This window comes from Streptomyces sp. NPDC059875, from assembly GCF_042731085.1.
Lineage (GTDB): Bacteria > Actinomycetota > Actinomycetes > Streptomycetales > Streptomycetaceae > Streptomyces.
In genome coordinates, this window is the sequence record NZ_JBHWJZ010000004.1 from 293,420 (window position 1) to 349,697 (window position 56,278).

Below are 56,278 nucleotides of genomic sequence, written 5' to 3' on the forward strand. Positions count from 1 at the left end.
AAGGACCTCGGGCATCCCGGCGGTCTGGTCGGCGGTGACCTCGCGGGGATCGGCGGCCGTCGAGTACTTCTTGCCGAGGTAGTTCACGTCCCCCGTCCGGGTCTCCTGCGTGTCGTGCCACACCGCCAGGAACGCGGCGCGCGCAGGGTCCGCGCCTTCGAGCTTCGCGATGACCGACGCGATCAGAGCCGTACGCCAGGAGTGCTCCGCCACGCTCTCCGGGTCACGGACCCCGGCCATCCACCAGCCGGTGCGGCGCGCGTTCTTGAGAGTTCCCGCCTCGTACAGGAAGTGCGCCACCGCGGACAGGTCGTCGTCAGCCACCGTCCGTCTCCTCTCACGCCTCCGCGAGGCGGATCGCGTACCGGATCCCTTCGAGCTCCCGACGCGCCCGCGTCGACGGCTCGGTGCCATCCAACATCATCGGGAGCCGGTCACGCAGGGACCGAGCCGCAGCAGAACGGTGCTTCAGCAGGTCCGGCCTTGAGGCGATCACTCTCGTCAACGGGGCGCGCGGCCGTGTCGTCCGCACCTCGGTGCGCAGCGAGCTCACCCGGACGTTGGACTGATCCCGCTCGCCGGCCGCCGGCTCCACCGCCTTAGCGTGGACCTCATGAAGACCATCGGCCTCATCGGGGGCATGAGCTGGGAGTCCAGCGCCGAGTACTACCGCCTCCTCAACGAACTCGTCCGTGAACGCCTCGGCGGGCTGCACTCCGCCCGCTGCGTCCTGCACTCCGTCGACTTCGCCGAGATCGAGCGACTCCAGGTCGCCGGCGAGTGGGAGAAGGCGGGCCAGGTGCTCGCCGACGCCGCCCAGGGGCTCGAAGCCGCCGGCGCCGAGCTCCTCCTCATCTGTACGAACACCATGCACAAGGTCGCCGACCAGGTGCGGGATGCCGTTTCCGTGCCGCTCCTCCACCTCGGGGACGCCACCGCGCGCGCCGTCCGTGCCCAAGGGCTCACCACGGTCGGGCTCCTCGGCACCGCCTTCACCATGGAGCAGGACTTCTACCGCGACCGGCTCGCCTCCCACGGCCTCACCGTCCTCGTGCCCGACGCCGACGACCGCGCCGCCGTCCACCGCATCATCTACGAGGAGTTGTGCCTCGGCATCGTGACCGAGGACTCCCGCGCGACGTACCAGCAGATCATCGACCGGCTCGTGGCCGCCGGCGCGCAGGGCGTGATCCTCGGCTGCACCGAGATCGAACTGCTCGTGCGCCCCCAGGACAGCCCCGTGCCCGTCTTCCCCACGACCCGTATCCACGTCGAGGCGGCGGTCGACGAAGCCCTCAACTGACGCGCCCCATTGGTCGCTTGATCACCACGAATTCCCCTCGGTCACAGATAGGTCGAGTAGCCCTGTCCCGGAGGGATTTCGACCGGTACCGTCCTGTAGCGGCAGGACTCAGGGGGGAAGACCGGGGGGTCGGAGAGTTGAGCGCTGTCCGCAAGCAGTCCATGCGTGTCCAGATCGTCAAACCGGGGGAACTGACCGCGCGCGAGACCGAGGCGTGGCGCGAGCTGCGCGGCAAGTCGGGGGCTCCCGACAACCCCTTCATGGGGCCGGAGTTCACCCTCGCCGTCGCCGCCGTGCGGCCCCGCGCCCGGGTGGCCGTGTGGTGGGACGGTGACGAGCCCGTCGGCTTCTTCCCGTACGAGAAAGGGTCGTTCGGGCAGGGGCGGGCCATTGGGCTCGGGGTCTCCGACTGTCAGGGCGCCGTCCTCCGCCCCGGGCTGAGGCCCTCGGCCAGGGCGTTGCTGCGCGTCTGCGGGCTCTCCGCCTGGGAGTTCGACAACCTGGAGGACGGACAAGACGCGTTCGCGGGCGAGGCCGCCGAGGCCTTCGCCTCGCCCGTGATCGACGTCGGCGAGGGCTATGCGGCGTACGAGGCCGTGCTGCGCACCCAGTCGCCGAAGTTCCTCAAGACCACGCTCGCCAAGGAGCGCAGGCTGGGGCGGCAGGCGGGCGCCACCCGGTTCGTCTTCGACGAGCGCGATCCGGCCGCCCTGCGCACGCTCATGGAGTGGAAGTCCGCCCAGTACCGACGGACCGGCCGCCGTGACCGATTCGCCAAGGAGTGGATCAACACCCTGGTCCGGCGGCTGCACGAGCTGCGCACGCCCGGCTGCTCCGGCGTCCTGTCCGTGCTGTACGCCGGCGAGCGCCCGGTCGCCGCGCACTTCGGGCTGCGTTCCCAGACGGTTCTCTCCTGCTGGTTTCCCTCCTACGACCCCGAGTTCGCGAAGTACTCGCCAGGTCTCATCCTGCATCTGCGGATGGCGGAGGCCGCCGCGGCGGCCGGGATCGGGATGCTCGACCTCGGCCGGGGAGCCGCCGAGTACAAGGACGCCCTGAAGACCGGCGAACTGACCGTGTACGAAGGGTCGGTGGTCCGTACGGGCGTACGCGCCGGGCTGTACTGGCTCTCCCGCGAGCCGTCCCGCCGCGCCCACAGCTTCGTACGGAACCGGCCGGCGCTCGCCGCGCGAGGCCGCCGCACCCTCAACCGGCTCGCCCGTCTGCGGTCCGGTGGTCGTTGAGGCCCGGCCATGCCCGCCGCCCCGCGCGGCCGCGCCCTGGCCGATGGCCCGCCGACCCGCCTCCGGGCCTCCGGCCCGCCGGATGCCAGCCGGGCCTCGCCCAGGCCGCTGGGCCGCTGGCCGGCCACGGACCGTCGGACGCCAGTCCGCCACGGAGCGACGGACCGCTACGGACTCCTGGACCGCCGGACGCCAGTCCGCCACGGCTCGCCGGACCATGGCGGACCGCCGGACGCCGGACCGCCACGGACCGCCGGCCCGGCCCGTCCCGGATCCCGTTCGCACGCGTCAGCGTCAGCGCCGGCTCAGCCCCAGCTCAGGCGTCAGCCCAGCTCAGCGTCAGCTCAGCCCCAGCTCAGCGTCAGCTCACCTCCGCGGGGGAACCCCGATGAACCGACCACACCCACACGCCATCTCCGTCGCCGACCTCGATCTCGCCTCGCCCGACGGACCCGTCCTCTCCTTCCGTCCCGCCCCCGGCGGCCCGCCCGCCGTGGCCGGTGACATCTACGCGCTCGTCCGGCTCCGGGGGCGGCCCGCCGCCACCGTGCTCGGGCACGTTCCCGAAGGCGCCGACGCGGCCGGGACGCTGGCCGCCCTCGCCCGGCCCCGGCTCGTCGTGCCGGAACCCGAGGGCCACGACGTGCCGCCCCGCACCAGCGTCGTCGTCGCCACCCGCGAGCGCGCCGACCAGCTCGCCCGCGCCCTCGACTCCCTCCTCGACCAGGACCACCCCGACTACGAGATCGTCGTCGTCGACAACGCACCCCGCAGCCGCGACACGGAAGAGCTCGTCACGCGCAAGTACGGCGGCGACCGGGTCACGTACGTCCGCGAGGACACCCCCGGGCTCGCCGTCGCCCACAACACCGGCCTCGCCCACGCCCGCGGGGAGATCGTCGCCTTCACCGACGACGACGTCGTGGCCGATCCGCACTGGCTGACGGCCCTCACCGCGCCCTTCGCCGCCGACCCGCGGCTCGGCTGCGTCACCGGCCTCATCCTGCCCGCCCGGCTGCGCACCCCGGCCCAGATCCTCCTCGAGTCCCACGGCGGCTTCGCCAAGGGCTTCGCGCCCCGGCTGTACGACCCGCTGCGCCCGCCCGCCGACGAGCCGCTCTTCCCGTTCACCGCGGGAAGCTTCGGCTCCGGCGCCAACATGGCCTTCCGGGCCCGCGCACTGGAGGCCGTCGGCGGCTTCGACCCGGCCACCGGCACCGGCACGGCAGCCCGGGGCGGGGACGACCTGTACGCCTTCGTTGCCGTCCTCTCCGCCGGGTTCCGGCTCCGCTACACCGCCGACGCCCTGGTCTGGCACCACCACCGCGAGACCTGGCAGGACCTGCGGAACCAGGCGTACGGCTACGGCGCCGGCCTCACCGCGTACCTCACCGCCACCCTCGTACGCCGGCCCGCGCTGCTGCCCGCGCTCCTCGCCCGGCTGCCGCGCGGACTCGTGTACGCGAAGAACATGACCGCCCACCGGGAAGCGGCCGAAAGGAGCGCCGGCGTTCCGGGCGAACACGGCGCCGCTCCCACCCACCCCTGGCCTCGCAGCCTCTCCCGACTGGAGCGACGCGGCATGATCTACGGACCGATCGGCTACGCCAAGGCCCGCCTCCGGATGCGGGGCGCGAGATGAGCGCACCCGCCCACACCCGGATCCCCGTCCTGCTCTACCACGCGGTGATGGACGACCCGCCCGCCTGGATCGCCGAATTCACCGTCACGCCCAAGGAGTTCGGGGCGCAGCTCGACGCGATCGTGGACAGCGGACGCACTCCCGTGACCGTCGGCACCCTCGCCGACCACCTGGCCCGGCGCGCCCCGCTGCCGCCCCGGCCCGTCGTCCTGACCTTCGACGACGGCTTCGCCGATCTGCCGGGGCCGACCGCCGAGGCGCTCGCCGCGCGCGAACTGCCCGCCACCGCGTATCTGACCACCGGGGCGATCACCCCGGGCCGGGCGTGTCTGCTGCCGCCCGCGCCGATGATGACGCTGAGCCAGGCGCCGCGCCTCGCGCAGTACGGGCTGGAGGTCGGGGGTCACACGGTCACCCACCCGCAGCTCGACACGCTGCCCCTCAAGGAGCTCCGGCGCGAGCTGCGCGAGTCGAAGTCCGTCCTGGAGGACGTGCTCGGGCACGAGGTCCGCCACCTGGCCTACCCGCACGGCTACAACAGCCCGGCCGTGCGCCGGGCCGCCGTCGCCGCCGGATACGTCTCGGCGGTGGCCGTCCGGCACGCGCTCAGCTCCGAGACCGACGAGCGGTACCGGATCGCCCGGCTGATTCTGCGCCGGGGCCACACCGTCGCCGACATCGAGAGCTGGATGGAGGGCCGCGGTGCCAAGGCGGCGCCGTATCCGGACTCGCTGCCGACGGTCGGCTGGCGGATGTACCGCAGGGCCCGCGCGCTGCTCAGGGGGCCGCAGTTCGCGGGCTGATCGTGATCACTAACTCCCTTATTCGGTAAGGGAGTTGAATACGCGTACAAAGGCGAAGTCCGTTCCTATACTTCGCTGAAGGGGACAGTTCGTGGGGTTCGTGGGGGGAGTGCCACCGTGCAGCAACGTGTGTCCGCGCCGGCCACGGGAAGCGGCGTGCCACCGCTTCCCGTCACCTCGGAGCCGGAGCAGGGACGTCCGGTCCGCTCGCGCTCCCTCCCCGGCCCGCAGACCGTCTTCAGCGTGCTGCCGCTGCTCGTGGCCGCCGCGCTCTGGCTGTACGCACTGCCCCGGATCGGCTTCCGTGACATCGCCGACTACGGCCTCCTCGACCGGTTCCCGCTCGCGTACTACGCCTCCCTCGCCGTCCTGACCTGCGGCTTCCTGGTCACGCTCCGGCGGGCCGGTACCGCGCCGTGGTGGCCGGCGGCGTACAGCGTCGCCATGCTCGTGGCGCTCAAGGCGCCGCCGGCGATCCTCTACGACTCCGTGCGCTACGCCTGGGCGTCCAAGCACGACGCCGTGATCAGCCGGCTGCTCGTCGAGGGCACGGTGTACCCGCAGCGCGAGCTGTCCGGCGGCATGTCGGCGTACGACCAGTGGCCCGGGTTCTTCTCGCTCGACGCGGCGCTCGTACGGGCCTTCGGCGTGGACTCGGCGGCCTCGTTCATCAACTGGGCGCCGGTCGCCCTCGGCCTGCTCACGCTGCCGGTCCTGCTGCTGATCTACCGCACCTTCAGTGACGACTGGCGGCTGGTGTGGACGGGGGTGTGGATCTTCCAGCTGGCCAACTGGGTCGGCCAGGACTACCTCTCCCCGCAGGGCTTCTCGTACCTGCTCTATCTGACCGTCTTCGCCGTCGTCGTCCGGCACTTCGTCCGGCCCGGCTCCGCGGGGCGGCTGCGCGACCGCACCGTGCTCGACCCGGCCGCGGCCGCCGTGCCGCCGCCCACGACGCTCAGGCAGCGCGCGGTCTGCGTCCTGATCATCGCCCCGCTGATCGCGACCATCAACGCCTCTCACCAGCTCACCCCGGTGATGCTCTGCGCGACGCTCTTCGCGCTCTGTCTCACCCGGCGCTACCGGAACATCGGGCTGCTCGTCGTCACCGGCCTCATCATGCTGGCCTGGGACCTCACCATGGGCCGGGTGCTCTTCCTGGAGACGATGAGCACCCTGAAGGACTCGGCCGGCGATCTGCTCTCCAACTCCCGCGCCGGATACGCCGGAGAGCCCACCGGCCCCGGCCCCGAGCTGGTCGGCACCGCCAACATCCTGATGGTGCTTGCGCTCGCCGCGCTCGCCGGCACGGCCGTCCTGCTGCGCCGCAGACTCGTCCGCAGCGCCCTGCCGCTGCTGCTCGCCGCCGCCGCACCCGTGCCGATGTTCGCCGTCAACGACTACGGCGGCGAAATGCTCTTCCGCGTCTACCTCTTCGGGCTGCCCGGCACCGCGTTCTTCGCCGCCGCCGCGCTCGTCCCGGCGGCGGGCGCGGTCGGCAGGGGCGCCAAGGCGGCCCGCCGTACCGCCGCCGTCGCGCTGCCGCTCACCGTCGCCGCCCTGCTGGCCGGCTTCCTGCCGTCGTACTACGGCAAGGAGGGCATGCACTACGCCCCGCCGGCCGAACTCGCCCTCACCCGGCGCGCCTACGACCGGGCGCCGGACGGTGCGCTGATCCTCGCCACCACCGGCTCCTTCCCCGGCGCCTACTACCGCTACGACCACTACGAGCGCTGGTTCTTCACCGAGCAGGAAGTCCCCGAGAACCTGAAGATGCTCCAGGACCCGGCGGGCTATCTCGCCCGGGGCATCCCCGAGGGCCGCCCGGCGTTCGTCGTCCTCACCCCGACCCAGGAGAAGGCGGTCATCGGCGAGGGCTACCTGCCGCCCGGCAGCTTCCGGACCCTGCGCGAGGACCTCAAGCGCTCCCCGCTCTTCCACGTGGTGGAGGAGAGCGAGCACGGGCTCGTGCTCGAGTACCGGCCGCCGTCCACCGCCTCCTGACCGACCGCATCCGAGCACCAGGAGTACGCCATGGCCCACGCCCACCTCCAGCGCAGAGCGGCCCTGGCGGCCTCCGGCTGGCTCGCGCTCGGCGCGACCGCGCTGCCCGGCGGTTCGCCGCTGCGCTGGCTCCCCGTCCTCGCCTTCGTGGCCCTCGGGCCCGGCCTCGCGCTGCTCCACCCGCAGCCGGCCGGACTGCGGCCCGGGGCCCGTCTTGAGGCGCTGGCGCTCGCCGCGCCCGTCAGCCTCTCGCTCGCCGCGCTCGCCGCGACCTCGCTGTTCCTGGTGGAGGCGTTCTCCACGACCGCGTTCCTGGTCGCCCTCGCCGCCTTCGTGACCGTCGTCGCCGCCCTGCCGGGCGTGCCGCTGCCCGCCGCCACGCGGGGTGCCGCCGAGCGCGAGAGCAGCCGCGCCCGGGCCAAACGAAAGCCCGGTGGCGGGCGATGAGCGGACGCCATGCCGTACCGCAGCGCAGGGCGTACACCGCCGTCGCCCTCGCCGCCGTCGCCGCGCTCGCCGCCGGGATAGGCGTCTGGGCCACGCGGGACGACGGCGCCGACCCCTGCGCCCCCGACGCCGACCTCGTCCTGCCCTGTGGAGCCTGGTGGGGCGCCTACGTCCCGTACGACAGCGACAGCTCGCTCACCCGGCCCGTGTACGCCTTCGAGAAGAAGATCGGGCGCAAGCTCGACCTCGTGTACACGTACCACGACATGTCGGGGAGCCCGGTCGACGGCGAACTCCTCACCCCCGACGAACAGGAACTGGGCCGCGAACGACTGCTGATGCTGGCCTGGGAGTCCACCGTCTGGAAGGAGAAGCACCACGCCAACTGGAGTGAGAACCAGCTCGGTTGGAAGAACATCGCCTCCGGGAAGTACGACGAGTCGATCATCGATCCGCAGGCGCGGCGCATCAAGGCGTACGGGAAGCGGGTCTTCTTCTCCTTCGACCAGGAGACCGACTTCCGCATCAGGGAGGGCGCCGGGACCCCCGCCGAGTACGTCGCCGCCTACCGCCATCTGCGGGAACGGTTCGAGAAGCTGGGCGTGCGCAACGTGGTGTGGGTGTGGACCGTCTCCGGCTATCTCGGCAACGCGGACACGATGAAGGCGCTCTACCCCGGTGACGCGTACGTCGACTGGATCGGCATGGACCAGTACAACTACTACCAGTGCCACAAGTCTCCCAACTGGCTGAACTTCGAGGCCAGTCAGCGGCCGAGCTACGAATGGCTGCGCGCGAACGTCTCCGCGAACAAGCCCGTCATGCTGTCGGAGTTCGCCACCGCGCCCGATCCGAAGCGACCGGAGCGGCAGCGCGAGTGGTACGCCGGCATCCCCGAGGTCGCCCCGAAGCTGCCGAAGGTCCGGGCGTACGTCCACTGGAACCGCGCCGTGCCGGGGCCGAACTGCGATCTGACCGTGAACTCCGGCCCGGCGCTCGAGGGTTACAAGGCAGCCGGCTCCGCCCCGTACTTCAACCAGCGCGTGCCGCGCGGTTAGGCGCCGAGCCTATGCTTCTGCGTGGTGATCACGCAGACGACCTGCGGAAACACCGCCATTCAGGCGTAACAGGCGGAAAGCAACGGGGAAATGAACAAGTACACAGTGATGGCCGCAGGCCTCGTCCTGTCGCTCGGGCTCGTCGCGGGCTGCGGCTCCTCTGACGGCTCCCAAGCCGACAAGGGTACGGAGAAGGAGAGTTCGGGCGCTCCGCAGAACGCCCCGAAGGCTGAAGGCCCGGTCTACGGCGGCCCCGCGATACCCGGCCTGGCCGAGAAGCAGGCGTGGAGCCTGCCGCGCGCCGATGCCATCGATCTCGGTGACACCCTTCTCTTCATCAAGAGCGCCGCGGGCGCGTACTCCGTGGGCGGGCACTACAAGGACGACCCGCTCGACGGCACGACAGGCACCCTTTACTCCAGCGATCAACCGGAGCCCGTCAACCTGGAGTTCCGCGATGTGAAGACCGGAGCCGTACGGAAGACCCTCAAGGTGACGGCCGACCATGTCGCCGCCACGACCTGGCGTGACGGCGTGCCGGCGTTCGAGGTCCGCACCAGCAGCACGACGGAGTCCGACGGGCTGAGCGCGGAGGGCACCACCACCACGATCACCGTCTACGGAAGCGACGGCGCCGAGCTGGGCAAGGCCGAGCACAAGGGCGACACCCCCTTCCACGTCCACGAGGGCCACCTGATCGAGCAGGCGGACCAGGCGACCCTCCAGCTCACCCCGATCGGCGGCGGGCAGCCCCGCAAGGTCACCTGCGGCGGGCTCCAGGCGAGCTGCTCGTTCGACCCCCGCAACAAGGACGTCGACGGCGGCTCGGGCCACGCTCCGCTGATCACGGGCAAGTACACCTTCCACGTGAACAACGGATCCACGTACGAGACGGATCCGGAAGAGCTCGTGATGTCCGACCTCGCCACCGGCAAGAAGGTCTGGAGCAGCGCGGACGTCACCCCGCCCAAGGGTGTGGAGCTCGACGACAAGGGCGTGCGGACCAGCCGCAGCATCCGCGTCCTCGACGTCCGCGACGGCCGGATCCTCACCGCGTGGGGTGCCGGTGCCTTCCTGACCGACACATGGGTCACGGCGACGTACGAGCTGGCGAGCGGCAAGCAGATCGCCGGCTCCACGAGGTACGCCTACGAGGACTTCCCCGGCGACACGATCAACACCGAGGGTTCGTCGGTCTTCTCCCCCGACCACCAGCTCGCCGCGGCGGCCACCGAGCGTGGCTCCACCGTGTGGCAGCTCGCGGACGGCACGGAGGTCTGGGCGCAGAAGGAGGGCGAGAGGGCGATGACGCCGCTGCGCTTCTCCCCGAACGGCGGCGTGCTGTACGGCACGACGGAGGAGAGCGATGACACCGTGCTCGCGGTCGACGCCCGCACGAAGAAGGTCCTCGTGAAGGACCTGCCCGCGGACAACGTCCCGCTGTCCGCCAAGCAGTCCGGCTACGGCTACTTCAGCACGGACGCCGGCTTCTTCGTGTTCCCCTCGGCGGGGTGACCCCGGCCGCCCGGGTCACCGTCGCCTGAGCCCGCGCACCGCGAACGCCGCCATCGTGGCCCCGCACACCCCCAGGACGACGGGCAGCGGGGCCGCGGCGAAGGCGTGCTGGGCCGCCCAGCCGGCCCACACCAGCACCCAGACCGCGCACGCGGTGATCCGGACGCTCGCGCCGAGCACGCGCAGCAGCACGGCCGTGAGGACCAGGCACAGGGCCTGGAGCGCGATCGGCAGCGCCGCGCGCGCGGCCTCGGGGACGAGGGCCGTTCCGGGCCCCGTCGCCGCGTCCGGGCGGAGGCCGAGCAGCGGCGGCGCGGTGTGCAGCGCCAGGAACGTGGCGAGCAGGACGGTCGCGGCGAGCAGCGTTCGGACCCGGCGCAGCGACACCACGGCGCCGTGCAGCACGATCAGCAGGATGCCGGCCGTGAGGGTCACCGGCGGCAGCGCGGTGATCAGCCGAGTGCCGGACAGGTGGTCCAGGCCGAGGCTGCCGGCGCGGGCGAGCGGGATCCAGAAGAGGCCGACGGACAGCCCGAGGAGCAGCCACAGCCAGGTCGTGGGCCCGTCCTCGTCGCCCTCCTGCCGCTCCGGCCGCTCGCGCCGCTCAGGCGGTACGTAGACGGGCAGGCCGAGGGCCGGCGTCACGGTGTCGGCGGAGGCGGCCTGACGCGCCCAGCTCGTGCCGTACTCGATCTCCGGACCCCGCTTGCCCCGGCGCGGCGGGCGCCCCTTCAGCGCGGAGCGCAGGCCGGGCGCCGAGGCCGCCGCCATCAGCGTCATCGAACCGAGCATGGCGAGTCCGGCGCCGGAGATCCCGACCGGGCCGAGCAGCAGGGCCGCGCTGCCCAGGACGAGGACGCACATCACGCCCTGGAGGGCGGCGAGCGCGCCCGTACGCCCCTGCACGCGGAGCACGCCGATGTACAGCTCGACGGCGACACGGGGGAGCGCCGCGGCGGCGAGCAGCCGCAGCACCATCGTGCCGTGCTCGGCGTAGTCCGCGCCGAACGGGGAGAGGATCTGCGGGGCGAAGACGACGAGCACGAGGACGACGGGGACCAGCAGCAGCGCCATGCGCCGCAGCGCGCCGCGGACGCCCTCGGCGAGGGACTCCGGGCTGTGGGAGGCGTGCGCGGTGAGCGAGGAGGCCATGTTGATGGCCATGAACTCCATCGTGCCGCCGACGGTGTACGCGGTGTAGAAGAACGCGTTGTGGGCGGCGTCGAAGCGGACGGCGACCATCACCGGCAGCAGGTTGATCATGGCGAGGCTGAACAGCGCGCCGACGGAGTCCCCGGCCATGAAGCGGCCGATCTCACGCATGGCGGGCGGCTCGCGGTCGCGGTCGGCGCGGGCCTGCCGGGGGATGAGCCGGCGGAACACGAGCCAGCCGAGCGGGACGACGGAGAGGGCGATCGCCGCCGACCAGGAGACGAAGACGCCGAGGACCGGCATGGTGGCGGCGAAGGCGACGAGCAGCAGCAGTTTGCCGATGGAGAAGCCGGCGTTGCCGACGGGCACCCAGAAGGCGCGCCGGAGTCCGGTGAGGACGCCGTCCTGGAGGGTGAGGAGCGCCCAGCCGACGCAGGAGGCGGTGAAGAAGAGCCCGGCGGAGAGCGAGCCGAGCGGCGCGTACGAGGGGCCCCACCAGTCGAGGGTGAGCAGGAAGACCCCGCAGGCCAGCGCGACGACGACCGAGCTGACCAGGTAGATCCGGCGGACCAGGAGCCCGGTGGTGCGGCCGGCCCGGGGCACGTACCGGACGACGGCGCCGATCATCGTGGTCGCGGTGATCGAGGCGAGCAGCCGCTGTGCGGCGATGGCGGCGGAGCCCTGCCCGACGGCCTCCTCGGTGTAGTAGCGGGCGGCGACCAGCCAGAAGCCGAGCCCGAGCGCGGCGGAGACGCCGGTGGACAGCATGAGGGCGTACGCGTTGCGGAACATGGAGTCCCCGCCGGACTCCCCGCCGGTGCCCGCGCCGGATTCCCCACCGGTGTCCGCACCGGAGTCCCCACCGGTGTGTGTTTCGGCCGTGGCGGCCTCCGGCCCGTCCCCATCGCCGCCGACCGCGTCGGGTTTCCGCACCCGTGTGGTGTCAGCCACCGTCCGGACCCTGCACCCCGGCGTTCCCGAAGGGATCCGGTGGGCGTACGGGTCCGACCCCCGCCGTGCGCAGCACGTGCAGCACCTCGTCGGCCCGCCGCGGGTCCACCGGAAGGGCGTGGCGGGCGAACCAGGCGGCCGGTTCCGGGGCGGGGGAGGGGTCGGTGAACAGGTCGCCCGCGTAGCTGTCGAGCGGCGGGTCGTAGAGATAGCCGGTGACGATCCGGCGGCGGGCGAGCGCGGCGATGGCCGCGTCCCGGTCCTCGACGAGCAGCGGGACCCGGAAGAGCGGCTGGACCGTGTCGACGCCTCCGCGCCCGCCCCCGCCCCACTCGCTCGCGAGCAGCCGCTCCGTACCGGCCCTGTGCTCGGCGAGCGTGGCGTCGAGGCGGGCCAGGAGCCGCCCGGTGCGGCGCAGCCGACCGGGCCCCGGGCCGAGGCGGTAGTCGTGCATGTCGACGCGGACCCAGGAGTGGAAGGGCGCGAGCCCCGGCGCGGCGGCGAGGGCCTGCTTCAGCTCGTCGGCCCGCAGCGGCATGCGGATCTCCTCGCGCTCCTGCTGCCCGAGCAGCCGCAGCGTGGCGTGCGCGGCCTTCACCAGACGCAGGCCGCGTACGGCCGCTTCGGCGTACGGCCGTACGAGGTAGGCGAGTTCGGCGGTCGTACGCGACGGGTGCAGCAACCCGTCCCGTGCGGCGGCCAGTTCCTCGCGCAGGGCCGGGTCCGCGAGGGCGAGGAAGCCGCCGGTCTTGGCGCCGGTGTGCTTGGAGAGGCTGAACACGGAGGCCTCGCCCCAGGTGCCGACCGGCCGTCCGCCGACGGTCGACCCGATGGCGTGGGCCGCGTCCTCCAGGAGCGGGATGCCCAACGCGTCGCAGCGGGCCCGCAGTTCGGGTGCCGGGTCGGGATTCCCGTACAGATTGGTGGTCAGGACGGCGGAGAGCCCGCGCCATACGGAATCGGGCACGGCGGCCGTGTCGATCGAGCCGTCGCGCGGGTCGAGCGGCGCCTGGACCGGACGCAGTCCGGCGGCGAGCACCACGAAGAAGATGACGTCGTCGTTGACCGGGGACATCAGCACGCGTCCGCCGGGTCTGCACCAGTGGCGCAGCGCCAGATAGAGGCCGAAGCGGCACGACGGCACGTGGAGGCACTCCCTGCCCCCGAGCCGGCCACGCATCCGCTCTTCCAGTTCCGCGTACGCAGAAACCATGCGATTCCCCCCCTGAACCCCGGGCTCAATGTGTCCCATTCCGGGTGGTCCGTCAATAACGCGAAAGGGCCCGTCCGGTGAAGAACGGGCCCTTTCCACACGTCATTTGGGGAGCGCTCAAGGGTCACTCCTCCAGGGTCAGCCCCTTGCGCAGCCTGCCCAGCGTCCGGGAGAGCAGCCGGGAGACGTGCATCTGGGAGATGCCCAGCTCCTCGCCGATCTCCGACTGGGTCATGCCGGCGACGAAGCGGAGGGAGAGGATGCGCCGGTCGCGGGGCGGCAGCGAGGCGATCATCGGCTTGAGGGACTCGACGTACTCGATGCCCTCGATGCCGTGGTCCTCGTAGCCGATCCGGTCGGCGAGCGCGCCCTCGCCGTCGTCCTCGTCGGGCTGGGCGTCCAGCGAGCTCGCGGTGTACGCGTTGCTGGCGGCCATGCCCTCGACGACCTCGTCGCGGCTCAGGTCGAGCTCCTCGGCGAGTTCGCCGACGGTCGGCGCGCGGTCGAGCCGCTGGGCCAGTTCGTCACCGGCCTTGGCGAGGTCGAGGCGGAGCTCCTGGAGCCTGCGCGGCACGCGCACGGACCAGGAGGTGTCGCGGAAGAAGCGCTTGATCTCGCCGACGATCGTCGGCATCGCGAAGGTCGGGAACTCGACGCCGCGGGCCAGCTCGAAGCGGTCGATGGCCTTGATGAGGCCGATCGTGCCGACCTGGATGATGTCCTCCATCGGCTCGCTGCGGGAGCGGAACCGGGAGGCGGCGAACTTGACCAGGGCGAGGTTGAGCTCGACCAGGGTGTTGCGGACGTACGCGTACTCGTGCGTGCCCTCTTCGAGGGCGTCGAGCCGGGCGAACAGCGTTTTCGAGAGCGCCCGTGCGTCGAGGGGGTTGACCTGGTCGAAGGGTCCGATCTCCGGGAGGTCTTCGGGCAGGTCTCCGGAAAGCTGCTGGGGAAGGCTGAGGGTGGGGGGCGGAGTTGCTGCCGACGGCGCGTCGGGGGTACGCGGGGCGTCGAGCCGGGGTGACATGGTCTCCTCCATCGTTTCTTCCTGCTGCGGTTTGCGGCGCCTCCAAAGCCGGCCGTTTCGAATGTTCCTTACTAGCCCTACCTGCTCGACACGGATGGTTGCAAGTGTCAATTGTCCGGTTTGCAGGAGTATGTGGTGGAGTTCACGTGCAAGCCTTGGCGTCTCGCTTGTATGGTTCGATGCACGTCAACCGGCATCCGCGAGAGCGAGAAGAGGCACGGGCATGGACCGCCAGAACATCGGCAGCGCGCAGCCGGGGAGGCTGCGGGTCGAGGTCCGCACCGTGGGCGCGAGCGAAGTGCTCACCCCGGTGGGTGAGCTCGATCACCACACGGCCGACGTGTTGCGTACGCCACTCGACCGTGCGCTCGACGCCGGGCGGTCACGACTCGTCGTCGACTGCTCACGCCTCGACTTCTGCGACTCCACCGGACTCAACGTGCTCCTCGGAGCCCGCCTGAAAGCCGACGCCGCAGGGGGTGGGGTCCATCTGACGGGGATGCGGCCGGTGGTCGCCCGGGTCTTCGAGATCACGGGTGCGGACGTCGTCTTCACCGTGCACGACACGCTCGCGGAGGCACTCCCGGACTGAGCGGCGGGTGTCGTCACGAAACGACCGGGCAGGAGAGCCCCGGTTTCGTCCGTTGTCTGGTGAATCGGTGAGGTGAAGCGCTGATGGACACTGCTGCCGGTGGCAGGGAGGTCGAGGGGTCGGTGGACGCCGTCGTGGGTGCCGTCGATCTCGACGTGCGTACGCTCGCGCTCGGCGCCACCAGCGGCACCGTTCCGCTCGCCCGCGACTTCACGAGGACGGCCCTCTACGACTGGGGCTGGCTGCCGGCCGCCACCGCCGACGCCAGGGCCGCCGCCGAGGACGTCCTGCTCGTCGTCTCCGAGCTGGTCACCAACGCCTGTCTGCACGCCGAGGGCCCCGAGGTGCTGCGCGTGCTGCGCCGGGCCAAAGTGCTGCGCCTGGAGGTCACCGACCGCGGCGCGGGACAGCCCGCACCGCGCACCCCGCACCGGGCCGGGCGGCCCGGCGGACACGGCATGTTCATCGTCCAGCGGCTCTGCCTGGACTGGGGGATCGAGCGCAGGCCGGGTGCCCCCGGCAAGACGGTCTGGGCCGAACTGGCGGCTCCCGCGTAGCGAACCGACCGCGCCCGCCCGGCGATCCGGCGACCCGCTCGTGGCGATCCGGCGGTGGGCGCACTTCGGTCCTCCTTTTGTCTTCCCTCTGCAACGCCCCAGGCGTACCTTGACGCCCAATCTGATAAGCCGTCAGTAACTTCGCGGTGAGGGGTGCTTGAGGTGCCGTACCGGAGGAGAACAGCTTTCGCGCTGGCAGCGGCGGCGGCGGGCTCGGCGGTGCTGGTCTCCGCCCCCGCCGCGCAGGCCGCCGTCGTCGACGTGAACTACGCGTGCGAGACGAAGATCGGACCCAAGGGTGCGGTCTCGCCCGTCGACATCAAGGCCGTCAAGAGCGGCGACGCCTACACGATCACGATGTCCTTCGAGAAGGGCGTCTCCGACAGCCCCATCGAACTGCCCAAGGGCGTCATGACGCCGCGCGCCGAGCTCGAGCTCGGCGGGGCGGACGAGGGCGTGCTCAAGGTCAAGGGCACGCCGAACACGGCGGCCATCCCTCCCAACACCCCCATCAAGATCGGGCAGTTGACGGGAACGTACACGCCGAAGAAGAGCGGCAAGGTCACCTTCACGGCGGGCGTGCTCACCGTCCACGCCCTCGGCATGGACGCGGCCGTCTGCACCCCGAAGAACAATCCGAAGCCCTCGCTTGAGCTCGATGTGACGGCCGCGGGCGGATCCTCGGACTCCGGTGGGACGCAGTCCACGAGCGGCGGCGAGCTGCCGAAGACCGGACCGCTCGACTCCGCGACGGCGCTCGGCACCCTCGGCGGCACGGTGCTGCTGACCGGCGCGGCCGGCGTGCTCTGGCTCACGCGGCGCACGGCACGCTGATGCGGGGGGCGTGGGTGGCCGTCGTCGTGCTCGGGGCGGTGGCGGCCGCACCGCCGCCCGCGCCGGGATGGACGGCGGGGGCGGCACAGGGGCGGCCGTACGTCTATCTGGAGGGCGCGGCCGGCAGCGTCCTTGAGGACACGCTCTCGGTGACCAACCCGGGCGCGAAGCCGCTCACGGTACGGCTGAGCGGACAGGGCACCCCGCTCGCGTTCGCCGCGCGGACCGTGACGGTCCCGGCGCGGACCCGTGCGGACGTGCCGTTCGCCGTCACCGTCACCGCGGACACCGCCCCCGGGGAGCACCGGGGAACGGTGAGCGCCGAGGCGGGCGGGCGCGCGGTGCGCGTGCCGGTGCATCTACGGGTGAGCGGGCCGAGCCTGGCCGCGCTCACCGTCGAGAAGGTACGGCTCGACGGCTCGGGCGCCGTGCACTACACCCTGGTCAACCGCGGCAACACGGTGCTCGCCCCGAGCCTGTCCCTGCGCGCCGAGGGCGTGTACGGGACCGTCCTCGACCGACCCTCCCGGGCCCTGCCGCTCACGCTCCGCCCCGGCGAACGGATCACCCGCACCGAACCCTGGCCCGACCCGCCCGCGCTCGACTCGGTGACGCTCCACCTGCGGGCCACGGCTCAGGGCGCCCCGGTCGCGACGGCCCGCGCCGAGCGGGTGTTCGTCTCCGGAGGCGCGGTCGCCGCCGGGGCGGCCGCCCTGCTCGCGGCGGCGGCCGCAGCTGCCCTCGTGGCCCGAAGACGCCGCACCGGTGACGCGGAGCGGGCCGGCGCTGCGGGACAGGCGACGGAAACCCCGGTGGAGGCACACGAGTTGGCCGAGGCGACGGCAGGAGCGGAACGATGAGCGCGGGGCGCAAGGTGGAGGCGGCACGAGCTGCCGAGGCATCCGGTCCGGTTCCCCGCGTGCCTGTCGTGGCCGCGTCGTCCGGCGGGACGGCCGCCGCCGCGGCGCGAAGCCGCCGCGGTACGGCCGTGGCGCTGCTCCTCGCCGCACTCGTGCTCGCCCTGCTGCCGCCCGCCGCCCAGGCGTCCGCTCCCGGACCCACCGTCGCCCTGTCGCAGACCGAGAGCGGCAAGGGCGGCGACATCACGGTGAGCGGGGCCGGGTGGAAACCCGGCGCGCTGCTCATGCTGCTGATCTGCGGTCAGTCCGCGCCGGGCAAGGGCGTCATCGGGGGCACCAACTCCTGCGCCAACACCCTCGGCCGGGCCGCCACGGTCGACGCCAAGGGCGCCTTCAGCCAGAAGATGCCGGTGGCCGAGCCGCCCAAGCCCTGCCCCTGCGTGGTGCACGTGGCCGGGGTCACCGGCCAGCAGGACGTCGTGGACGTCGCCTTCACGGTCGCCGGACACCCGACCGCCCCGCTGCCCGAGGCCGCCGGCGACGGCAGGCTCGCCGTCCTCGCCTCCGTACGCCTCGACGGCTCCAGCGGCGTCCTGGTCTGGTTCGGCGCACCCGCCCGGCGCGAGGTCGTCTTCACCGTCGGCAACCTCGGCCAGACCCCCGTCAAGGACCCGGTCTTCCAGGTCGGCACGAGCCACGGTGTCTTCTCGCCGCGCTACGAGGAGCGCCAGTGGCGCGGCACGATCGAGCCCGGCAAGAAGGCCCAGGTCAGACTCCCCGTCGAGCTGTCGGCCGGCGCGCACGGCGACTACGAGGTGTCGGTGAAGTACGCCGGCAAGGTCCTGGTCGACCAGCCGTGGGGGGTCGGCCGGCCGTGGGGCGTGACGCTGTTCTGGCTGCTGCTCGCCGTGGTCGTCCCGGCCGCGCTCTTCCGGATCGGCATGGCCGTGGTGGACCGCGTCCGGCCGGGCGGCGCCGCCGGGTCCCGCACCGGACATCGCCGCCGCCGCACTCTCGTACGTACATCTGAACCCGCCCCCGCTCCCGCGCGGGACGAACCCACCACGACCACGGTCCTGCCGTGGTTCACCCCGGACTCCGCACCGTCCGCACCGTCAGAGCACAGCCCGACGACGAAGGGACATCAGTGAGCACGCAACGGAGGATGAGCGCGGCGGGAGTCGCGCTGATGCTCGGCGGCGCGGGGATCATGCTGGCCGCCAGCCCCGCTCAGGCCGCCGAGGTCGCGTACAAGACCGAGTGCATTCCGCCGTCCATCTCCGGCCTCCCGCCGGTGCAGGGCACCACGAAGGTGCAGATCACCGCGCCGGCGGAGGCCAAGGTCGGTGACGAGGTGGAGGTCGTCTGGAAGACGGTCGAGGCCGCGTCCAAGAACCCCGACATCCTCGACCTGGAGAAGGACACGGTGAAGCCGACCGGCGTCATCAAGGTCGGCGGAGCGGCGAGCGGCACGCTGAACATGGAGGGGCCGCGACAGAACCCGCCGATCCCGAAGAACAGCCCGATGGTGCTGCCGGACATGAAGGGCAAGTTGAAGCTGGAGAAGGCGGGCGAGATCACGCTGACGCCGGACAAGTACAACATCAACGTCTCGAAGCCGATGTCGACGGACACGAAGTGTTCGCCGAAGGAGACGGTGGCGGTCGGGGCGACGATCAAGGTCTCGGCGGGCGGAGGCAGCTCTTCGGGCGGCTCGACGAGCACGTCCGGCGGAAGCACGTCCGGCGGGAGCACCTCCGGCGGAAGCACGTCGGGCGGTAGCACCGCCGGTGGCAGTACGTCCGGCGGAAGCACCTCCGGAGGCGGCGGCGGGCAGACCGACTTCACGGGCAAGGAGGTGTCGGTCCAGTTCGCCTGCCAGTCGCCCGGCCCGGCGAGCATCACCTCGAAGGTCACCATCAACGCCAAGAAGAACGGCGGCAGCTACGACCTCACGGTCAAGACCGCCAAGGGCGTCATGAACAGCCCCGCCCCGCTCCCCGCCGGGGCCCTCAAGCCCTCCATGGCGGTCAAGCTCGGTGGCGCCGACAGCGGCACGGTCAAGGTCGACGGCCCGGCGAACTCCGCACCGCTGGAGCAGGGCAAGCCGGTCGACCTGCCGGACATGAAGGGCACGTACAAGCCCGGCGCGAGCGGCAAGGCCACGCTCAGCCCCGGCACCCTGACCATCAACGTCTCGCTCGGCGGCTCGCCGATCGTGATCCCCTGCCAGGTCAAGGGCGCCGTCCAGGCCTCGCTCGAACTCGACACGACGAAGCAGGAGGGCGGCGCGGCATCCGGCGGCTCGGGGTCGGGCAGCGGCTCGGGCTCGGCCGGCTCCGGCGGTGGCCTCGCCGAGACGGGCGCCGAGGACGACGGCGCCCTGCGCGCCCTCGCCCTGGTGGCCGGCACGGTGATCCTGCTCGGCGGCGCGGTGTTCACGTTCACCCCGTGGGCGCGGCTGCGGAGGTGACGTAGGCGCGGAAACGGCGGAGGGCCGCCGCACCGGGAATCGGTGCGGCGGCCCTCACGTGCGTACGACGCGAGACGTGGGCGTCAGTGGACGTCGCCCATGAGCGCCTGGACCTTCTTGCGGTACATGTAGATCGCGAAGCCGGCCGCGACGGCGAGCGTCGCCTGCATCGCGATGATCCCGGTTCCGTTCAGGTCCACGCCCGCGATGGAGAGCAGACCCGTGGTGCAGTCACCGGCGGTGACGGCGAGGAACCAGACACCCATCATCTGGGAGGCGTACTTCTTCGGCGCCATCTTCGTGGTGACGGAGAGGCCGACCGGGGAGAGGCAGAGCTCACCGATGGTCTGGATCATGTAGATCGAGACGAGCCACATCGGGGAGACCATCGTGCCGTCGCCCGACATGTTCATCGGAACGATGAAGACGAAGAAGGACGCACCGACGAGGACCAGACCCATCGCGAACTTCACGATGGTGTTCGGCTCCTGGTTCTTGCGGGCCAGCCACAGCCACAGCCAGGCGAAGACCGGGGCCAGCGCCATGACGAAGAGCGGGTTCAGGGACTGGTACCAGGTGGCGGAGAAGCCGAGACCGAAGACGGTGTCGGCGGTCTTGCCGTCCGCGAAGAGGGACAGGGTCGAGCCACCCTGGTCGTAGATCATCCAGAAGATCGCGGCGGCCACGAAGAACCAGATGTAGCCGGTCACCTTCGACTGCTCGCCCTTGCTCAGATCCTTGTCGCGCTTGATGCGGGCCAGGACGGCGATCGGAATGAGCAGACCGGCGACGGTGAGCGGGACCAGGGCCCAGTTCAGCGTGTACAGGCCGAGGGCGACGACGATGCCGTAGAAGACGGCCACGAGGGCGACGACGAGCGCGACCTTGGTGATGATCGCCTTGCGCTCGTCGACGGAGAGCGGGTTCGGGACCTCGCTGCTCTTCGGGTTGAGGCTCTTGGCGAAGGCCAGGAAGACGGCGAGACCCAGGCCCATGCCCACCGCGGCGAGCGCGAAGCCGAGGTGCCAGTTGACTTCCTTGCCGATCGTTCCGATGAGGAGCGGAGCGACGAAGGCGCCGAGGTTGATGCCGACGTAGAAGAGCGTGAAGCCGCCGTCACGACGCGGGTCCTCGGGACCGTCGTAGAGGTGACCCACCATCGTCGAGATGTTGGCCTTCAGCAGACCCGAGCCGACGGCCACCAGCGCGAGGCCGACGAAGAACATCGCCGAACCGGGCAGGGCCAGCGAGACGTGGCCGGCCATGATCACGAAACCGGCGATGGTGACGGTCTTGCGGGCGCCCCAGACGCGGTCGCCGAACCAGCCGCCCGGCATCGCCATCAGGTAGACCATCGACACGTACACGGAGTAGATGGCCGTGGCGGTGGCGGCCTTCATCGCCAGACCGCCGCCCTGGCTGCCCACGGCGGCGTCGGCGCCGCCGGAGACCAGGTAGTACACCAGCAGGGCCCGCATCCCGTAGTAGGAGAAGCGCTCCCACATCTCGGTGAAGAAGAGGGTGGTCAGGCCGCGGGGGTGGCCGAGGAACGTCTTCTGGTACCGGGGAACTCCGGTCGAAGCCGTCGTCAGGCTGGACGCCATGTCGATCCTTGCTCTGTCGGGACGCGCGCCTTGTGAGCGTGGTGCGCCCGGTGGGGGAGGCCGGCACCGGCGGGAGTGGTCGCACCCCGCCGGGATCCACGCCCCGGACGTGTCATCACGTCACGGAACCCGGCCCACAGGTCATTCACTGTCCTCAAGGTTGGCGAAGCCGACCTCGCGCAGAAAAGAGACCCTTGGCGCCTATAGCGGGCCAAAGGTCCCCGATTACCGCATCAGAACCCTCGCCACCATACGGCACGACAGTGCCGGATATGGAAGGACTTGAGAGATGGATCACAGGTGACGAAGGAACCAACGGCCCCTATTCGAAGGTCATGTGCAGGTTAACGCCCTTGAAGCGCAGGGGTCGCGGCCACCCTGTCGATCACGCCCCGGGCCGTCCGCCGTGCGGACTACCATCACCCCATGACCCGTGTACTGCTCGCCGAGGACGACGCATCCATCTCGGAACCGCTGGCCCGTGCGCTGCGGAGAGAGGGGTACGAGGTCGAGGTGCGCGAGGACGGACCGACCGCCCTCGACGCCGGACTCCAGGGCGGCGTCGACCTCGTCGTGCTCGATCTGGGGCTGCCCGGCATGGACGGCCTCGAGGTCGCCCGGCGGCTGCGCTCCGAGGGTCACACCGTTCCGATCCTGGTGCTCACGGCCCGCGCCGACGAGGTCGACACCGTCGTCGGGCTCGACGCGGGCGCCGACGACTACGTCACCAAGCCGTTCCGCCTCGCCGAGCTCCTCGCCCGCGTCCGGGCCCTGCTCCGGCGCGGCGCCACCGAGCCGGCCGTCCCGCCCGCGACGCACGGGGTCCGGATCGACGTCGAGTCGCACCGCGCCTGGATGGGCGACGAGGAGCTCCAGCTCACGGCGAAGGAGTTCGACCTGCTCCGGGTCCTCGTCCGCGACGCGGGCCGGGTCGTCACCCGCGACCAGCTGATGCGGGAGGTCTGGGACACCACGTGGTGGTCGTCGACCAAGACCCTCGACATGCACATCTCCTGGCTCCGCAAGAAGCTCGGCGACGACGCGGCCAACCCGCGCTACATCGCCACCGTCCGCGGCGTCGGCTTCCGCTTCGAGAAGAGCTAGGACCTGTCCGGCGGATCAGGGTCGGATAGGCCGCGGCGTCCCGCGCCGTAGGCTCGGGGGAGTACCCCACCCCCCGGCCCGGAGGACCGCCCCGTGCGTCGCCGCCTGATCAACTCCACGCTCGCCGTGGTGCTCGTCGTCATCGCCGTCTTCGGGGTGTCCCTCGTCATCGTCGAGACGCGGACCATCTCCAGCAGTGCCCAGGAGAGCGTGGACTCCGAGGCCGTGCGGCTGGTCTCCATCGTCGACAGCCGGCTCGTCGGCGGGGAGCCCGTCAATCCGGACATCCTCGCCCAGCAGAGCGGCGCCAAGCGGTACGCCCTGATCGAGATCCCCGGCCGCGCCCCCATCGAGATCGGCGCCCGCCCCGCGGGCAGCGTCATCCGCGGCACCGCGGAGGGCGAGCGCGGCGAGACCGTGACCGTCGAGGAGTCCCGCTCCACGATCACCAGCGAGGTGGGCCGCACCCTGCTGATCATCGGCGCCGTGGCCCTGCTCGCCGTCGTGGCCGCCGTCCTGCTCGCCGTACGGCAGGCGAACCGGCTGACGTCCCCGCTCACGGACCTGGCCGAGACGGCCGAGCGCCTCGGCTCCGGCGACCCCCGCCCGCGCCACAAGCGGTACGGCGTACCGGAGCTCGACCGGGTCGCCGACGTCCTGGACGCCTCGGCCGAGCGGATCGCCCGGATGCTGACCGCCGAGCGCCGGCTCGCCGCGGACGCCTCGCACCAGCTCCGTACGCCCCTCACGGCGCTCTCCATGCGCCTGGAGGAGGTGGCCGTCGCCGACGACCTCGACACGGTCAAGGAGGAGGCGACGATCGCGCTCACCCAGGTCGAGCGGCTCACCGACGTCGTGGAGCGGCTGCTCACCAACTCGCGGGACCCCCGCACGGGCTCCGCCATCGCCTTCGACCTCGACGAGGTCATCAAGCAGCAGATCGAGGAGTGGCGCCCCGCGTACCGCAGCGCGGGCCGGGCCATCGTCCACTCGGGCAAGCAGGGCATGCGCGCGGTCGGCACCCCGGGCGCCGTGGCCCAGGTCCTCGCCGCGCTGATCGAGAACTCGCTCATGCACGGCGGCGGCACGGTCGCCCTGCGCACCAGGGTCACCGGCAACCAGTCCGTGATCGAGGTCACCGACGAGGGCCCGGGTGTCCCGGCCGATCTCGGCGCGCGGATCTTCGAGCGGACCATCAGCGGCCGCAACTCCACCGGGATCGGACTCGCCGTCGCCCGGGACCTGGCGGAGGCGGACGGAGGCCGGCTGGAGCTGCTTCAGCAGCATCCCCCGGTGTTCGCGCTCTTCCTGGGCCGCGAGGTCAGAAGCCGCAAGGACCAGGAGCGCCCGGTCCGCTAGCGCGTGCGGCAGATCCGGACCGGTCCGCTAGAGGACGTGGTCCGGCTGCTTCCCGGTCGCCTGGACGGGTGCCTCCACCGGTGCCTGCTCCAGGAACGATTCGGCGGTCTGTACCGCCTCCCGTGCCGGCAGCGTCCGGAACACCCAGGTCCGGTACGACCAGAAGCGGAACAGCGTCGCGACGCCGATCCCGAGGAACTTGAAGACGTTGCTCTGCAGCGGGGTGTCCCAGCCGAAGCCGTACGTCGCCGCGTACAGGATGCCGTTCTGGATCACCAGGCCGGCGACGCTGAACAGCAGGAAGAGCGTCAGCTCCTTGGTGCGGCTGCTCTTGTCGCGGTCCCGGTAGGTGAAGTACCGGAAGCCCAGGTAGTTGAAGCCGATCGCGACGACGGTGGCGATGATGCTCGCCCGGACGACGGGCACCTCCGTGAGATGGCGTACGAGGTTGAAGACCCCGAGGTCCACCAGGAGGCCGACTCCACCGACCGCACCGAACTTCGCGAACTCGCGCGTGAGCCGATCAAGCCGCACACGCAGTGCGCTGGGTTCACTCATGGTGATTGCTCAGCCCCGTCCGTTCGGTTTCGTCAACCAAGCCATGCTAACCAGCCCACCTGGCACCTGCCCGGGGACATTGCAAAGCATGGGAAAACCCACCCGTGCTGTCGTAAACCACAGGCGGCGGAGGGTCCGCGCATCGTGCGGATACCCTAAGAGGGTGACGTTCCCGGTAGTCGGCATGGTCGGTGGCGGTCAGCTCGCCCGTATGACCCACGAGGCGGGCATCCCCCTCGGCATCAAGTTCAAGCTGCTCAGTGACACCCCGCAGGACTCGGCGGCCCAGGTGGTGAGCGAGGTCGTCATCGGCGACTATCGCGACCTGGCTACGCTGCGTGACTTCGCGCGCGGCTGTGACGTGATCACCTTCGATCACGAGCACGTCCCCGCCGAGCATCTGCGAGCCCTGGCGGACGACGGCATCGTCATCCGCCCGGGGCTCGCCGCGCTGGTGCACGCCCAGGACAAGGGGGTGATGCGCGCCAAGCTCGACGAGATCGGCGCGCCGAGCCCCCGCCACCGGATCGTCGCCGATCCGGCGGACGCGGCGGCCTTCGCGGCTGAGGTGGGCGGCTTCCCGATCATCCTCAAGACCGTGAGCGGCGGCTACGACGGCAAGGGCGTCTGGTTCGTCCGTACGGAGGCGGACGCGCGCGACCCGTTCCTCGCCGGCGTCGCGGTGCTGGCCGAGGAGAAGGTCGACTTCTCGCGCGAGCTCGCCGCGAACATCGTCCGCTCCCCGCACGGCCAGGCCGTCGCCTACCCGGTCGTCGAGTCCCGGCAGGTCGACGGCGTCTGCGACACCGTGATCGCGCCCGCGCCGGACCTGTCGGCCGAGCTGGCCGGCCAGGCGCAGGAGCTGGCGCTGCGGATCGCCAAGGAGCTCGACGTCGTCGGCCATCTGGCCGTGGAGCTCTTCGAGACCACCGACGGCCGCATCCTCGTCAACGAGCTCGCCATGCGCCCGCACAACTCCGGCCACTGGACCCAGGACGGCGCGATCACCTCGCAGTTCGCCAACCACGTCCGGGCCGTCCTCGACCTCCCGCTGGGCGATCCCCGCCCGCGCGCGAAGTGGACGGTCATGTGCAATGTGCTGGGTGGGGACTACCCGGACATGTACTACGCCTATCTGCACTGCATGGCCCGGGATCCGCAGCTCAAGATCCATATGTACGGCAAGGACGTGAAGCCCGGCCGCAAGGTGGGGCACGTCAACACCTACGGCGACGACCTGGACGAGGTGCTGGAGCGCGCCCGTCACGCCGCCGGCTATCTGCGAGGAACGATCACCGAATGAGTACCAGCCCCGATGTGAGCCCCGTCGTCGGCATCGTCATGGGATCCGACTCCGACTGGCCCGTCATGGAGGCCGCGGCCCAGGCCCTGGACGAGTTCGAGATCGCCTACGAGGTCGACGTCGTCTCCGCGCACCGCATGCCGCGCGAGATGGTCGCGTACGGCGAGCAGGCCGCGGACCGCGGGCTGAAGACGATCATCGCGGGCGCCGGTGGCGCCGCCCACCTGCCGGGGATGCTCGCCTCGGTGACCCCGCTCCCCGTCATCGGTGTGCCGGTCCCGCTGAAGTACCTCGACGGCATGGACTCGCTCCTGTCCATCGTGCAGATGCCGGCCGGTGTGCCGGTGGCCACGGTCTCCGTCGGCGGGGCGCGCAACGCCGGTCTGCTCGCGGCCCGGATCCTCGCCGCCCACGACGCCGAACTACTCGGCCGGATGCGGGAGTTCCAGCAGGAGCTGAACGACCAGGCGACCGAGAAGGGCAAGCGGCTGCGCGCCAAGGTCGAGGGCTCGGAGTCGTTCGGCTTCGCCAAGTGAGCGGCCAGGCGAACGCCCCCGTGAGCGCGGCCGACCGGCTGGCGGAGGCGCTGGAGCTGCTGGGCTCCGCACCCGTCGTCGACGGTCACAACGACCTGCCGTGGGCGCTGCGCAAGCACGCGGCGTACGACCTGGACCGGCTCGACATCGCGGCCGACCAGACCGGCGCGCTCCACACCGACCTGGCCCGGCTGCGCGCCGGCGGGGTCGGCGCCCAGTTCTGGTCGGTGTACGTGTCGTGCGAGCTGACCGGTGACGACGCGGTCAGCGCCACCCTGGAGCAGATCGACATCGTCGACCAGCTGCTGGAGCGGTACGCGGGGGAGTTGGCCCCCGCGCTGAGCGCGGACGACATGGAGTCGGCGCGGAAGGAGGGCCGTATCGCCTCCCTGAAGGGCGCCGAGGGTGGCCACTCCATCAACAACTCCCTCGCCACGCTCCGCGCGCTGCACACCCTGGGCGTGCGCTACATGACGCTCACCCACAACGACAACACCGCGTGGGCGGACTCGGCGACCGACGAGCCGGGCGTCGGCGGTCTCTCCCCCTTCGGCCACGAGGTCGTCCGGGAGATGAACCGCATCGGGATGCTCGTCGACCTCTCGCACGTCGCCGCGACGACGATGCGGGACGCGCTCGCCACCTCCGTCGCGCCGGTGGTCTTCTCGCACTCCTCGTCGCGTGCGGTCTGCGACCACCCGCGGAACATCCCCGACGACGTGCTCGCGCAGCTGCCCGGGAACGGGGGAGTGGCGATGGCGACGTTCGTGCCGAAGTTCATCCTCCCCGCGGCCGTGGAGTGGACCGCCCGGGCCGACGAGAACATGCGGGCGCACGGACTGCACCACCTCGACACGACGCCGGCGGCGATGAAGATCCACCGCGCCTTCGAGGCGGAGAACCCGCGCCCCATCGCCACCGCGGCGACCGTCGCCGACCACCTCGACCACATGCGTGAGGTCGCCGGCATCGACCACATCGGCATCGGCGGCGACTACGACGGTACGGCGTTCACCCCGGACGGTCTCGACGACGTCGCGGGCTATCCGAACCTGATCGCGGAGCTGCTGACCCGTGGCTGGTCGCACGACGACCTCGCCAAGCTGACCTGGTCCAACGCGGTCCGCGTGCTGCGGGACGCGGAGGCGGTCTCGCGTGAGCTGCGGGAGACGCGGGGGCCGTCCAACGCGACGATCGACTCGCTGGATTCCACGGCATCCTGACGGAGCATCACAGAAGGCCCCGCTTCGGCGGGGCCTTCGCCGTGAGCGGGGCGGCATCACCCGAACGGCGCACCCGCCGCGCCGGGGAGCAGTGGGGCTGTCACGGTGGGCGGTACTGCCTCGTTCAGTTCGGAGTCACACCATGGCAGATCTTGATGATCACCAATCCTTCACCGTCGCGTCGACCGGCCCCGCCGGAGAGCCCGACCTCCCCGAACAACCGCAGCCCCTCGATGAGTTGAGCCGCGCAAGGTCGCTTCTCGAAGCGCAGCCCGTCGTCGAGGGGCACACGGAGCCACCCGTGGTGTTCGACCCGGAGGACCTTCCGCCGGTACGGGCGGCGGAGACCGGCGCCCAGTTCTGGTCCCTGCACGTCGGGTCCGACGAGGGCGTGCTCGGCACGCTGCGGCGGATCGACGCGATCCGTGCGCTCGTCGCCTCCTGCCCCGAGGACCTGCGTCTCGCGCACACCACCGCGGAGATGGCCGACGCCGTCAACTGCGGACGGGTCGCCGCGCTCCTGGGCCCGGTGAGCTGGGCGGCCGTCGGCGGCTCGATCGCCACGCTGCGTGCCTACCACGCGCTCGGGGCGCGGGCCGTCGCCCTGCCCCGCTTCGACGGCTTCGCCCGCGAGGCCGTACGGGAGATGAACCGCCTGGGCCTCGTCGTGGACCTCTCCGGCGCCGACCCCGAATCGGCGCGCCGCACCCTCGCGCTCACCAGGGCCCCGGTCCTGCTGACCCGAGGGGATCCGGAGGGGCTGCCGGACGACGTCCTGGGGCTGCTCGGCGAGAACGGCGGGGTCTGCATGGTCCCGGTGACCGAGGACCTGGCGGCGACCGCCGACACCCTCGACCGCCTCCGTGCGACGGCGGGCCCGCACTGCGTCGGCATCTCCCACACCGCGGACCCGGCGAGCGGGTACGCCCCGCTCTTCGCCGAGCTCCTCCGCCGCGGCTGGCCGGCCCCGGACCTGGTCGCCCTGGCCCACACGAACGCGACCAGGGTCCTGCGGGACACGGAGTTCCTCTCCCGCACGACCCGCCTGCGCCGCGCGGCCTGACACGCCGCCGCCCCGTCGTCCCGACGACCGTGCGCGCCTGATGCGCCGCCGCGCCGCCGACCCCGACGACCGTGCGCGCCTGACACGACGGCGCCCCGCCGTCCCCCCCGTCGACCGGGGGCGCGGCGGGGCGCCGTCGTGCATGTCCCTAAGCGCGCGGGCGGCCCATCGCGCGGTACACCCAGCCCGCCTCGCGCCACAGCGCCGCGTCCAGCGCGTTGCGGCCGTCCAGGATCACCCGCGAGGTCACCGCCGCCCCCAGCTCGGCCGGGTCCAGCTCGTCGCGGAACTCACGCCACTCGGTCAGGTGCAGCACCACGTCCGCTCCGCGCACGGCGTCCAGGGCCGAGTCCGCGTACCCGAGCGTCGGGAAGAGCCGGCGCGCGTTCCCCATGCCCTTGGGGTCGTAGACCGTGACCTGGCCGCCCTGGAGGTGGATCTGTCCGGCCACGTTCAGCGCGGGCGAGTCCCGTACGTCGTCCGAGTCCGGCTTGAACGTGGCGCCGAGCACGGCCACCCGCTTGCCCAGGAACGAGCCGCCGCCCAGCGCCTCACGCGCCATCTCGACCATCTGGCCCCGCCGCCGCATGTTGATCGAGTCGATCTCCCGCAGGAAGGTCAGCGCCTGGTCCGCGCCGAGCTCGCCCGCCCGCGCCATGAAGGCGCGGATGTCCTTCGGCAGACAGCCGCCACCGAAGCCGATCCCGGCCCGCAGGAACTTGGACCCGATCCGCTCGTCGTAGCCGATGGCCTCCGCCAGCTTCGCGACATCGCCGCCGGCCGCCTCGCAGACCTCCGCCATCGCGTTGATGAAGGAGATCTTGGTCGCGAGGAAGGAGTTCGCCGCGGTCTTCACCAGCTCCGCCGTCGGGAAGTCCGTCACCACGAAAGGCGAGCCGTCGGCGATCGGCCCGGCGTACACCTCGCGCAGCAGCTTCTCGGCCCGCTCGCTCGTCACCCCGGCCACGACCCGGTCCGGGTGCAGGGTGTCCCGCACGGCGAAGCCCTCCCGCAGGAACTCCGGGTTCCAGGCCAGCTCGACGCCCTCCGGCAGCAGCTCCGCCAGCCGCTCGGCCGAGCCGACCGGCACGGTCGACTTGCCGACGACCAGCGCGCCCTCCCGCACCACGCCCGCGAGCGAGGTGAACGCCGCGTCGACGTAGCTCATGTCACACGCGTACTCGCCGTGCTTCTGCGGAGTGTTCACGCAGACGAAGTGGACGTCGCCGAAGGCGCCGACCTCCTCCCAGGAGGTGGTGAAACGCAGCCGGCCCGTCGACCCCTCGATCCCGGCGACATGCCGGGCGAGCAGCTCCTCCAGGCCGGGCTCGTACATCGGTACGCGTCCGGTGGCCAGCAGCTCGATCTTCTCGGGCACGACGTCGAGACCGAGGACCTCGAAGCCGAGCTCCGCCATGGCCGCTGCGTGCGTGGCCCCGAGATATCCGGTGCCGATCACGGTGATCTTGAGGGCCATACGGGACTCCAGTGACGTCGGGCGGAATGCCTGCCCGAGCATAGTCGCGCCCTGGTGCGGCGAGGGTCGGGCCCTGGTCCGGCGCCCGGGCACGCCCTACCATTTGGGTTACTTAACGGTAGTTAGCAGACGTGGGAGTGAATGAGCATGGCGGGTTCTGCCGATTTCGACCTGTATCGCCCGTCCGAGGAGCACGAGATGCTCCGGGAGACGGTCCGTGCGCTGGCGGAGGCGAAGATCGCGCCGTTCGCGGCGGCGGTCGACGAGGAGGCCCGGTTCCCGCGTGAGGCGCTGGACGCGCTGGTGGCGGCGGATCTGCAGGCCGTGCACGTGCCCGAGGCGTACGGCGGTGCCGGGGCGGACGCGCTGGCGACGGTGATCGTGATCGAGGAGGTCGCCCGGGTGTGCGGGTCGTCCTCGCTGATCCCGGCGGTCAACAAGCTCGGCTCGCTGCCGGTGGTGCTGTCCGGCTCGGAGGAGCTGAAGAAGGCCTACCTCGGCCCGCTCGCCAAGGGCGAGGCGATGTTCTCCTACTGCCTGTCCGAGCCGGACGCCGGCTCGGACGCGGCCGGGATGAAGACCCGCGCGGTCCGGGACGGCGACTTCTGGATCCTCAACGGTGTCAAGCGGTGGATCACCAACGCCGGGGAGTCGGAGTTCTACACGGTGATGGCCGTCACCGACCCCGAGAAGCGCTCCAAGGGCATCTCCGCGTTCGTGGTGGAGAAGTCCGACGAGGGCGTGTCGTTCGGTGCGCCGGAGAAGAAGCTGGGCATCAAGGGCTCCCCGACCCGCGAGGTCTACCTCGACAACGTCCGGATCCCCGCGAGCCGGATGATCGGCGCGGAGGGCACCGGCTTCGCCACCGCGATGAAGACCCTGGACCACACCCGGATCACGATCGCCGCCCAGGCCATCGGCATCGCCCAGGGCGCCCTCGACTACGCCAAGGGCTACGTCAAGGAGCGCAAGCAGTTCGGCAAGCCGATCGCCGACTTCCAGGGCGTGCAGTTCATGCTCGCCGACATGGCCATGAAGCTCGAGGCCGCCCGTCAGCTCACCTACGCCGCCGCCGCCAAGTCCGAGCGCGTCGACGGCGACCTGACCTTCTTCGGCGCCGCGGCCAAGTGCTTCGCCTCCGACGTCGCCATGGAGGTCACCACCGACGCCGTCCAGCTCCTCGGCGGCTACGGCTACACCCGCGACTACCCCGTCGAGCGCATGATGCGCGACGCCAAGATCACCCAGATCTACGAAGGCACCAACCAGGTCCAGCGCATCGTCATGGCCCGCAACCTCCCGTAGTACGGAGGCGGTATGGGTGAAGGCCCCCGGCGTGATGCCGGGGGCCTTCCCGTTACTCCGGGGCCTTGTCGACGACGTAGACGCCCATGCCGGTGACCGTGTGCACGAGCCCCTCGTCCTTGAGGACCTGCACCGCCTTGCGGAGCGTGTCGCGTGCCACGCCGAACTCCGCCTCCAGCGCGACCAGGCTCGGGATGCGGCGGCGGGGCGGGATGCTGCCGTTCTCAATGCGCCCACGCAGGATCGTCGCGATCTGGCGATAGGGCGCGATGGCCCCTTCCCGGTCAATGCTCACAAGCCATGACTTTAGTGGCCTCCGGAGACGTGCCATAGCCACCCCAGGGGGTAGACGGGGGTAGCTATCGCAGCCTCTTTCCCCCTTCTACGCTGCTGAAGAACGCAGACCCCGGCGACGGGTGGAGCCGTCCCGGGGCATGGCCGATCCGACCCAGCGAAAGCAGACCGACATGGCCCACCTTATCCGCGCCCTCGTTCGCCGGGCGAGGCTCCTTTTCGCGCCGCCCGGCACCGGCGCGCCCCGCCCTTGCGTGGCCGCACCCCCGCGCCCGGCGCCTCAACTCCCGGCCCCACGCTCGCCGTACGGGCTCGACGCCCCGCTCGACGGTACGGAGACGGCGCTGGTACGCCCGTACCTGCGAGCCCATGAGCAGCGGAGCCGCCGCCTCGCACTCGTCCTCGCTGCGGACTTCGGGATCGATCTCGACACGCACCTCGTCGGTGCGGCCTGATGGCCGCGCGCCGCCCCGCGAGGGCGCCCGCGCGGATGTGCGTCCGGTGCGAGCGGCTCACCACGGACCCCGTCGTCGTCTCCGAGGTACACGCGGGGTCGGGCCCCGGGTTCACCGTCTACGCCTGCGCGGAGTGTGCGCCGCACCTCCCGAAGCCCCCGGATGCACTGGACCTGCTGCAGAGCGGGTTCCTTCGCGCCACCGAGTGAACGACCTCGCGGGCTTGAGGCCGGTTGGCGGCCCCGGTCAGTGGCGCTCGGAGAGCAGCTCGTCGAGTTCCGGGAAGGCCATGCCGTCGGCGAGGGAGTCGTATTCGCCTGCGCCGAAGAGCTCCTGCGCGGTGCGGCGGACGGCAGCGTAGGCGACCTGCGCCACGCCCGAACCGAGACTGACGCGAGCCACGCCGAGGGCGCCGAGTTCGGCAACGGTCGGGGCGCCGGGGCCGACCATGACGTTCAGCGGTACGGAGATGTCCCCGGCCAACGCCGCGATGGTGGCGGTGTCGGTGACGCCAGGGACGAAGATGCCGTCCGCGCCGGCATCGACGTACATGTGCGCCCGGGCAAGCGTTTCCTCGAGTCGGGTGTCCGGGTCGCCGATCTCGAACAGAAAGGTGTCGATACGAGCGTTGAGGAACAAGTCCGCGCCCGCCCGGTCGGCGGTCTGCCGGGCCGCGGCAAGCCGTGTCGCGAGTTCTATCGGGGGCCGGGTGCCGTCTTCGATATTGACGCCGACGGCGCCCGCTGCGAGCACTCCGGCAACGGTCTCGCCAACGCCGAGGGCGTCCCTCCCGTACCCACCCTCGATATCAGCGGTGACTGGAATCGCGACGGCTGCGACGATTCGGGCGATGACCTTCAGGGCTCGGTCCCGGGCAAGGAAGTCGCCGTCCGGGGAACCCAGCGACCAGGCGACGCCGGCACTGGTGGTGGCGATCGCGGGGGCGCCTGCGGCCTCGATGACGCGGGCGCTGGCAACATCCCAGGCATTGGCGAGCATGAGGGGTGCGGAGGGGGTGTGCAGGGAGCGGAAGGAGTGGGCATTGTTCGGCTGCGTGATGGTCATGGGCGCAGTGGAACATCAACTGCCGCCCACCTTCTGGCAAGAATCCGACATGGATGTCGACCTTGAGCCGGGCGGAGAGAACGACTTCACGTAGAGGCACTGCGGCTGCGGTCTCCATCTCGCCGCCCGCGGCATCTGACGCACTGACGCGCGTGGCCCCGGGCTCCGGAGTCACCCCCCGAAGGCCTTCCAGAGCTGACTGCCAAGTTCGCGCTACCGTGAGTAACCCATGGTGGGAAGGTCGCACGTCTGGTCAAATCGCCCTCCGGGGAGGGGTGGTGGCGTCCTTAGGGTCATCCGGCGGCCGACGGGCCGGGTGGGGCTGACTCCCGGGGGCGCAGTCGCCGGGCCGTGGCCAGGCGCTCACTCGCTTGGGCGCACTCCCACCGGGCGGAGACCAGCCTGACATGAAGCCCGACCCGCCACCGGTTGTCTGTCGCTGAGCTGAGCTGAGCTGAGCTGAGCTGAGCTGAGCTGAGCTGAGCTGAGGTGAGCTGAGCTGAGCTGAGCTGAGCCAAGCCACGGTCTGTGCTTCCGCGCCTGTCGCCCCCGGGTGCCCCTCGTCACACCGCGACAGCCAGCTCGTACCCGCCGCTCGACATGTCGTCGCACAGGGCCCGGCAGGCGCCGAAGTGCTCGGCGAACTCGGGCTTGCTCTGCCACTCCTTCATCGCCGCCGGGTCCCGCCAGGAGGAGAAGGACACGAAGTGGCGCGGCTCGCTCAGGTCACGGATGAGCCGCGCGGAGTAGAAGCCGTCATTGGCCTCCTTGGTCCACGTGAGGAAGGCGCGCCAGCGGTCGATGAAATCGTCGACGTCGCCCTCGGAGACCTGCCAGTTTCCGGAAGCCCAGTACTTGCTGTCCTCGGACATGGCACACCACCTCGGGATAGGGGCCCCTCTCTCAGGCTAGGCCCCTACCCACCGGTCACCCCGCCGGTCAGCGGTCCGACGTCACCGTGACCTTCTCGTCGTTCTGGATCTGCGACACCAGCTGCTTCACCTTCGGCATGTCCCACTTCAGCGAACCCTGCGGCGCGCTGCCCGAGATCGGGATGTTCATCGACTTCCCGTCGCCGCCGCTGATGCCCTTCATGGCGAAGAACATCTTGCCGAGGTCGTACAGCGACATGTCCTTGTCGACGATCAGCGTGTCCAGGCCGGCGCCCAGCGTCGGGTACAGCTTGAACGGGTTGAGGATCGTGCCCGGCGTCGCCGCCTGGTTGGCCAGGGCGGAGAGGAACTTCTGCTGGTTCTTCGTCCGCGCGAGGTCCGACTCGGCGAACGCGTACCGGGTACGGACGAACGCGAGGGCCTGCTCACCGTTGAGGGTCTGCTCGCCCGCCTGGAAGTCGGCGCCGGACTTCTTGTCCTTGAAGCCCTTCTCGATGTTCATCTCGACACCGCCGAGCGCGTCCACGATGTTCGCGAAGCCGGCGAAGCCGATCTCCGCGTAGTGGTCGATGCGCAGCCCGGTGTTGAACTCGACCGTGCGGACCAGGAGTTCCGGGCCGTCCATCGCGTACGCCGCGTTCAGCTTGGAGCCGCCGCGCGCCCCGAACTTCTTCCCGGACTCCGAGCCGACGAAGGAGGGGATGGTGACCCACGAGTCGCGGGGCAGCGAGATCATCGTGTTCCCGCTGGAACAGGCGGCGAGGATCATCATCGAGTCGGTCCGCTTGCCCTCGGCGGAACCGGTGTGCAGCTTCTTCTTCTCCTCGGCCGACATGCCCTCACGGCTGTCCGAGCCGACGATCAGATACGTGGTGCAGTCGCCCGCGGCAGGCCGCTCGATGACCTTGCCCAGATCGACCTCGTTGCGCATCCGGGAGCTGGCCCAGGCGTACGTACCGATGCTCCAGCCGAGCAGGGCGACGACCAGGACGATCGAGCCGATCTTGATCCGGCGACGCCAGTCCGGAGCCGGCGGCCCCGCGGGGCCCGGGTAGCCGTGCCCCGGCTGCTGCGGACCGGCCGGGGGCTGCTGCCCGCCGCCGTAGTTCCGCTGGCCGTAGACCTGGCCGGTGTTGTAGCCGCTGTCGTACCCGGGGCCCGCCTGCTGCGGGCGGCCCTGGCCGTAACCGGGGTCGTACTGCGGCGGCTGCTGGGGAACCTGCGGGCGCTGCACATGGCGCATCCGGCGAGCCCCCTCGGGCTGCGAGTTCGCGCTGCCGCGGCCGTATCCGCCGTCATCGGACCAGTCATTCATGCGGACCAGTGTGCAGGCCGCCTCCTGGCGGCCGACAGGGCGGGTGGGGAATCGGGGCGGCGCTGTTGCCAAGCTGATGCAAAGAGGACGAGGCCGGGACCCGGCATAAGGTGGAGGGCATGACAGACCAGGCCCAGCGCACGGACCGCCCGGAGGGCGATATTCCGGGCAAGCCCACCTCCGCGTCCCGCACCACCCTCAGCCACATCATGACGAGCCACGACACCAACCTCCTGGGGACGGTGCACGGCGGCGTGATCATGAAGCTGGTGGACGACGTGGCGGGCGCTGTCGCGGGCCGCCACTCCGGCGGGCCGGCCGTGACGGCTTCCATGGACGAGATGGTGTTCCTGGAGCCGGTACGGATCGGGGACCTGCTTCATGTGAAGGCGCAGGTCAACTGGACCGGCCGCTCCTCGATGGAGGTCGGCGTCCGGGTGATGGCCGAGCGCTGGAACGAGTCCACCCCCGCCCAGCAGGTCGGCTCCGCCTACCTGGTCTTCGCGGCGGTCGACGGCGACGGCAAGCCGCGCCGGGTCCCCCCGGTGCTCCCGGAGACCGAGCGGGACAAGCGCCGCTACCAGGAGGCCCAGATCCGCCGCACCCACCGCCTGGCCCGCCGCCGCGCGATCAAGGACCTCCGCGAACGCCGCGCGGCGGAGGGCTACGAGGACTGACGGTCGCCCTGCGGGCAGACCACCTGGTCCCCCGTGACCGCCTCGAACGGCCCCTTGTGGGTCTCCTCCGCCCGCACCGGGGTGACCCCCTTGTAGTCCAGGCCCACAGAAACCCGCAGCGTCCCTCCCCGCCCCTTCACCGCCCGCAGCTCGGCCCCCGGCAGCGCCGCCGCCAGGGACTTCGCCGAGCGGTCCCAGCGCGGGTCGTACTCCACGAGCGTCCGCGCGCGCTCCGGGCCGTCCCCGGTGCGCGGCGCGCGCGTCGTGTCGAAGCCCGTGGCCCGCAGCGCGTCGTCGACCTTCCGGCCCAGACCGTCCGTCTGCGTCCCGTTGTAGACCTGCACCCGGATCGTCCTCGGCGCCACGTCCACCACCGCCGTCTTCGGCCCGCCCTTCGCCGCCCCCGCCTTCTGCGGGGCGAGCGGCCGGTCGTCGCGCAGCGCCTGGAAGAGCTTCTGCGCCTTCGGAGCGTCCCACTTCACCGTCGAGCCGATGCCCTGCACCGGGAAGCTCATGTCCCCGACCGGCACCGAGACGAACTCCGAGGACGCCGGGTTGAAGCCCCGCATCGCCTTCGACAGAGCCAGGATCTGCTCCGTACCGAAACCGCGGTCCGCCCGCACCGAGCTCAGCATCGTCGTGGCGACCTCGCGGAACCTCACCGGGTTGAGCAGCACCCCGCCGCTGGTCACCCGGTCGATCAGCGCCGCCAGGAAGCGCTGCTGGCGCTCCATCCGGCCGATGTCGGCCGCCCCGTCGACATGGCGTGAGCGCACGTACTGCAGCGCCTGCCCGCCGGTCAGCTCGTGCGGCCCGGCCGGCAGGTCGAGCCCGGTGTACGAGTCCTTCATCGGCCGCGCCGTACAGATCTCCACCCCGCCGACCGCGTCCACCGTCTTCATGAAGCTGATGAAGTCGACCTCCAGATAGTGGTCGATCTTGACGCCCGTCATGTTCTCGACGGTCCGCACCGTCAGCCCGGGCCCGCCCTCGGCGTAGGCGGCGTTCAGCTTCACCGGGTGCGCCTCGTGCTGCTTGCCGGTGGTCGCGTCCACGTGCTCCGGCATCTCGGCGTACGAGTCGCGGGGCAGGCTCACGACGCTCGCCCGCTCCCGGTCCTCGGAGATGTGGACGACCATCACGGTGTCGGTGCAGTGGCAGGGGGCGCCGCCGAGGCGGTACTCCCTCCGCTGTTCCTCCGTGATCCTGTCCCGCCCGTCCGTGCCCACGACCAACACGTTCATGCCGTGCCCGGCCTGGGGGCGGTTCTTCATGTCCTTGAAGGGGTCGACCCGATCGATCCCGGTGTCCAGGCTGGTCACGACGGCGTGACCGATCCCACCCGCGCCCAGCACGAGCACGGAGAGCGTCGTCGCCATCCGCATGCCCCACCGTGGCCCCTCGACCCGTCTGGCGCGGCGGGCCGGTACGGAACGGGCGGGCCGGGGACGGGGCGTGCGGGGCGGTGTGGGCACCGGGGGACACCTCCGCGGGTGGGACGAGGGGACCGTGAGCACGGTAGGCCCATACGATCAGCGCAAGGGTGCGCCGGCCCTCGTGACGCGCTTCGTGTCCCCCGTTCGCGGTAACGTGTCGGGCGATCCTGCTGTCTCCCGGGGGACGACCCCCGGACCCCCGAGACTGCTGTTTTCCGGGGGGCGACCCCCGTACCCCCGAGGATTCCATGCAGCCCCCCGTCTCCGTGATCATGCCGGTCCTCAATGAGGAGCGACACCTGCGCAACTCGGTCCGTCACATCCTCGAGCAGGAGTACGACGGCGAGATGGAGGTGGTGATCGCGCTCGGCCCGTCCAAGGACCGTACCGACGAGATCGCCGCCGAGCTCGTACGAGAAGACCCGCGGGTCCACACCGTGCCGAACCCCACCGGCCGTACGCCCGCCGCCCTCAACGCGGCGATCAAGGCGTCCAGCCACCCGATCGTGGTCCGTGTCGACGGCCACGGCATGCTGTCGCCGAACTACATCGCGACCGCTGTCCGCCTCCTGGAGGAGACCGGCGCGCAGAACGTCGGCGGCATCATGCACGCCGAGGGCGAGAACGACTGGGAGCACGCGGTCGCCGCCGCGATGACCTCGAAGATCGGCGTCGGCAACGCCTCGTTCCACACCGGCGGCCAGGCGGGCCCGGCCGAGACTGTGTATCTCGGGGTCTTCCGCCGCGAGGCCCTCGAGCAGCAGGACGGCTACAACGTGGAGTTCATCCGCGCCCAGGACTGGGAGCTGAACTTCCGTATCCGCGAGGCGGGCGGCCTGATCTGGTTCTCGCCCGAGCTGCGCGTCCAGTACCGGCCCCGTCCGAGCGTGCGCGCGCTGGCGAAGCAGTACAAGGACTACGGCCGCTGGCGCCACGTCGTGGCCCGCTTCCACCAGGGCTCCATCAACCTCCGCTACCTCGCCCCGCCGACCGCCGTCTGCACGATCGCGGCAGGCCTGGTCGTGGGCGTGGTGCTCACCCCCCTCGGTTTCCTGATCCCGGCGGGCTACCTCGCCGCGATCATCGCGGGCTCGCTCCCGGCGGGCAAGGGCCTCCCGCTCAAGGCCCGTCTCCAGATCCCGGTGGCCCTCGCGACGATGCACATGTCCTGGGGCTACGGCTTCCTGACCAGCCCGCGCGCCCTCGCGAAGAAGGTCATCGCGAGCCGCCGCCCGGCGGTGCGGACGACGACCGTCTGACACGAAGAAGGCCGCCCGGTGCATCACGCACCGGGCGGCCTTCGTCGTACGCGGGCGGTCAGCCGCAGTGGTGCGTCAGCTCTTTCCGTCCCACTTGTAGACGGAGTAGACGTCCATGCAGGCCGTCTTGTCGTCGGCGCCCTCCGGGAGGTCACCCGCCTCCGTCTTCGGCTTCTTGTACGTGTCGCCCTCGCGCCAGTCGCCGCCGATGACAAGTGTGATGCTCTCCGCCGTGGCGTCGGCCCGGACGGCCGAGTCGGGCAGCCCGAGCGCCCTGGCCACGGACAGGGCGTTCGCCTTGCCCTGATCGCCCGCCGCCTTCGGGTACTTGACCACCGTGTCCTTGCGGGGCTCGGCGCTCTGCGAGGCGTCCGCCTCGGTGAAGCCCTTGCCCTTCAGGGTCTTCGCCATGCCGCTCGCCCGGCCGTCCACGGACATCTGGCCGTCGACACCCGTGCCGTTGATCACCGTGATGCCCAGGGTGTTCGGCGCGGCCGCGGTCGGGCCCGTCGGCTTCGCGGACGCGGACGGCTTGGCCTCGGCCGGGTCGCCGTTCTTGTCGAAGGCGACGTCGTCGCGGAGCATCGCCCACATCTTGTCGGCGGACTTCTCCACCATCTGGAGCTTGTCCTTGTTCTGGGGCCACTCGGTCGTGGGTACGGTCGCCGTCGTGAGCCGGTCGAGCTTCACGTTCTTGAGCTGCATCGACAGATCGAAGAGCTTCGCCACCGAGCGGATCTCGTCGGAGACCTGAAGCGCCTTCGTGGCGGTCTCCGCCAGCCCCATGAGCCGCCCGGTGTCGGTCCAGGCGTTCTGCTTCTGGAGCTTCTCCATCATGCCGTTCATGTACATGTGCTGGGCCTTGGCGCGGTTCTGGTCGTTGCCGAACGCGTGCCGGGTGCGCAGCCACTGGAGCGCCTGCTCGCCCTGGACCTCGGTGGTGCCCTTGGGCAGCTTCAGGCCGGAGCCGCCCTTCACCAGCCGGGTCGACTTGTCCCAGACACCGGTCGTCACACAGACCGGGACGCCGCCGACCTCGTCCGCCATCGCCACCACACCCGCGAAGTCGATCATCATCCAGTGGTCGATGTAGACCCCGGTGATCGACTCCCAGGTGGTCAGTGTGCAGCCCGGACCACCGCGCCCCAGCGTCTCGTTGATGGGTTTGGTGGTGGTGGCGGGGTAGGTCGCACCGTCCGTGCCCTTGCACTCCGGGATCTTGACGATCGTGTCGCGCGGGATGGAGACGATGTTGGCGTTCTTGCGGTCCGCCGAGATGTGCAGGAGCATCTGCACATCCGCGAGCGGCGGACTCTCCCGGAGGTTCTTGCCGCCGCCGAGCGCCACGTTCTTCGCGTCGGCACGGCTGTCGGAGCCGATCAGCAGGATGTTGAGCGGAGTGTCGCCGAGCGCGTTCGGCGAGGCCTTCTTCACGCCGCTGTCGCCGCCGGCACGGCTGCCGCCGCGGAGGTTGCTGTTGAGGTGCTGGTAGTACAGGTATCCGGCGCCGGCCGTCGCGAGTATCAGGACCGACAGGGTCCCGGCGACCCAGCGGAATATCTTGCGTTTGCCGCTCTTCCTGGCCCGCCTGCGCGGCCCCTTGCGGCGGTGACTCGTACGGCCGGGACCCGTGCTCCCGGCACCCCCGCCGGAACCGTCGTCGGCGCCCCCGCCGGCCGGGAGGGTGTCGCCCCCGGCACCCTCGCCCTTGTCACCGTAGAGACTCTCGTCCCAGCCCAAATCACGGGCGTGCGGAACGCGTCCACGCGTCCCCTCCCTGCGCACGCTCTGTCCCACCCCTGGTCCCCCTCGTCTCAGGCGTGCGCCGTGGCCCGGCGTTTCCGGGTCACTGGGCGCACACCTTCTTGTCTGCTTCGACCTGACCCACGTCCGGCGCCTTCACCGGACCGGTGATGGGCGTCCCCGCGCCCTTGAAGTCGGCACCGAGGACGAGCGTCATGGGCTCGCGCTCCCCGGCGTCCGTGGTGCCGGGCTTGAGCGCCGTGGCGGGCAGGCCCATCATGTCCGCGAGCTTGCGGGCCTGATCGGCCTGGTTCGGTGCGTACGTGAGCGTGGTCTTCGCCGCCTTCTCGGGGGCGTTGGCCTTGTTCGTGGACCGCGTCACGCCCTGTTCGTTCTGCAGCCAGTCGATCGTCTTCTGCGCCGCGCCCTGGATGCCGCTGCCGTTGTAGACGTCGACACGTACGTCGACGGCCTTGGCGCGCGTCCCTTGGAGCAGCTTCGCCTCGGCCTGCGCCTGGGCGTTCTTGGCGTCCTTCTCCTTCTTCTTCACCTCGGTGAAGGAGACGTCGTTCTGCACCATGCTGAACACCTGCGGAGCCTTGACCTGGTCGAGTACGACGGTCGCCCTCCGGTTCGGCGGCTCGTCCGGGTTGTCGACCACCGGAACGGTCATGAAACTGATGTTCTTCAGGTCGACCTTTCCGAGCTCCTTGGCCAGGGCGGTCAGCTTCAAGGCGCTGCCTATTCCCTTGTCCACCGTGAGGGCCTTGGTCGCCGCGTCCGCCACCGAGTACAGCTTCGTCGTACTGTCGAGCGTCTCCTCCTTCAGCTGCCGGATCATCGACGCCAGGAACTGCTGCTGCTGCTTGATCCGGTCCAGGTCGCTCTCGTTGCCGAGACCGTGACGGTTGCGCAGGAACGCGAGCGCGTCCTCACCCTGGATCCGGTGCTCTCCCGCCGGGAGGTTGAGCTTGGAGTAGGACTTGTCGTGGATCGGCTTGGTCAAGCAGATCTTCACACCGCCGACCGCGGTCGACAGCGTCTTCACGGCGTTGAAGTCGACCATCATGAAGTGGTTGATCTCGATGCCGCCCGTGAGCTCCTTGACGGTGCGCATCGTGCAGCCCGGGTCGCGGCCGTTCACACCGAAGGACTCGTTGAACTTCGTGGTGGTGGTCGAGCCGGGGATGACCTTCGTCGAACCGTCGGCCTGCTTCGTGGGGCAGTCCGGGATCTTGATCTTGAGGTCCCGGGGGATGCTGATGGCCGTCGCGTTGGTGCGGTCCTCCGAGACGTGGAAGAGGAACGTCGTGTCGGCGTGGCCGGTGACGTTGTCCTTGTTCCCGTAGCTCGTGTTGCCCTCGCCGGTGCGGACGTCGTTGCCGATGATCAGGATGTTCAGCGGCCCCTCCATCGTCTCGCCGCCCTTGGCGGCGTCACCCACGTCGATGGTGCTGAGGTTGCCGTTGAAGTGGTCGTACAGCGCGTACGCGCCCGCCGCACCGGCCACGAGCACGACGGCCATCGTCCCGCCCGTCCAGAGCAGGACCTTCTTCTTGCGGGACTTCTGTGGCTTGCGCTTGCGGCGGCCGGGCGACGGCTGGCCGCCCCCGGGGCCCTCAGGGGCGCGGCGGCGGCGCTGGCCGGGAACGGGCGCCTCGGTCGAGGTGCGTGAACGCTCGCCGGTACGGGAACGATCGGCGGTACGGGAACCCTCCGCGGCTCTCGGACCCGGAGTGGTGGCGCCGCGGGTGCGGGACTGCTGCGCCGACTGCCCACCGGAGTGGTTCAGTCGCAGTTCGTAGTTGCCCGTCTGCGGGTTGAGTACCCACTGGTCGGCGGGGTCGATCTCATCCGCCTGTCCACGGCTGTGCGCGTCCACGGTTACTTGAATCCTCCGTCGGTGCCACGCGAGGCGCCTCCCCCGTCGGGCGCTCGGTCGTTCGGTCCGTATGAGTGCGCGACCACGCGGTCGGGTGCACCGGATCGCGTCACACTATCCGCCCAGTTCAGCGTGGGGCGACGTCCGTGACAAATTCCACGCCGCTTACAACTGGGCAATTTGCTCAAACCTCATCCACCCCAGCCCTCCCCTTGGACTCCCCTTTACTCACCCTCCCCTCGGACGTCCCTAGGAGCACGCTCCCTCTGCCGCGCTGCGTCCCGAGAACGTCGGTCTCGGCACAGGGCTGGGCGACCCCGCGTCGTCCGGCTTGCCGTCGCCGTCCGTGTCCTCGCCCGCGCTCCCCGGTGTCGACGCCGCGCTGCCCGGCGTCACCGTGACGGGCTTGTCCTCCCGGAGCTGCTTGAAGAGTTGACTCGCCGCGGGTTGTACGAGTTCGTCCCGGTTCGCGTTGTACGAGTACGGCCGTCGCGGCACCGTGAGGAACTGCACCTTCTCCGTGGGGACGGCCCGCATCGAGCGCGCCAGGTCGTACAGGTCACGGAGCGAGTCGAGCCCCGGGTCGGTCGTGATGGACCTCGTCGCCGCGTCCAGTACCGGGTACAGCCGGGTCGGATTCAGCAGGACGCCGTTGCTCTGCACCTTGTTGACCAGGGCGCCCAGGAACTGCTGCTGGCGGTCCATGCGTTCCGTGTCGCTCCCGTTGCCGAGCGACTTGCGGGCCCGTACGAAGCCCAGCGCCTGCTCGCCGTGGAGCGTCTGGCGTCCCGCCGGCAGCTTCAGCTTGGCGCCGTCGTCGTCGATCGGCTCCTTGAGGCAGATCTCCACCCCGTCCACGGCGTCGACCATCTTCTTGAAGCCCCGGAAGTCGATCACCATGTGGTGGTCGATCCTGATGCCGGTCAGCCGCTCGATGGTGCGGATCGTGCAGGCCGTGCCGCCGATCTCGAAGGCCGAGTTGAATTGGGCGAATTGTTCGTGTGAGCGCGTTCCGTCCGATGTGCGGCAACCGGGCATCTTCACCATCAGGTCGCGCGGGATGGAGACCGCCGTCGCGCCCGACTTCCCCGCCGAGATGTGCAGCAGGATCGTGGTGTCGGAGTGCTGGGTCCCCTTGTCCCTCCCGTACTGGGAGTTGCCGGCGCCGCTCCGGGTGTCGGAGCCGATGAGCAGGATGTTCTGCGCGGACGTGGCGACGGCGCTCGGGCGTTCCTTCTCGTACTTGAGCAGTTCGGCGGCGGCGGTGGTGTCGGTGGTGATGTTGTTGTCGAGCTTGCGGTAGAACCACCAGCCGGCGCCCGCCGCGGCGAGGACGACGACCGCACACCCGAGCGCCGTCCAGCGCAGCCAGTGCCGCTTGCGCGGGGCGTCGCCCCCGGTGGCACCGTCCCGGACGACGGCGGCCCCCTCGGTGCTGGGCGTCTCGTCCCCGTCCGGGGAGTCCGGTTCGGCGGGCGTGCCGGCACGGTCCGTCACGTCTGAGTCCATCCTTCATGGCGTCGGCGGCGCGCCGGGCCGCCGCTCGCAGAGATAGACGGCCGAACCTGACGCGTGGTTGTGCGGGAAGGGTGCGTACCCGCCGATCATGTACCGGAGTTGACGCACAGACCCGGGGACTCGGCGAGTCGGTGCGCCATACGGGTGGATCCTCACCGGGCCGTCAGGCCGCGGTCACCGTGACCCGCTCGCTCTCCACCCGCTTCTCGAGCGCCTCGGGCGCCAGTTGGTCCAGGTTTCGGCACAGTACGACGGAGGCCCCCGCCGCCAGCGGTGCGTACAGCCCGGCGGAGAGCCCGTCCCAGGTGTCGTACGGACGGCCGGAGAGCAGTCGCGCCCCCGGCGCGAGACCGAGGGCCTCGGCGTCCGCGCGGGCCCGCTCGACCAGCTGGGCGCCCGTCAGTTCCGTACCGTCGACCAGGAGTGCCGGCTCGTCCGCGTCGACCGGGACGAAGGGGGCGAAGCGGTCGCCCTGGCTCGGTACCTCCACCGCGTAGTCCGCGTAACCGGCGGGCGGGGCCGGGAAGCGGCGGCCCAGCGGGGCGAGCGAGAGTGCGATCCGGTCTCCCGAACAGGCCAGCCCCGCGTCGAGGGTGTCGGGTCCCGCGACGACGTAGTCGGCGTCCGCCGGGTCGCCGCCGAGCTCCGCGGTCACGCCCACGGACGAGCAGGCCAGCAGCCAGACGGCGGTCTGCCAGTGCGCGGGCAGTAGCAGCGCGAGCCGGTCTCCGGGGGAGGCGGAGAGCTCGCCCTGCAGCAGATTGGCGGTCTTGGCCACCCAATTGGCGAAGGTGGCGACGGACAATTCGACGCGTTCACCGGTGGCGTCGTCGTAGAAGGTGACCAAGGGGCGGGCGGGGTCCGCGGCGAGCGCGGATCGCAGCAGGTCGGCGGGGGTGCGGTCGCTGGCGTTCACGCGGGCAAGGGTACGCGGGGAGGTGTTCGGGGACCCGCCGTACCGGTGACGCCGTCCACCGGTCGGCCCGACGCCTCGTCAGTTTCCGGGTGAATTCCCGCCGTGCGGAACGGCCCGGGGGTACGGACGATCGCCACATGCGTGCCAACCTTGCCTCCTCGATCGCTGTGACCTGCGCGGCGGCGCTCGCCCTGCCGTTGTCCCTCGCGACGCCGGCGGCGTCGCTCCCACCGGGCGCGCCCATGGGACGCCCGGCACCGACGTCACCGGACTCCACCTCACGTCCGGCTCTGCTGACGCCCGCGGACCTGACCGCGGAGTCGGCCGCACCGACGGCCGCGCGTCCGGCGGCGGACGCCGCGTCGCGCCCGGTCGCGCCGACCGACGCGGACGCGGCTGTGCCGACCGCCGCGCGTCCGTTCGCGCCCACTGGCGTGGACGCGGCTGTGCCGACCGCCGCGGATCCGGCGGCGGACCCCGCCGTGGACTCGGCCGCGGAGCCCGCCTCTGACGCCGCCGCCGACGAGGCGGACGTCGCCGGGTCCACCCAGTCCCTGCCGCTCGGCCCGCTCGGCACCGCGCGGCGGGCACTCGGCTCCGCCGCGGCGGCGCAGGGTCTGGCCCGACGGGACGTCAGACCCTTCTCGCTCGTGGGTGTCGTCTGGGACGACGCGCGGGCGGAACTGCACGGCACGGTCCAGGTCCGCACCCGGGCCACCGGGGCCGCGGAGTGGTCGGGCTGGCAGGACGTGGAGATCCACAACGAGGATCACGCGGCCGACCCCGGCACCCCCGAGGCCATGACGGGCGGGGTCCGCGGTGCCACCGCGCCGCTGTGGGTCGGCGACTCGGACGGTGTCGAGATCCGCGTACTTCCGGGGCAGGGTCATGCGGACCACGCGGCGGAGGCTCCGCCGCTCCCCGCCGGGCTCCGCCTCGAACTCGTCGACCCCGGCCCGGAGCCGGCCGCCGCCCCCGCCCCTGCCCCCGGGGCGCGACCCCTCACCCGTGCGTTGACGCAGCAGGCGCACCGCGGCCCGACCGTCGAAGAGGCGGCCGCCGCCTCCGTCAACGCCCAGCTCGCCCCGGTCAGTACGGCAGCGATCCCGGCCGCGGCCGCCGCGAAGCCGTACATCGGACCGCGCCCGAAGATCATCACGCGCAAGGGCTGGGGCGCGAACGAGAAGCTCCGCGAGAAGGGCTTCGTCTACACCAAGGCGGTCAAGGCGGCCTTCGTCCATCACAGCGCGACCGGCAACAACTACACCTGCAAGCAGGCGCCCTCCGTCCTCCGCAGTATCTACCGCTACCACACCCAGAGCAGCGGCTGGCGTGACTTCGGCTACAACTTCGCCGTCGACAAGTGCGGAAACATCTACGAAGGCCGTGCGGGGGGCGTGGCCAAGCCGGTCCTCGGCGCCCACACGCTGGGTTTCAACACCAACAGCATGGGCATCGCGGTCCTCGGCAGCTATGCCAAGACGTCCCCACCGGCCGCCGTCGTGACCGCCGTCGCCCGACTGACGGCCTGGAAGCTGGGGCTGCACGGGGTGAACCCGAAGGGCAAGGTGACGCTGACGTCGGGCGGCGGAAACCTCTACAAGAAGGGCAAGAAGGTCAAGTTCAACGCCATCGCGGGGCACCGTGACGGATTCGCGACGGCATGCCCGGGCGCGAAGCTGTACGGCAAGCTCGGCACGGCGAGGAGCGCGTCGGCGAAGTACCAGGGGCGGCCGTGATGGGGGCACCGCCGGAGGGTCTGCATAAACTGACCGGTCATATCGCACGGACGAACGGACAAGCCGAAAAGCGGACGATCGGACGAGCGGCCGTGCGACGAGACCGGACCCGGACAGGAAGCAGAGACGACAGGTGACAGAAGCGATCCTCCTGGTCGGTGGCAAGGGCACGCGGTTGCGGCCCCTGACGGTCAACACGCCGAAGCCGATGGTTCCCGCGGCAGGCGTCCCGTTCCTGACGCACCAGCTCGCGAGGGCCAGGGCCGCGGGCGTCGAGCATGTGGTGCTCGCCACGTCGTACCTGGCCGAGGTCTTCGAGCCGCACTTCGGGGACGGCTCGGCACTGGGGCTCAGCCTGGAGTACGTCACCGAGGAGGAGCCGCTCGGTACCGGCGGCGCGATCCGGAACGTCGCCTCGCGCCTCCACTCGGGCGCCGACGACCCGGTCCTCGTCTTCAACGGCGACATCCTGACGGGCCTGGACATCCGGGCCCTGGTCGCCACGCACGCCGACTCGGGGGCGGACGTCTCACTGCACCTCACCCGGGTCGAGGACCCGAGGGCGTTCGGTCTGGTCCCGACGGACCCGACCGGCCGGGTCACGGCCTTCCTGGAGAAGCCGCAGACGCCGGAGGAGATCGTCACCGACCAGATCAACGCCGGGGCGTACGTCTTCCGCCGCTCGGTCATCGACACGATTCCGGTGGGCCGTCCCGTCTCGGTCGAGCGGGAGACCTTCCCCGAGCTGCTCGCCTCCGGCGCGCATCTGCAGGGCCTGGTCGACTCCACGTACTGGCTCGACCTCGGCACCCCGCAGGCGTTCGTCCGCGGCTCCGCCGACCTGGTCCTCGGCCGAGCCCCGTCCCCGGCGGTGCCGGGCCGCTGCGGCGACAGCCTGGTCCTGCCGACGGCCCGGGTCGCCCCGGACGCCAAGCTCACGGGAGGCACGGTGGTCGGCGCGGGCGCGGTGGTCGGCGAGGGCGCCCGGATCACGGGCTCGACGGTCCACGCGGGCGCGACGGTCGAAGCGGGCGCGGTGATCACGGACTCCCTGATCGGCGCGGGCGCCCGCATCGGCGCGCGCACGGTCCTGACGGGCGCGGTCATCGGCGACGGCGCCCACGTGGGCCCGGACAACGAACTCCGCGACGGCATCAGGATCTGGTGCGACACCACCCTCCCCGCAGGCGCGGTCCGCTTCTCGTCGGACCAGTGACGACAACCCCGTTGTGGGCATTCGTTCCGCAGGGGCGGAACGGGTGGGCACAACGGGACGGCGCCCTTGCGGGCGCGTCCGCCCCCGTGTGCCCGGCGACCACGGGGGCGCCGCTCGTTCAGGTTTCGTCCACCCCGAGGGCCTGGGCCGCCGCACCCCCACTGCGCGGCACCCGCCCGGCTACGCTCATACCCATGGCCGGCCGCTTCGCTCCACGACCCACCCGCACGACGGTGCGCGGCGGCCACGTCCCCGTACCCGCCACGAGGACGCCCGGCCCGGTCTCCGGAGCGGCCCGCCGGTGGACCCCCGCCGCGCCCACGGACCTCGGCCTCACCCTCGGCCCCCTCCGCCGCGGCCCCGCCGATCCCACGTTCCGTACGACCCCGGACGGCTCCGTCTGGCGCGCCACCCGCACGCCCGAAGGCCCCGGCACGCTCCGGGTCGCCCTCCGGCAGGGCATTGCGGAGGCCGAGGCCTGGGGTCCCGGCGCGGACTGGCTCCTGGACCGGCTGCCGCAGCTCCTCGGCGCCGAGGACGACCCGGACGCCTTCACCCCGCGCCATCGGCTGCTCGCCGCCACGCACCGCCGCCGCCCAGGCCTCCGGCTGACCCGCACCGGCCTGGTGATGGAGTCGCTGATCCCCTCGATCCTGGAGCAGAAGGTCACCACGGACGAGGCCTACCGCGCCTGGCGGCTGCTCGTACGGAAGTACGGCGAGCCGGCCCCCGGCCCCGAGGGTCACCGCCTCCACGTGATGCCCGACGCCCGCACCTGGTCGCTGATCCCCTCCTGGGAGTGGCACCGCGCGGGCGTCGACAACAAGCGCGCCGCCACGATCCTGCGCGCGGCCAAGGTGGCCCGCCGCATGGAGGAGGCCGCGGCGATGGAACCCGAACAGGCCCAGAAGCGGCTGGAGTTGATCCCCGGGATCGGCCCCTGGACCTCGGCCGAGACGATCCAGCGCAGCAACGGAGCCCCGGACGCCGTGACCGTCGGCGACTACCACCTTCCCGGCATCGTCGGCTACGCCCTCGCGGGCGACCGGTCCACCGACGACGCGGCGATGCTCGAACTCCTCGCCCCCTACGCGGGCCAACGCCACCGCGCGGCCCGCCTGATCCTGCTCAGCGGCCGGACCCCACCACGCCGGGCACCGCGCATGACCCCGGGCAACATCGGCGCGCTCTAGGGCCTGTCCGGCGGATCAGGGTCGGACAGGCCCTAGCGGGAGGCGTCACGACCGGCCCCGCAAAGCGTCACCGCACCTCGATGAACTGCGCAGCCTGCCGCGCCGGCCGGTCCTTCGGCGGCGCCGCCGCGTGGCCGACCGCCACCGCGCCCATCGGGTCCCAGCCCTCCGGCAGCCCGAGGACCTCGCGTACGACATCACGGCAGAACATCGTCGAGGACACCCACGCCGAGCCCAGCCGCTCGCCCGCCAGCGCCACCAGGAAGTTCTGCACGCCCGCGCCCGCCGCCACCACGAACATCTCCCGTTCGGCGGCGTCCCGGCGCGGGTCGCCGTAGTGGTGCGAGCCGTCCATCACGAGACACGGCACCACCAGATAGGGCGCGTTACGCAGCACGTCCCCGCGCCGGACCCGCTTGGCGATGGACTCCTCCGACTTGCCGTCCCGCCGCAGGTCCGCGATCCACGCGTCCCGCATCGCGTCAAGAAGGTGCACCCGCGAGTCCTCGGACTCCAGGAGCACGAACCGCCACGGCGTGGTGTGATGCGGCGCCGGGGCCGTGACGGCCGCGGCGACGGCACGCCGTACCGCGCCCGGGTCCACCGGCTCGTCGGTGAACTCCCGGACGGTACGCCGCAGGGTCACCGCCTCCCGCACGGCCTCCGACGTCCCGAGCCGGAACATGTCGTCGGCGGCGGCGCGCACCAGCGCCCGGGCGCCCTCCTCGGCCGAACCGTCGACCACGTGCGGCAGACCGCGCACGACCGCCACCGGACGACCGCTCGCCTTGCCCTTCACCAGGTCACCCGCGGCGGCGAGTTCGTCGGCGGTGGCGACGACGGTCGCGCTCAGCGGATTGCCGTACGCGTCCGTGCCACCGCGCAGGTCGTCGAGCACGCGCACGCCGGCCGCGCCGATGGCCACGTCGGTCAGACCGCTGCGCCAGGGCCGCCCGAAGGTGTCCGTGACGACGACACCGACGTCGACGCCGAGCGCGTCCCGCAGACCGTCCCGTATCGCGCGGGCCGAGGCGTCCGGGTCGACGGGGAGCAACAGCACCGTTCCGGCAGGGGTGTTGGAGGCGTCGACCCCGGCCGCGGCCATGACCAGACCCTGCCGGTTCTCGACGATCCGCAGGGTGCCGCGGCGCGCCACCACCCGTACCGTCTCGGCGTCGATCGCCTCCTCACGGTCGTCGGCGGCGATCACCCGCCCCTCGGCCTTGCTCACGATCTTGGAGGTGACGAGCAGGACGTCCCCGTCCTCGAGGCCGGGAGAGACGGAGGCGATCAGCTTGGCGAGATCGTCCCCGGCCTTCACCTCCGGCAGCCCACCGAGCGCCCAGACCCGGTAGCCGGGCACCGCACCGTCAGCATGCGCCGCACCGTCCGCGTGACCGGCACCGTCCGCGGTCACCGCACCGTCCGCCACGCCGTCCGCAGAGCCGTCCGCAGAGCCCGTCATCCGCGGACCTCTTCCGCGAGCGCCAGCGCCTCGCGCGCCATGGCGGCCGTCGTGTCCAGGTCCGTCATCATCAGCGGCACGGCCCGGCAGCGGATGCCCGCCCCCTCGACGTCCTCGACCGCGCCCGCGTCGACGGTGTCGACCAGCCAGCCGTCGAGCAGCCCTGAGCCGTAGTGCCGGGCCACCGCCGAGGCCGTGGACTCCACGCCCACCGCCGCGAGCACCTTGTCGGCCATGCCGCGCACGGGCGCGTCGCCGACGATGGGGGAGAGGCCGACCACCGGCACGTCCGCCTCGGCGATCGCCTCGCGGATGCCCGGTACGGCCAGGATCGTGCCGACCGACACGACCGGGTTGGACGGCGGGAAGAGGATGACGTCCGCCTCCGCGATGGCCTCGAGCACACCGGGCGCCGGCTTCGCGGCCTCCGCGCCGACCGCCACGACGGCCTGCGCGTCCACGGACGCCCGCAGCTTCACCCAGTACTCCTGGAAGTGCACCGCCCGGGACTCGCCGTCCACCTCGATGGCGACATGGGTCTCGACGCGGTCGTCGGACATCGGGAGCAGGCGGACGCCCGGCTGCCAGCGGGCGCAGAGCGCCTCGGTGACGGCGCTGAGCGGGTATCCGGCGCCCAGCATCTGCGTGCGGACGATGTGCGTCGCGAAGTCCCGGTCGCCGAGGCCGAACCACTCGGGTCCCACTCCGTACGCCGCGAGCTCCTCCTTCACCGTGAAGGACTCGTCCTCACGGCCCCAGCCCTGCTCCTCGTTGATGCCACCGCCGAGGGTGTACATCACCGTGTCGAGGTCCGGGCAGACCTTCAGCCCGAAGAGATGGATGTCGTCACCGGTGTTGCCGACGACCGTGATCTCCGCGTCCGGCGCGGCCTGCTTGAGGCCGCGAAGGAAACGGGCACCACCGATGCCACCGGCCAGAACCACAATGCGCATGGAGAACAGTCTGTCAGGCGGAGCCCGATCCTTTGAGGGGTGGTGGTCGGGCGACGGGAGCGCCTGTCAGGCGGACACGACATCCGGGGTGGTCGGGGCGCATCGCGCCCGGAGCGACTCGTGCATGGGCATCTCGGTGAGGCCCGGGTAGTACACGTGCAGACTGACCGCCGGTTCGAGGGAGTCGTTGGCGACCTCGTGGACGTACCCCGGCGCGAACACGCGCTGCGCGCCTCCCGTGAGCGTCCGCACGCCCCGGTCCGTACGCTCCGTCAACTCCCCTTCGAGGACGGTCAGCACGCCGGAGGAGAGGCCGTGGTCGTGCAGTCCGCTGCCCTGGCCGGGCACCCAGGAGAGCAGCCAGACCTCGTAGCCGGGCCCTGTGCGGAGCCGGTGGTACCAGCGGGTGGTGGCGTCGTACTCGACATAGGGGGCCCACTGCGCGCGGTCGGCGGCGATGGAGCGGGCGAGACCGGCGAACTCGGCCACGGTGGCGGGGTGCTCGCGGGCGGGCTGCAGGAGGTGCGGGACCTCGAGGATGTCGCCGGCGATCTGAAGGTCGCTGTCGCTGTTCATGGGTGCGGTGGTTCCTCAGCAGAAACAGAAGCACGTGCGGGGGATCTCCCCGGAAGGGAATCCGAGGGGAGGGTGTCGCAAGGAGAAAAGAAGACGCTGGAGCTCTGGGGCATCAACAGCTGGAACAGCAACAGCAACAGCGCGCCTGGACAGCGCGGCGGAACCCACGGGCGTGGGTCGCGGCGGGCGCTGAGGTCGCTGGCATGGCATCAAAGGTGACGGGCGAGCCACCCGACTGTCAACCCAATGCCCGTTTTGGGGGTAATGTTTCACCTCATCCGGTTACAGCGTCCGGAGAAAGGTTTGTGCAGTCGCTGAGCGGGAGACATGGCGCAACATCCGTGCCCGTAAACGCGGCTGAGATCCCGTGATCAGACTGTGATCCGGATCGCTTCCGTGGCTGGATCGCAACAAGATCCATCTCTCGGGCGTCTCCCTTCATGAAGGGAACGGTGCGGCCAGGCCGGCGGCATGTGTCTCGTTTTTGGTGATTTGAACACTTTCCGCATAGCCTTGGTTCCGCAGAGTGAATACCGGACCCAATAGCAGATTCCGGCTTGACTCGCACAGAGCACGAACTTGTAATTTCACTCGTGTCGTTCGGCCGAAATCGGTAACGGCAACATCACGGGGACGCAAAGACAGACGAGGGGCGCACATGACCGAGTTGTTCCAGGAACTGCTGGTCGAGGACGCGGACGAGGAACTCGGCTGGCAGGAGCGCGCACTGTGCGCCCAGACCGATCCCGAGTCCTTCTTCCCCGAGAAGGGCGGCTCGACCCGCGAGGCCAAGAAGGTCTGCCTCGCCTGTGAGGTCCGCTCCGAATGCCTTGAGTACGCCCTGCAGAACGACGAACGATTCGGCATCTGGGGCGGCCTGTCGGAACGCGAACGCCGCCGCCTGAAGAAGGCCGCCGTCTGACCGGCGCACCGACCCGCGCCTGCTCGCCAAACCGCGCACACCTGTACACAACGAACGGTCCGCCGCCTGTGCTCTGTCCACAGGCGGCGGACCGTTTGTTGTGCAGCCGTTAGTGTGGGGCCCCGTCCGAGACGTACCCACGCCCCCCGCGGGCGACCCCCGGCCGGAGGGCCCGTACCTCGATGTCCTCAACTCCTGAGTTCCCGCGACACGTCGTCACCGCCGTGCTCGTCGCCCACGACGGCGCCCGCTGGCTGCCGGACGCCCTCGCCGGGCTGCTCGCCCAGGAACGCCCCGTGCAGAACGTCGTCGCCGCCGACACCGGCAGCGCCGACGACTCCGCACAGCTGCTGACCGACGCGATCGGCGCCGACCGGGTCCTGCACCTCGCCCGACGCACCGGATTCGGTGCCGCCGTCGAGGAGGCCGCCCGCACCGCCCCCGTGCTCGGACCCGAGGAACTCACCTATCTGAAGCGCCCCAGCGGCTGGGACCCGGTCAGCAGGACCTGGAGCGACGACGCCTACGACCTGCCCGAACTGCCGCACGGCGAGCCCGTGCAGTGGCTCTGGCTGCTCCACGACGACTGTGCACCCGAGCCGGACGCCCTCACCGAACTGCTGCGCGTCGCCGACGCGGACGCCTACGCCGCCATCGTCGGACCCAAGCTCCGCGGCTGGTACGACCGCAAGCAGCTCCTCGAAGCCGGCGTCTCCATCGCCCGCAGCGGCCGCCGCTGGACCGGCCTCGACCGCCGCGAACAGGACCAGGGCCAGCACGACCAGGTCCGCTCCGTCCTCTCCGTCTCCAGCGCCGGCATGCTCATCCGCCGCGACGTCTTCGAGGAGCTCGGCGGCTTCGACCGCCGCCTGCCCCTGATGCGCGACGACGTCGACCTGTGCTGGCGCGCCCACTCCGCGGGCCACAGCGTCCTCGTCGCCCCCGACGCCGTCCTGCGCCACGCCGAGGCCTCCGCCCGCGAACGCCGCACCGTCGACTGCGCCGGCCGCTCCGTCGCCAGCCCGCACCGCGTCGACAAGGCCGGCGCCGTCTACACGCTGCTCGCCAACGCCCGCGGCGCCGCCCTGCCCTACGTACTGATCCGACTGATCCTCGGCACGCTGCTGCGTACCCTCGCCTACCTCGTCGGCAAGGTCCCCGGCCAGGCCGTCGACGAGGTCATGGGCCTCTTCGCCACCCTGCTGCGCCCCGAGAAGATCCTCGCCGCCCGCAAACGCCGCAAGAACCCCGCGGTCGCCGCGAGCGAACTGCGCCCCCTCTTCCCGCCGCCCGGCGCCACCGTCCGCGCCACCGCCGAACAGGTCGTGGCCAACTTCGGCGGCTCCGACGCCGATTCCGGCGGCTCCCGCCACGGCGTCGTCGAATCCGGACCCGGCGGCGACGACGCCGACTTCCTGGAGATCGAGCAGTTCGCCCGGCTGAAGAAGATCGCCCGCAAGCCCGGACCGGTCCTCTTCGCGCTCCTCCTGCTCGTCTCCGTGGTGGCCTGCCGCGGCCTGTTCGGCGGCGGCTCGCTCGCCGGCGGCGCCCTGCTCCCCGCCCCCGACTCCGTGTCCGAGCTGTGGGGACGGTACGCGGACAGCTGGCACGCCCTCGGCACCGGCGGCACCCAGACCGCGCCTCCCTACCTCGCCGTCCTGGCCGGGCTCTCCGCGCTCTTCCTCGGCTCCACCTCCTTCGCGCTCACCGTGCTGCTCGTCTGCTCGGTCCCGCTGGCCGGCTTCACCGCCTACTTCGCCGCGCGCCCGATCGTCGAGTCCCGGCTGCTGCGCGCCTGGGGCGCCATCGCCTACGCCTTCCTGCCCGCCGCCACCGGAGCGCTCGCCACCGGCCGCCTCGGCACCGCCGTCCTCGCGATCGTGCTCCCGCTCATCGCCCGCGCCGCCGTCGCCGCCCACGGACTGACCGGCACAGGCAGCGGCCGCGGCAGCTGGCGCGCCACCTGGGCGTACACCTTCCTCCTGACCTTCACGATGGCGTTCACGCCGATCGTCTGGCCGCTCGGCGTCGTCCTCGGCATCGCCGTGCTCGTCCTGCGCCGCGACGACATCACGGCGTACGGACTGCGCTTCCTCGCCGCCGTCGGCACCCCGATCCTCGTCCTCGCCCCCTGGTCGCTCTCCCTCCTGACGAGCCCCTCCGCCTTCCTGCGCGAGGCCGGCCTCGACATCCGTACGGGCACGGCCTCCGCCCTCGACCTGCTCGGGATCAGCCCCGGCGGACCGGGCGCCACCGGCGGGCTCCTCCTCATCGGCATCGTGCTCGCCGCCCTGGCCGGGCTGCTGCGCGAGGAGCGCCAGTTCGCCGTCCGCGCCGCCTGGGCCGCCGCCCTCGCCGGACTCCTCTTCGCCGTGTTCTCCAACGGCGCCGGGGGCACCGGCTGGGCCGGACCCGCCACCCTCGTCTACGGCGCCGCGCTGCTCGTCGCCGGCATGATCGGAGCCGAGGGCGGACGGACCCGCGTCGCCGCGCACGGCTTCGGCTGGCGCCAGCCCGTCGCCGCGCTCATCGCCTTCGCCGCCGCACTCGGCCCGGTCGTGGCCGCCGGCGGCTGGATGATCGGCGGCGCCGACGGCCCGCTGACCCGGCGCGACCCGGTCCAGGTCCCCGCGTTCGTCGCCGAGGAGAGCGACACCCGCGACCAGCCCCGCACCCTCGTCCTCGGCGGCACCTCGCCCGGCGAGGTCGCGTACACCCTGGTCCGCGGCTCCGGCGCCCGCCTCGGCGACGCCGAACTGGCCGCAGCCGACGGCGGCGACGCGCGCCTGGACAAGGTCGTGGCCCACCTGGTGGCGGGCTCCGGCGCCGACCAGACCGAAGAGCTCAGCGGGTTCGCGATCCGCTACGTCCTCGTACGGGACGGGGCGCCGCGCCAGATGAGCCGCGTCCTCGACGCGACCCCCGGCCTGAGCCGGCTCAGCCAGCTCGACGGCAGCGCGCTGTGGCGCGTCGACCGCGAGATCGCCCGCGCGACGATCGTCCCCGCGGCGAAGACCGCGACGACGGGCCGGGCGACGGGCGAGGCGGGCCAGGCCGACACCGCCGACACGGCGGCCAAGCCCGTCGCCGTCGCCGCCGGACCCGTCGAGGCGCACACCGAGATCCCCTCGGGCCCCGCCGGCCGCGTCCTGCGCATCGCCGACCGCGCCGACGAGGGCTGGACCGCCACCCTCGACGGCAAGGAGCTGGAGAAGACCACCGTCGACGGTTGGGCCCAGGGCTTCGAGCTGCCCGCCGAGGGCGGCCGCCTCGACCTCACGTACGACAAGCCGCTCACCCACACCCTGTGGATCTGGACCCAGGTCTTCCTCGCCGTCGTCCTGCTCGTCCTCGCCCTGCCGGGGCGTCGCCGCGAGATCGACGACGACCTGCCCGAGGAGGAGATCGCGATCCCCGCCCAGGCGATGGAGGGCGACGGCCGTCGGGCCCGCCGCCTGCGCGCCGCAGCGGAGGCGGAGGCAGCGGCGGAGGCCGCCGCGGGGGCCGCTGCCACGGCCGAGGAGTCCGCCCCCGAGCAGGAGCCCGTACCGGTT

At 71.5% G+C, this 56,278-nt stretch carries 50 protein-coding genes (2 of these 50 cut by a window edge); 30 read left to right on the forward strand and 20 right to left on the reverse strand.

Annotated elements, in window-relative coordinates; all coding sequences use genetic code 11:
- Positions 1-324 carry the 5' portion of an HD family hydrolase gene (locus ACFV9D_RS07235; protein WP_385142211.1) on the reverse strand. 261 nt of this gene lie to the left of the window's left edge, so only the first 324 of its 585 coding nucleotides appear in the window; the start codon lies at positions 322-324; its stop codon lies beyond the left edge, outside the window.
- A 289-nt stretch (positions 325-613) separates the two neighbouring features.
- On the opposite strand from ACFV9D_RS07235, the gene ACFV9D_RS07240 reads away from it, so the two are divergent.
- From ACFV9D_RS07240 to ACFV9D_RS07275, 8 genes are all read left to right on the forward strand, one after another.
- Positions 614-1,303 (forward strand): aspartate/glutamate racemase family protein, encoded by a 690-nt coding sequence (locus ACFV9D_RS07240; protein WP_385142214.1) that lies wholly within the window; start codon positions 614-616, stop codon positions 1,301-1,303.
- A gap of 161 nt (positions 1,304-1,464) precedes the next feature.
- The gene (locus ACFV9D_RS07245) at positions 1,465-2,547 is read left to right on the forward strand and encodes a GNAT family N-acetyltransferase (protein WP_385142397.1); all 1,083 of its coding nucleotides are present in this window, start codon (positions 1,465-1,467) and stop codon (positions 2,545-2,547) included.
- Positions 2,548-2,935: 388 nt separating this feature from the next.
- The gene (locus tag ACFV9D_RS07250) at positions 2,936-4,189 is read left to right on the forward strand and encodes a glycosyltransferase (RefSeq protein WP_385142217.1); all 1,254 of its coding nucleotides are present in this window, start codon (positions 2,936-2,938) and stop codon (positions 4,187-4,189) included.
- The gene (locus ACFV9D_RS07255; protein ID WP_385142220.1) at positions 4,186-4,992 is read left to right on the forward strand and encodes a polysaccharide deacetylase family protein; all 807 of its coding nucleotides are present in this window, start codon (positions 4,186-4,188) and stop codon (positions 4,990-4,992) included. The genes ACFV9D_RS07250 and ACFV9D_RS07255 overlap by 4 nt, the downstream gene beginning before the upstream one ends.
- A gap of 117 nt (positions 4,993-5,109) precedes the next feature.
- Complete coding sequence (locus ACFV9D_RS07260; protein WP_385142223.1) at positions 5,110-6,996, forward strand: hypothetical protein; 1,887 nt, start codon at positions 5,110-5,112, stop codon at positions 6,994-6,996.
- A gap of 30 nt (positions 6,997-7,026) precedes the next feature.
- Positions 7,027-7,443 carry a hypothetical protein gene (locus tag ACFV9D_RS07265; protein WP_385142225.1) on the forward strand — a complete coding sequence of 139 codons (417 nt, stop codon included), beginning with the start codon at positions 7,027-7,029 and terminating at the stop codon, positions 7,441-7,443.
- Complete coding sequence (locus ACFV9D_RS07270; protein WP_385142228.1) at positions 7,440-8,501, forward strand: glycoside hydrolase family 26 protein; 1,062 nt, start codon at positions 7,440-7,442, stop codon at positions 8,499-8,501. The genes ACFV9D_RS07265 and ACFV9D_RS07270 overlap by 4 nt, the downstream gene beginning before the upstream one ends.
- Positions 8,502-8,591: 90 nt before the next feature.
- On the forward strand, positions 8,592-10,016 hold the full coding sequence (locus tag ACFV9D_RS07275; RefSeq protein ID WP_385142231.1) for a hypothetical protein: 1,425 nt from the start codon (positions 8,592-8,594) through the stop codon (positions 10,014-10,016).
- 15 nt (positions 10,017-10,031) lie between these two features.
- Here the strand turns inward: ACFV9D_RS07275 and ACFV9D_RS07280 are convergent, their stop codons facing one another.
- From ACFV9D_RS07280 to ACFV9D_RS07290, 3 genes are all read right to left on the reverse strand, one after another.
- Entirely contained in the window at positions 10,032-12,119 is a 2,088-nt protein-coding gene (locus ACFV9D_RS07280; RefSeq protein ID WP_385142234.1) for a lipopolysaccharide biosynthesis protein, read from the reverse strand.
- On the reverse strand, positions 12,112-13,332 hold the full coding sequence (locus ACFV9D_RS07285; RefSeq protein WP_385142237.1) for a DegT/DnrJ/EryC1/StrS family aminotransferase: 1,221 nt from the start codon (positions 13,330-13,332) through the stop codon (positions 12,112-12,114). The genes ACFV9D_RS07280 and ACFV9D_RS07285 overlap by 8 nt, the downstream gene beginning before the upstream one ends.
- A gap of 124 nt (positions 13,333-13,456) precedes the next feature.
- Entirely contained in the window at positions 13,457-14,371 is a 915-nt protein-coding gene (locus ACFV9D_RS07290) for an RNA polymerase sigma factor SigF (RefSeq protein WP_385142239.1), read from the reverse strand.
- Between the two features lie 211 nt (positions 14,372-14,582).
- Here ACFV9D_RS07290 and ACFV9D_RS07295 point away from each other — a divergent pair, with 211 nt between their 5' ends.
- From ACFV9D_RS07295 to ACFV9D_RS07320, 6 genes are all read left to right on the forward strand, one after another.
- Positions 14,583-14,951: an STAS domain-containing protein gene (locus tag ACFV9D_RS07295; RefSeq protein ID WP_385142242.1), complete on the forward strand. Its 369-nt coding sequence runs from the start codon at positions 14,583-14,585 to the stop codon at positions 14,949-14,951.
- An 83-nt stretch (positions 14,952-15,034) separates the two neighbouring features.
- Positions 15,035-15,508, forward strand: coding sequence for an ATP-binding protein (locus ACFV9D_RS07300; protein ID WP_385142244.1), 474 nt, complete (start codon positions 15,035-15,037; stop codon positions 15,506-15,508).
- Positions 15,509-15,670: 162 nt separating this feature from the next.
- Positions 15,671-16,342, forward strand: a complete 672-nt coding sequence (locus ACFV9D_RS07305; RefSeq protein ID WP_385142247.1) for a peptidase — start codon at positions 15,671-15,673, stop codon at positions 16,340-16,342.
- A gap of 14 nt (positions 16,343-16,356) precedes the next feature.
- Entirely contained in the window at positions 16,357-17,202 is an 846-nt protein-coding gene (locus ACFV9D_RS07310) for a hypothetical protein (protein WP_385142250.1), read from the forward strand.
- Complete coding sequence (locus tag ACFV9D_RS07315) at positions 17,199-18,353, forward strand: hypothetical protein (RefSeq protein WP_385142252.1); 1,155 nt, start codon at positions 17,199-17,201, stop codon at positions 18,351-18,353. The genes ACFV9D_RS07310 and ACFV9D_RS07315 overlap by 4 nt, the downstream gene beginning before the upstream one ends.
- A gap of 14 nt (positions 18,354-18,367) precedes the next feature.
- The gene (locus ACFV9D_RS07320) at positions 18,368-19,675 is read left to right on the forward strand and encodes a hypothetical protein (RefSeq protein WP_385142255.1); all 1,308 of its coding nucleotides are present in this window, start codon (positions 18,368-18,370) and stop codon (positions 19,673-19,675) included.
- Positions 19,676-19,758: 83 nt separating this feature from the next.
- Here the strand turns inward: ACFV9D_RS07320 and ACFV9D_RS07325 are convergent, their stop codons facing one another.
- Complete coding sequence (locus tag ACFV9D_RS07325; RefSeq protein ID WP_385142258.1) at positions 19,759-21,279, reverse strand: peptide MFS transporter; 1,521 nt, start codon at positions 21,277-21,279, stop codon at positions 19,759-19,761.
- Between the two features lie 426 nt (positions 21,280-21,705).
- Between ACFV9D_RS07325 and ACFV9D_RS07330 the strand changes: the two genes are divergently transcribed.
- Together ACFV9D_RS07330 and ACFV9D_RS07335 are read left to right on the forward strand one after the other, a co-directional pair.
- The gene (locus ACFV9D_RS07330; protein ID WP_385142261.1) at positions 21,706-22,383 is read left to right on the forward strand and encodes a response regulator transcription factor; all 678 of its coding nucleotides are present in this window, start codon (positions 21,706-21,708) and stop codon (positions 22,381-22,383) included.
- A 93-nt stretch (positions 22,384-22,476) separates the two neighbouring features.
- Positions 22,477-23,742: an ATP-binding protein gene (locus ACFV9D_RS07335; RefSeq protein WP_385142264.1), complete on the forward strand. Its 1,266-nt coding sequence runs from the start codon at positions 22,477-22,479 to the stop codon at positions 23,740-23,742.
- Between the two features lie 27 nt (positions 23,743-23,769).
- Here ACFV9D_RS07335 and ACFV9D_RS07340 read toward each other — a convergent pair whose 3' ends face one another.
- Positions 23,770-24,300, reverse strand: coding sequence for a GtrA family protein (locus ACFV9D_RS07340; protein WP_385142267.1), 531 nt, complete (start codon positions 24,298-24,300; stop codon positions 23,770-23,772).
- 184 nt (positions 24,301-24,484) lie between these two features.
- Between ACFV9D_RS07340 and ACFV9D_RS07345 the strand changes: the two genes are divergently transcribed.
- Genes ACFV9D_RS07345 through ACFV9D_RS07355 form a run of 3 tightly spaced genes read left to right on the forward strand, consistent with a single transcriptional unit; the run spans position 24,485 to position 27,362 of the window.
- On the forward strand, positions 24,485-25,603 hold the full coding sequence (locus tag ACFV9D_RS07345) for a 5-(carboxyamino)imidazole ribonucleotide synthase (protein ID WP_385142400.1): 1,119 nt from the start codon (positions 24,485-24,487) through the stop codon (positions 25,601-25,603).
- Positions 25,600-26,139: a 5-(carboxyamino)imidazole ribonucleotide mutase gene (gene purE / locus ACFV9D_RS07350; protein ID WP_385142270.1), complete on the forward strand. Its 540-nt coding sequence runs from the start codon at positions 25,600-25,602 to the stop codon at positions 26,137-26,139. Before ACFV9D_RS07345 ends, purE begins: the two co-directional genes overlap by 4 nt.
- Entirely contained in the window at positions 26,136-27,362 is a 1,227-nt protein-coding gene (locus tag ACFV9D_RS07355) for a dipeptidase (RefSeq protein WP_385142273.1), read from the forward strand. Before purE ends, ACFV9D_RS07355 begins: the two co-directional genes overlap by 4 nt.
- Before the next feature lie 124 nt (positions 27,363-27,486).
- On the opposite strand, the gene ACFV9D_RS07360 is transcribed toward ACFV9D_RS07355, so the two are convergent.
- On the reverse strand, positions 27,487-27,651 hold the full coding sequence (locus ACFV9D_RS07360) for a hypothetical protein (protein WP_385142276.1): 165 nt from the start codon (positions 27,649-27,651) through the stop codon (positions 27,487-27,489).
- Positions 27,652-27,663: 12 nt separating this feature from the next.
- Between ACFV9D_RS07360 and ACFV9D_RS07365 the strand changes: the two genes are divergently transcribed.
- On the forward strand, positions 27,664-28,425 hold the full coding sequence (locus tag ACFV9D_RS07365; RefSeq protein WP_385142279.1) for a membrane dipeptidase: 762 nt from the start codon (positions 27,664-27,666) through the stop codon (positions 28,423-28,425).
- 148 nt (positions 28,426-28,573) lie between these two features.
- Here ACFV9D_RS07365 and ACFV9D_RS07370 read toward each other — a convergent pair whose 3' ends face one another.
- Positions 28,574-29,902 (reverse strand): UDP-glucose dehydrogenase family protein, encoded by a 1,329-nt coding sequence (locus tag ACFV9D_RS07370; protein WP_385142282.1) that lies wholly within the window; start codon positions 29,900-29,902, stop codon positions 28,574-28,576.
- 147 nt (positions 29,903-30,049) lie between these two features.
- Between ACFV9D_RS07370 and ACFV9D_RS07375 the strand changes: the two genes are divergently transcribed.
- Positions 30,050-31,207: an acyl-CoA dehydrogenase family protein gene (locus ACFV9D_RS07375; protein WP_385142285.1), complete on the forward strand. Its 1,158-nt coding sequence runs from the start codon at positions 30,050-30,052 to the stop codon at positions 31,205-31,207.
- A gap of 52 nt (positions 31,208-31,259) precedes the next feature.
- Here ACFV9D_RS07375 and ACFV9D_RS07380 read toward each other — a convergent pair whose 3' ends face one another.
- Complete coding sequence (locus tag ACFV9D_RS07380; RefSeq protein WP_385142287.1) at positions 31,260-31,502, reverse strand: GntR family transcriptional regulator; 243 nt, start codon at positions 31,500-31,502, stop codon at positions 31,260-31,262.
- 172 nt (positions 31,503-31,674) lie between these two features.
- Between ACFV9D_RS07380 and ACFV9D_RS07385 the strand changes: the two genes are divergently transcribed.
- Positions 31,675-31,956 (forward strand): hypothetical protein, encoded by a 282-nt coding sequence (locus tag ACFV9D_RS07385; protein ID WP_385142403.1) that lies wholly within the window; start codon positions 31,675-31,677, stop codon positions 31,954-31,956.
- Positions 31,956-32,165, forward strand: a complete 210-nt coding sequence (locus ACFV9D_RS07390; RefSeq protein WP_385142290.1) for a hypothetical protein — start codon at positions 31,956-31,958, stop codon at positions 32,163-32,165. The genes ACFV9D_RS07385 and ACFV9D_RS07390 overlap by 1 nt, the downstream gene beginning before the upstream one ends.
- 37 nt (positions 32,166-32,202) lie before the next feature.
- Here ACFV9D_RS07390 and ACFV9D_RS07395 read toward each other — a convergent pair whose 3' ends face one another.
- From ACFV9D_RS07395 to ACFV9D_RS07405, 3 genes are all read right to left on the reverse strand, one after another.
- Positions 32,203-33,021: an isocitrate lyase/phosphoenolpyruvate mutase family protein gene (locus ACFV9D_RS07395; RefSeq protein ID WP_385142293.1), complete on the reverse strand. Its 819-nt coding sequence runs from the start codon at positions 33,019-33,021 to the stop codon at positions 32,203-32,205.
- Between the two features lie 563 nt (positions 33,022-33,584).
- Positions 33,585-33,893: an antibiotic biosynthesis monooxygenase family protein gene (locus tag ACFV9D_RS07400; protein ID WP_385142295.1), complete on the reverse strand. Its 309-nt coding sequence runs from the start codon at positions 33,891-33,893 to the stop codon at positions 33,585-33,587.
- 67 nt (positions 33,894-33,960) lie between these two features.
- Positions 33,961-35,229 carry an LCP family protein gene (locus ACFV9D_RS07405; protein WP_385142298.1) on the reverse strand — a complete coding sequence of 423 codons (1,269 nt, stop codon included), beginning with the start codon at positions 35,227-35,229 and terminating at the stop codon, positions 33,961-33,963.
- Positions 35,230-35,348: 119 nt separating this feature from the next.
- Between ACFV9D_RS07405 and ACFV9D_RS07410 the strand changes: the two genes are divergently transcribed.
- Positions 35,349-35,906 (forward strand): acyl-CoA thioesterase, encoded by a 558-nt coding sequence (locus tag ACFV9D_RS07410; RefSeq protein ID WP_385142301.1) that lies wholly within the window; start codon positions 35,349-35,351, stop codon positions 35,904-35,906.
- On the opposite strand, the gene ACFV9D_RS07415 is transcribed toward ACFV9D_RS07410, so the two are convergent.
- Complete coding sequence (locus ACFV9D_RS07415; RefSeq protein WP_385142304.1) at positions 35,894-37,291, reverse strand: LCP family protein; 1,398 nt, start codon at positions 37,289-37,291, stop codon at positions 35,894-35,896. The two genes, ACFV9D_RS07410 and ACFV9D_RS07415, sit on opposite strands and share 13 nt — an antisense overlap.
- Positions 37,292-37,590: 299 nt before the next feature.
- Between ACFV9D_RS07415 and ACFV9D_RS07420 the strand changes: the two genes are divergently transcribed.
- Positions 37,591-38,601, forward strand: coding sequence for a glycosyltransferase family 2 protein (locus ACFV9D_RS07420; protein ID WP_385142307.1), 1,011 nt, complete (start codon positions 37,591-37,593; stop codon positions 38,599-38,601).
- A 75-nt stretch (positions 38,602-38,676) separates the two neighbouring features.
- Here ACFV9D_RS07420 and ACFV9D_RS07425 read toward each other — a convergent pair whose 3' ends face one another.
- The 4 genes from ACFV9D_RS07425 to ACFV9D_RS07440 form a co-directional block, all read right to left on the reverse strand.
- Positions 38,677-40,398 carry an LCP family protein gene (locus ACFV9D_RS07425; RefSeq protein ID WP_385142310.1) on the reverse strand — a complete coding sequence of 574 codons (1,722 nt, stop codon included), beginning with the start codon at positions 40,396-40,398 and terminating at the stop codon, positions 38,677-38,679.
- 49 nt (positions 40,399-40,447) lie between these two features.
- Entirely contained in the window at positions 40,448-42,226 is a 1,779-nt protein-coding gene (locus ACFV9D_RS07430) for an LCP family protein (protein WP_385142313.1), read from the reverse strand.
- A 249-nt stretch (positions 42,227-42,475) separates the two neighbouring features.
- A complete protein-coding gene (locus ACFV9D_RS07435) occupies positions 42,476-43,735 on the reverse strand; it encodes an LCP family protein (protein WP_385142316.1) in 1,260 nt (419 codons plus the stop codon).
- A 172-nt stretch (positions 43,736-43,907) separates the two neighbouring features.
- A complete protein-coding gene (locus ACFV9D_RS07440) occupies positions 43,908-44,660 on the reverse strand; it encodes a TIGR03089 family protein (protein WP_385142319.1) in 753 nt (250 codons plus the stop codon).
- Between the two features lie 137 nt (positions 44,661-44,797).
- Here ACFV9D_RS07440 and ACFV9D_RS07445 point away from each other — a divergent pair, with 137 nt between their 5' ends.
- The 3 genes from ACFV9D_RS07445 to ACFV9D_RS07455 all read left to right on the forward strand — a co-directional run bounded on the left by ACFV9D_RS07445 (position 44,798) and on the right by ACFV9D_RS07455 (position 48,808).
- Entirely contained in the window at positions 44,798-46,399 is a 1,602-nt protein-coding gene (locus ACFV9D_RS07445) for a peptidoglycan recognition protein (RefSeq protein WP_385142322.1), read from the forward strand.
- A 133-nt stretch (positions 46,400-46,532) separates the two neighbouring features.
- Positions 46,533-47,615 carry a sugar phosphate nucleotidyltransferase gene (locus ACFV9D_RS07450; RefSeq protein WP_385142325.1) on the forward strand — a complete coding sequence of 361 codons (1,083 nt, stop codon included), beginning with the start codon at positions 46,533-46,535 and terminating at the stop codon, positions 47,613-47,615.
- 194 nt (positions 47,616-47,809) lie between these two features.
- On the forward strand, positions 47,810-48,808 hold the full coding sequence (locus ACFV9D_RS07455; RefSeq protein ID WP_385142327.1) for a DNA-3-methyladenine glycosylase family protein: 999 nt from the start codon (positions 47,810-47,812) through the stop codon (positions 48,806-48,808).
- 67 nt (positions 48,809-48,875) lie between these two features.
- Here the strand turns inward: ACFV9D_RS07455 and ACFV9D_RS07460 are convergent, their stop codons facing one another.
- The 3 genes from ACFV9D_RS07460 to ACFV9D_RS07470 form a co-directional block, all read right to left on the reverse strand.
- Positions 48,876-50,273, reverse strand: coding sequence for a coenzyme F420-0:L-glutamate ligase (locus tag ACFV9D_RS07460; protein WP_385142330.1), 1,398 nt, complete (start codon positions 50,271-50,273; stop codon positions 48,876-48,878).
- Complete coding sequence (gene cofD, locus ACFV9D_RS07465; RefSeq protein WP_385142332.1) at positions 50,270-51,226, reverse strand: 2-phospho-L-lactate transferase; 957 nt, start codon at positions 51,224-51,226, stop codon at positions 50,270-50,272. The genes ACFV9D_RS07460 and cofD overlap by 4 nt, the downstream gene beginning before the upstream one ends.
- A gap of 66 nt (positions 51,227-51,292) precedes the next feature.
- Positions 51,293-51,802: a cysteine dioxygenase gene (locus ACFV9D_RS07470; protein ID WP_385142335.1), complete on the reverse strand. Its 510-nt coding sequence runs from the start codon at positions 51,800-51,802 to the stop codon at positions 51,293-51,295.
- A gap of 658 nt (positions 51,803-52,460) precedes the next feature.
- Between ACFV9D_RS07470 and ACFV9D_RS07475 the strand changes: the two genes are divergently transcribed.
- Positions 52,461-52,724, forward strand: a complete 264-nt coding sequence (locus ACFV9D_RS07475) for a WhiB family transcriptional regulator (protein ID WP_015033978.1) — start codon at positions 52,461-52,463, stop codon at positions 52,722-52,724.
- A 182-nt stretch (positions 52,725-52,906) separates the two neighbouring features.
- Positions 52,907-56,278 carry the 5' portion of a glycosyltransferase family 2 protein gene (locus ACFV9D_RS07480; RefSeq protein ID WP_385142338.1) on the forward strand. 318 nt of this gene lie beyond the right edge of the window, so 3,372 of the gene's 3,690 nt are visible here — the first part of the coding sequence; it begins with the start codon at positions 52,907-52,909; its stop codon lies beyond the right edge, outside the window.

What these genes read in the sequence shown, in the direction of transcription:
- ACFV9D_RS07255 (WP_385142220.1), top strand. Translation starts at nt 4,186, where the DNA reads ATGAGCGCACCCGCCCACACCCGGATCCCCGTCCTGCTCTACCACGCG.
- ACFV9D_RS07385 (WP_385142403.1), top strand. Translation starts at nt 31,675, where the DNA reads ATGGCCCACCTTATCCGCGCCCTCGTTCGCCGGGCGAGGCTCCTTTTC.
- ACFV9D_RS07435 (WP_385142316.1), bottom strand. Translation starts at nt 43,735, where the DNA reads ATGGACTCAGACGTGACGGACCGTGCCGGCACGCCCGCCGAACCGGAC.
- ACFV9D_RS07250 (WP_385142217.1), top strand. Translation starts at nt 2,936, where the DNA reads ATGAACCGACCACACCCACACGCCATCTCCGTCGCCGACCTCGATCTC.
- ACFV9D_RS07340 (WP_385142267.1), bottom strand. Translation starts at nt 24,300, where the DNA reads ATGAGTGAACCCAGCGCACTGCGTGTGCGGCTTGATCGGCTCACGCGC.
- ACFV9D_RS07325 (WP_385142258.1), bottom strand. Translation starts at nt 21,279, where the DNA reads ATGGCGTCCAGCCTGACGACGGCTTCGACCGGAGTTCCCCGGTACCAG.
- ACFV9D_RS07320 (WP_385142255.1), top strand. Translation starts at nt 18,368, where the DNA reads ATGAGCGCGGCGGGAGTCGCGCTGATGCTCGGCGGCGCGGGGATCATG.
- ACFV9D_RS07290 (WP_385142239.1), bottom strand. Translation starts at nt 14,371, where the DNA reads ATGGAGGAGACCATGTCACCCCGGCTCGACGCCCCGCGTACCCCCGAC.
- ACFV9D_RS07295 (WP_385142242.1), top strand. Translation starts at nt 14,583, where the DNA reads ATGGACCGCCAGAACATCGGCAGCGCGCAGCCGGGGAGGCTGCGGGTC.
- ACFV9D_RS07345 (WP_385142400.1), top strand. Translation starts at nt 24,485, where the DNA reads ATGGTCGGTGGCGGTCAGCTCGCCCGTATGACCCACGAGGCGGGCATC.
- cofD (WP_385142332.1), bottom strand. Translation starts at nt 51,226, where the DNA reads ATGCGCATTGTGGTTCTGGCCGGTGGCATCGGTGGTGCCCGTTTCCTT.
- ACFV9D_RS07410 (WP_385142301.1), top strand. Translation starts at nt 35,349, where the DNA reads ATGACAGACCAGGCCCAGCGCACGGACCGCCCGGAGGGCGATATTCCG.
- ACFV9D_RS07265 (WP_385142225.1), top strand. Translation starts at nt 7,027, where the DNA reads ATGGCCCACGCCCACCTCCAGCGCAGAGCGGCCCTGGCGGCCTCCGGC.
- ACFV9D_RS07315 (WP_385142252.1), top strand. Translation starts at nt 17,199, where the DNA reads ATGAGCGCGGGGCGCAAGGTGGAGGCGGCACGAGCTGCCGAGGCATCC.
- ACFV9D_RS07455 (WP_385142327.1), top strand. Translation starts at nt 47,810, where the DNA reads ATGGCCGGCCGCTTCGCTCCACGACCCACCCGCACGACGGTGCGCGGC.
- ACFV9D_RS07415 (WP_385142304.1), bottom strand. Translation starts at nt 37,291, where the DNA reads ATGCGGATGGCGACGACGCTCTCCGTGCTCGTGCTGGGCGCGGGTGGG.
- ACFV9D_RS07330 (WP_385142261.1), top strand. Translation starts at nt 21,706, where the DNA reads ATGACCCGTGTACTGCTCGCCGAGGACGACGCATCCATCTCGGAACCG.
- ACFV9D_RS07460 (WP_385142330.1), bottom strand. Translation starts at nt 50,273, where the DNA reads ATGACGGGCTCTGCGGACGGCTCTGCGGACGGCGTGGCGGACGGTGCG.
- ACFV9D_RS07370 (WP_385142282.1), bottom strand. Translation starts at nt 29,902, where the DNA reads ATGGCCCTCAAGATCACCGTGATCGGCACCGGATATCTCGGGGCCACG.
- purE (WP_385142270.1), top strand. Translation starts at nt 25,600, where the DNA reads ATGAGTACCAGCCCCGATGTGAGCCCCGTCGTCGGCATCGTCATGGGA.
- ACFV9D_RS07245 (WP_385142397.1), top strand. Translation starts at nt 1,465, where the DNA reads ATGCGTGTCCAGATCGTCAAACCGGGGGAACTGACCGCGCGCGAGACC.
- ACFV9D_RS07270 (WP_385142228.1), top strand. Translation starts at nt 7,440, where the DNA reads ATGAGCGGACGCCATGCCGTACCGCAGCGCAGGGCGTACACCGCCGTC.
- ACFV9D_RS07375 (WP_385142285.1), top strand. Translation starts at nt 30,050, where the DNA reads ATGGCGGGTTCTGCCGATTTCGACCTGTATCGCCCGTCCGAGGAGCAC.
- ACFV9D_RS07275 (WP_385142231.1), top strand. Translation starts at nt 8,592, where the DNA reads ATGAACAAGTACACAGTGATGGCCGCAGGCCTCGTCCTGTCGCTCGGG.
- ACFV9D_RS07400 (WP_385142295.1), bottom strand. Translation starts at nt 33,893, where the DNA reads ATGTCCGAGGACAGCAAGTACTGGGCTTCCGGAAACTGGCAGGTCTCC.
- ACFV9D_RS07390 (WP_385142290.1), top strand. Translation starts at nt 31,956, where the DNA reads ATGGCCGCGCGCCGCCCCGCGAGGGCGCCCGCGCGGATGTGCGTCCGG.
- ACFV9D_RS07240 (WP_385142214.1), top strand. Translation starts at nt 614, where the DNA reads ATGAAGACCATCGGCCTCATCGGGGGCATGAGCTGGGAGTCCAGCGCC.
- ACFV9D_RS07300 (WP_385142244.1), top strand. Translation starts at nt 15,035, where the DNA reads ATGGACACTGCTGCCGGTGGCAGGGAGGTCGAGGGGTCGGTGGACGCC.
- ACFV9D_RS07395 (WP_385142293.1), bottom strand. Translation starts at nt 33,021, where the DNA reads ATGACCATCACGCAGCCGAACAATGCCCACTCCTTCCGCTCCCTGCAC.
- ACFV9D_RS07475 (WP_015033978.1), top strand. Translation starts at nt 52,461, where the DNA reads ATGACCGAGTTGTTCCAGGAACTGCTGGTCGAGGACGCGGACGAGGAA.
- ACFV9D_RS07445 (WP_385142322.1), top strand. Translation starts at nt 44,798, where the DNA reads ATGCGTGCCAACCTTGCCTCCTCGATCGCTGTGACCTGCGCGGCGGCG.
- ACFV9D_RS07420 (WP_385142307.1), top strand. Translation starts at nt 37,591, where the DNA reads ATGCAGCCCCCCGTCTCCGTGATCATGCCGGTCCTCAATGAGGAGCGA.
- ACFV9D_RS07285 (WP_385142237.1), bottom strand. Translation starts at nt 13,332, where the DNA reads ATGGTTTCTGCGTACGCGGAACTGGAAGAGCGGATGCGTGGCCGGCTC.
- ACFV9D_RS07405 (WP_385142298.1), bottom strand. Translation starts at nt 35,229, where the DNA reads ATGAATGACTGGTCCGATGACGGCGGATACGGCCGCGGCAGCGCGAAC.
- ACFV9D_RS07470 (WP_385142335.1), bottom strand. Translation starts at nt 51,802, where the DNA reads ATGAACAGCGACAGCGACCTTCAGATCGCCGGCGACATCCTCGAGGTC.